General features: G+C 52.8%; 63 protein-coding genes (2 of these 63 only partly in view). 38 read left to right on the top strand and 25 right to left on the bottom strand.

Annotated features, from left to right (window positions below):
* Positions 1-202, top strand: partial view of a tetraacyldisaccharide 4'-kinase gene (gene lpxK, locus O4H49_RS13245; RefSeq protein WP_269423915.1) — the final stretch only. The gene continues 812 nt to the left of window position 1, outside the view; the window shows 202 of its 1014 coding nt (coding positions 813-1014); its start codon lies beyond the left edge, outside the window; it ends in the stop codon at positions 200-202.
* Positions 203-205: 3 nt separating this feature from the next.
* Entirely contained in the window at positions 206-1117 is a 912-nt protein-coding gene (locus O4H49_RS13240; protein ID WP_269423914.1) for a lysophospholipid acyltransferase family protein, read from the top strand.
* A gap of 29 nt (positions 1118-1146) precedes the next feature.
* On the opposite strand, the gene O4H49_RS13235 is transcribed toward O4H49_RS13240, so the two are convergent.
* The gene (locus O4H49_RS13235; RefSeq protein WP_269423913.1) at positions 1147-1962 is read right to left on the bottom strand and encodes a M23 family metallopeptidase; all 816 of its coding nucleotides are present in this window, start codon (positions 1960-1962) and stop codon (positions 1147-1149) included.
* Positions 1962-3527 carry an exodeoxyribonuclease VII large subunit gene (gene xseA / locus O4H49_RS13230; protein WP_269423912.1) on the bottom strand — a complete coding sequence of 522 codons (1566 nt, stop codon included), beginning with the start codon at positions 3525-3527 and terminating at the stop codon, positions 1962-1964. Before xseA ends, O4H49_RS13235 begins: the two co-directional genes overlap by 1 nt.
* 182 nt (positions 3528-3709) lie before the next feature.
* Here xseA and purD point away from each other — a divergent pair, with 182 nt between their 5' ends.
* Positions 3710-4984, top strand: a complete 1275-nt coding sequence (purD, locus tag O4H49_RS13225; RefSeq protein WP_269423911.1) for a phosphoribosylamine--glycine ligase — start codon at positions 3710-3712, stop codon at positions 4982-4984.
* A 3-nt stretch (positions 4985-4987) separates the two neighbouring features.
* Here the strand turns inward: purD and O4H49_RS13220 are convergent, their stop codons facing one another.
* A complete protein-coding gene (locus O4H49_RS13220) occupies positions 4988-5434 on the bottom strand; it encodes a nucleoside deaminase (RefSeq protein WP_269424049.1) in 447 nt (148 codons plus the stop codon).
* Between the two features lie 193 nt (positions 5435-5627).
* Here O4H49_RS13220 and O4H49_RS13215 point away from each other — a divergent pair, with 193 nt between their 5' ends.
* Together O4H49_RS13215 and rsmD are read left to right on the top strand one after the other, a co-directional pair.
* Positions 5628-6908: a pseudouridine synthase gene (locus O4H49_RS13215; RefSeq protein WP_269423910.1), complete on the top strand. Its 1281-nt coding sequence runs from the start codon at positions 5628-5630 to the stop codon at positions 6906-6908.
* Between the two features lies 1 nt (position 6909).
* Positions 6910-7497: a 16S rRNA (guanine(966)-N(2))-methyltransferase RsmD gene (rsmD, locus tag O4H49_RS13210; protein WP_269423909.1), complete on the top strand. Its 588-nt coding sequence runs from the start codon at positions 6910-6912 to the stop codon at positions 7495-7497.
* A gap of 26 nt (positions 7498-7523) precedes the next feature.
* Here rsmD and O4H49_RS13205 read toward each other — a convergent pair whose 3' ends face one another.
* From O4H49_RS13205 to O4H49_RS13160, 10 genes are all read right to left on the bottom strand, one after another.
* A complete protein-coding gene (locus O4H49_RS13205; protein ID WP_269423908.1) occupies positions 7524-8660 on the bottom strand; it encodes a DUF3095 domain-containing protein in 1137 nt (378 codons plus the stop codon).
* Between the two features lie 74 nt (positions 8661-8734).
* A complete protein-coding gene (gene mutL / locus O4H49_RS13200) occupies positions 8735-10648 on the bottom strand; it encodes a DNA mismatch repair endonuclease MutL (RefSeq protein WP_269423907.1) in 1914 nt (637 codons plus the stop codon).
* Positions 10649-10676: 28 nt separating this feature from the next.
* On the bottom strand, positions 10677-11996 hold the full coding sequence (locus O4H49_RS13195) for a glucose-6-phosphate isomerase (RefSeq protein WP_269423906.1): 1320 nt from the start codon (positions 11994-11996) through the stop codon (positions 10677-10679).
* A 116-nt stretch (positions 11997-12112) separates the two neighbouring features.
* Positions 12113-13507 carry a M16 family metallopeptidase gene (locus O4H49_RS13190; RefSeq protein ID WP_269423905.1) on the bottom strand — a complete coding sequence of 465 codons (1395 nt, stop codon included), beginning with the start codon at positions 13505-13507 and terminating at the stop codon, positions 12113-12115.
* Positions 13504-14865, bottom strand: a complete 1362-nt coding sequence (locus tag O4H49_RS13185; RefSeq protein ID WP_269423904.1) for a M16 family metallopeptidase — start codon at positions 14863-14865, stop codon at positions 13504-13506. Before O4H49_RS13185 ends, O4H49_RS13190 begins: the two co-directional genes overlap by 4 nt.
* A gap of 258 nt (positions 14866-15123) precedes the next feature.
* Positions 15124-15705, bottom strand: a complete 582-nt coding sequence (locus tag O4H49_RS13180) for a DUF3035 domain-containing protein (RefSeq protein WP_269423903.1) — start codon at positions 15703-15705, stop codon at positions 15124-15126.
* 30 nt (positions 15706-15735) lie between these two features.
* Positions 15736-16257 (bottom strand): signal peptidase II, encoded by a 522-nt coding sequence (gene lspA, locus O4H49_RS13175; RefSeq protein WP_269423902.1) that lies wholly within the window; start codon positions 16255-16257, stop codon positions 15736-15738.
* 2 nt (positions 16258-16259) lie between these two features.
* On the bottom strand, positions 16260-19100 hold the full coding sequence (gene ileS, locus O4H49_RS13170) for an isoleucine--tRNA ligase (protein WP_269423901.1): 2841 nt from the start codon (positions 19098-19100) through the stop codon (positions 16260-16262).
* Positions 19101-19130: 30 nt separating this feature from the next.
* A complete protein-coding gene (locus O4H49_RS13165) occupies positions 19131-20126 on the bottom strand; it encodes a bifunctional riboflavin kinase/FAD synthetase (protein ID WP_269423900.1) in 996 nt (331 codons plus the stop codon).
* A gap of 323 nt (positions 20127-20449) precedes the next feature.
* Positions 20450-20869, bottom strand: a complete 420-nt coding sequence (locus tag O4H49_RS13160; protein WP_269423899.1) for a MaoC family dehydratase — start codon at positions 20867-20869, stop codon at positions 20450-20452.
* Positions 20870-21101: 232 nt separating this feature from the next.
* On the opposite strand from O4H49_RS13160, the gene O4H49_RS13155 reads away from it, so the two are divergent.
* The gene (locus O4H49_RS13155; RefSeq protein WP_269423898.1) at positions 21102-21536 is read left to right on the top strand and encodes a DUF2846 domain-containing protein; all 435 of its coding nucleotides are present in this window, start codon (positions 21102-21104) and stop codon (positions 21534-21536) included.
* 25 nt (positions 21537-21561) lie between these two features.
* On the opposite strand, the gene O4H49_RS13150 is transcribed toward O4H49_RS13155, so the two are convergent.
* The 3 genes from O4H49_RS13150 to O4H49_RS13140 all read right to left on the bottom strand — a co-directional run bounded on the left by O4H49_RS13150 (position 21562) and on the right by O4H49_RS13140 (position 24475).
* Complete coding sequence (locus O4H49_RS13150; RefSeq protein WP_269423897.1) at positions 21562-23346, bottom strand: RsmB/NOP family class I SAM-dependent RNA methyltransferase; 1785 nt, start codon at positions 23344-23346, stop codon at positions 21562-21564.
* Positions 23347-23355: 9 nt separating this feature from the next.
* The gene (locus tag O4H49_RS13145) at positions 23356-23709 is read right to left on the bottom strand and encodes an arsenate reductase (RefSeq protein WP_269423896.1); all 354 of its coding nucleotides are present in this window, start codon (positions 23707-23709) and stop codon (positions 23356-23358) included.
* Between the two features lie 103 nt (positions 23710-23812).
* Positions 23813-24475: an NnrU family protein gene (locus O4H49_RS13140; RefSeq protein WP_269423895.1), complete on the bottom strand. Its 663-nt coding sequence runs from the start codon at positions 24473-24475 to the stop codon at positions 23813-23815.
* 196 nt (positions 24476-24671) lie between these two features.
* On the opposite strand from O4H49_RS13140, the gene O4H49_RS13135 reads away from it, so the two are divergent.
* Entirely contained in the window at positions 24672-25859 is a 1188-nt protein-coding gene (locus tag O4H49_RS13135; RefSeq protein WP_269423894.1) for an NAD(P)/FAD-dependent oxidoreductase, read from the top strand.
* 19 nt (positions 25860-25878) lie between these two features.
* Here the strand turns inward: O4H49_RS13135 and O4H49_RS13130 are convergent, their stop codons facing one another.
* Both O4H49_RS13130 and O4H49_RS13125 read right to left on the bottom strand, forming a co-directional pair.
* A complete protein-coding gene (locus O4H49_RS13130; RefSeq protein WP_269423893.1) occupies positions 25879-26814 on the bottom strand; it encodes a 2-hydroxyacid dehydrogenase in 936 nt (311 codons plus the stop codon).
* Positions 26811-27224: a VOC family protein gene (locus O4H49_RS13125; RefSeq protein ID WP_269423892.1), complete on the bottom strand. Its 414-nt coding sequence runs from the start codon at positions 27222-27224 to the stop codon at positions 26811-26813. Before O4H49_RS13125 ends, O4H49_RS13130 begins: the two co-directional genes overlap by 4 nt.
* A gap of 128 nt (positions 27225-27352) precedes the next feature.
* Between O4H49_RS13125 and O4H49_RS13120 the strand changes: the two genes are divergently transcribed.
* Positions 27353-28282, top strand: a complete 930-nt coding sequence (locus tag O4H49_RS13120) for a LysR substrate-binding domain-containing protein (protein WP_269423891.1) — start codon at positions 27353-27355, stop codon at positions 28280-28282.
* Between the two features lie 8 nt (positions 28283-28290).
* Here O4H49_RS13120 and O4H49_RS13115 read toward each other — a convergent pair whose 3' ends face one another.
* From O4H49_RS13115 to O4H49_RS13095, 5 genes are all read right to left on the bottom strand, one after another.
* Positions 28291-28497: a helix-turn-helix domain-containing protein gene (locus O4H49_RS13115; RefSeq protein ID WP_269423890.1), complete on the bottom strand. Its 207-nt coding sequence runs from the start codon at positions 28495-28497 to the stop codon at positions 28291-28293.
* Positions 28498-28506: 9 nt separating this feature from the next.
* Positions 28507-29046 (bottom strand): DUF2975 domain-containing protein, encoded by a 540-nt coding sequence (locus O4H49_RS13110; protein ID WP_269423889.1) that lies wholly within the window; start codon positions 29044-29046, stop codon positions 28507-28509.
* Positions 29047-29420: 374 nt separating this feature from the next.
* Complete coding sequence (locus tag O4H49_RS13105) at positions 29421-29879, bottom strand: hypothetical protein (protein ID WP_269423888.1); 459 nt, start codon at positions 29877-29879, stop codon at positions 29421-29423.
* A 143-nt stretch (positions 29880-30022) separates the two neighbouring features.
* A complete protein-coding gene (locus O4H49_RS13100) occupies positions 30023-30652 on the bottom strand; it encodes a LysE family translocator (protein WP_269423887.1) in 630 nt (209 codons plus the stop codon).
* A 6-nt stretch (positions 30653-30658) separates the two neighbouring features.
* Positions 30659-31696 (bottom strand): isopenicillin N synthase family dioxygenase, encoded by a 1038-nt coding sequence (locus O4H49_RS13095; protein ID WP_269423886.1) that lies wholly within the window; start codon positions 31694-31696, stop codon positions 30659-30661.
* Between the two features lie 1108 nt (positions 31697-32804).
* Between O4H49_RS13095 and O4H49_RS13090 the strand changes: the two genes are divergently transcribed.
* From O4H49_RS13090 to O4H49_RS13075, 4 genes are all read left to right on the top strand, one after another.
* The gene (locus O4H49_RS13090; protein WP_269423885.1) at positions 32805-33245 is read left to right on the top strand and encodes a hypothetical protein; all 441 of its coding nucleotides are present in this window, start codon (positions 32805-32807) and stop codon (positions 33243-33245) included.
* Positions 33246-33318: 73 nt separating this feature from the next.
* Positions 33319-34275, top strand: coding sequence for a putative phage abortive infection protein (locus O4H49_RS13085; RefSeq protein WP_269423884.1), 957 nt, complete (start codon positions 33319-33321; stop codon positions 34273-34275).
* A 167-nt stretch (positions 34276-34442) separates the two neighbouring features.
* Complete coding sequence (locus O4H49_RS13080) at positions 34443-35111, top strand: hypothetical protein (protein WP_269423883.1); 669 nt, start codon at positions 34443-34445, stop codon at positions 35109-35111.
* A gap of 163 nt (positions 35112-35274) precedes the next feature.
* The gene (locus tag O4H49_RS13075) at positions 35275-35586 is read left to right on the top strand and encodes a hypothetical protein (protein ID WP_269423882.1); all 312 of its coding nucleotides are present in this window, start codon (positions 35275-35277) and stop codon (positions 35584-35586) included.
* 2 nt (positions 35587-35588) lie between these two features.
* On the opposite strand, the gene O4H49_RS13070 is transcribed toward O4H49_RS13075, so the two are convergent.
* Together O4H49_RS13070 and O4H49_RS13065 are read right to left on the bottom strand one after the other, a co-directional pair.
* Positions 35589-36626 carry a phage portal protein gene (locus O4H49_RS13070; protein WP_269423881.1) on the bottom strand — a complete coding sequence of 346 codons (1038 nt, stop codon included), beginning with the start codon at positions 36624-36626 and terminating at the stop codon, positions 35589-35591.
* On the bottom strand, positions 36613-38427 hold the full coding sequence (locus O4H49_RS13065) for a terminase large subunit domain-containing protein (protein WP_269423880.1): 1815 nt from the start codon (positions 38425-38427) through the stop codon (positions 36613-36615). Before O4H49_RS13065 ends, O4H49_RS13070 begins: the two co-directional genes overlap by 14 nt.
* 152 nt (positions 38428-38579) lie before the next feature.
* On the opposite strand from O4H49_RS13065, the gene O4H49_RS13060 reads away from it, so the two are divergent.
* From O4H49_RS13060 to O4H49_RS12935, 26 genes are all read left to right on the top strand, one after another.
* A complete protein-coding gene (locus tag O4H49_RS13060) occupies positions 38580-39398 on the top strand; it encodes a GPO family capsid scaffolding protein (RefSeq protein WP_269423879.1) in 819 nt (272 codons plus the stop codon).
* A 59-nt stretch (positions 39399-39457) separates the two neighbouring features.
* The gene (locus O4H49_RS13055; RefSeq protein WP_269423878.1) at positions 39458-40474 is read left to right on the top strand and encodes a phage major capsid protein, P2 family; all 1017 of its coding nucleotides are present in this window, start codon (positions 39458-39460) and stop codon (positions 40472-40474) included.
* Positions 40475-40520: 46 nt separating this feature from the next.
* Positions 40521-41255, top strand: a complete 735-nt coding sequence (gene gpM, locus O4H49_RS13050) for a phage terminase small subunit (RefSeq protein ID WP_269423877.1) — start codon at positions 40521-40523, stop codon at positions 41253-41255.
* 129 nt (positions 41256-41384) lie between these two features.
* The gene (locus O4H49_RS13045) at positions 41385-41846 is read left to right on the top strand and encodes a head completion/stabilization protein (RefSeq protein ID WP_269423876.1); all 462 of its coding nucleotides are present in this window, start codon (positions 41385-41387) and stop codon (positions 41844-41846) included.
* On the top strand, positions 41846-42076 hold the full coding sequence (locus O4H49_RS13040; RefSeq protein WP_419715228.1) for a tail protein X: 231 nt from the start codon (positions 41846-41848) through the stop codon (positions 42074-42076). The genes O4H49_RS13045 and O4H49_RS13040 overlap by 1 nt, the downstream gene beginning before the upstream one ends.
* 2 nt (positions 42077-42078) lie before the next feature.
* Positions 42079-42264, top strand: a complete 186-nt coding sequence (locus O4H49_RS13035; RefSeq protein WP_269423875.1) for an HP1 family phage holin — start codon at positions 42079-42081, stop codon at positions 42262-42264.
* Positions 42251-42820: a glycoside hydrolase family 108 protein gene (locus tag O4H49_RS13030; protein ID WP_269423874.1), complete on the top strand. Its 570-nt coding sequence runs from the start codon at positions 42251-42253 to the stop codon at positions 42818-42820. The genes O4H49_RS13035 and O4H49_RS13030 overlap by 14 nt, the downstream gene beginning before the upstream one ends.
* Positions 42810-43265, top strand: coding sequence for a holin family protein (locus O4H49_RS13025; protein WP_269423873.1), 456 nt, complete (start codon positions 42810-42812; stop codon positions 43263-43265). Before O4H49_RS13030 ends, O4H49_RS13025 begins: the two co-directional genes overlap by 11 nt.
* Positions 43262-43864 (top strand): phage tail protein, encoded by a 603-nt coding sequence (locus O4H49_RS13020; RefSeq protein ID WP_269423872.1) that lies wholly within the window; start codon positions 43262-43264, stop codon positions 43862-43864. Before O4H49_RS13025 ends, O4H49_RS13020 begins: the two co-directional genes overlap by 4 nt.
* Complete coding sequence (locus O4H49_RS13015) at positions 43864-44358, top strand: hypothetical protein (protein ID WP_269423871.1); 495 nt, start codon at positions 43864-43866, stop codon at positions 44356-44358. The genes O4H49_RS13020 and O4H49_RS13015 overlap by 1 nt, the downstream gene beginning before the upstream one ends.
* A 2-nt stretch (positions 44359-44360) precedes the next feature.
* Positions 44361-44777, top strand: a complete 417-nt coding sequence (locus O4H49_RS13010; RefSeq protein ID WP_269423870.1) for a hypothetical protein — start codon at positions 44361-44363, stop codon at positions 44775-44777.
* Positions 44774-45103 (top strand): hypothetical protein, encoded by a 330-nt coding sequence (locus O4H49_RS13005; protein WP_269423869.1) that lies wholly within the window; start codon positions 44774-44776, stop codon positions 45101-45103. Before O4H49_RS13010 ends, O4H49_RS13005 begins: the two co-directional genes overlap by 4 nt.
* Complete coding sequence (locus O4H49_RS13000; RefSeq protein WP_269423868.1) at positions 45100-45729, top strand: hypothetical protein; 630 nt, start codon at positions 45100-45102, stop codon at positions 45727-45729. Before O4H49_RS13005 ends, O4H49_RS13000 begins: the two co-directional genes overlap by 4 nt.
* Before the next feature lies 1 nt (position 45730).
* Positions 45731-46222, top strand: a complete 492-nt coding sequence (locus tag O4H49_RS12995) for a phage virion morphogenesis protein (RefSeq protein WP_269423867.1) — start codon at positions 45731-45733, stop codon at positions 46220-46222.
* A 29-nt stretch (positions 46223-46251) separates the two neighbouring features.
* Positions 46252-46908, top strand: a complete 657-nt coding sequence (locus O4H49_RS12990; protein WP_269423866.1) for a phage baseplate assembly protein V — start codon at positions 46252-46254, stop codon at positions 46906-46908.
* Between the two features lie 5 nt (positions 46909-46913).
* Entirely contained in the window at positions 46914-47279 is a 366-nt protein-coding gene (locus O4H49_RS12985; protein WP_269423865.1) for a GPW/gp25 family protein, read from the top strand.
* Positions 47276-48256 (top strand): baseplate assembly protein, encoded by a 981-nt coding sequence (locus tag O4H49_RS12980; RefSeq protein ID WP_269423864.1) that lies wholly within the window; start codon positions 47276-47278, stop codon positions 48254-48256. The genes O4H49_RS12985 and O4H49_RS12980 overlap by 4 nt, the downstream gene beginning before the upstream one ends.
* A complete protein-coding gene (locus tag O4H49_RS12975; protein WP_269423863.1) occupies positions 48253-48870 on the top strand; it encodes a phage tail protein I in 618 nt (205 codons plus the stop codon). The genes O4H49_RS12980 and O4H49_RS12975 overlap by 4 nt, the downstream gene beginning before the upstream one ends.
* 5 nt (positions 48871-48875) lie before the next feature.
* Positions 48876-49757: a phage tail protein gene (locus tag O4H49_RS12970; protein WP_269423862.1), complete on the top strand. Its 882-nt coding sequence runs from the start codon at positions 48876-48878 to the stop codon at positions 49755-49757.
* A complete protein-coding gene (locus O4H49_RS12965; RefSeq protein ID WP_269423861.1) occupies positions 49754-50464 on the top strand; it encodes a glycine-rich domain-containing protein in 711 nt (236 codons plus the stop codon). Before O4H49_RS12970 ends, O4H49_RS12965 begins: the two co-directional genes overlap by 4 nt.
* 11 nt (positions 50465-50475) lie before the next feature.
* On the top strand, positions 50476-51186 hold the full coding sequence (locus O4H49_RS12960) for a DUF4376 domain-containing protein (RefSeq protein WP_269423860.1): 711 nt from the start codon (positions 50476-50478) through the stop codon (positions 51184-51186).
* A 60-nt stretch (positions 51187-51246) separates the two neighbouring features.
* On the top strand, positions 51247-52416 hold the full coding sequence (locus tag O4H49_RS12955; RefSeq protein ID WP_269423859.1) for a phage tail sheath protein: 1170 nt from the start codon (positions 51247-51249) through the stop codon (positions 52414-52416).
* 55 nt (positions 52417-52471) lie between these two features.
* Positions 52472-52981: a phage major tail tube protein gene (locus tag O4H49_RS12950; RefSeq protein ID WP_269423858.1), complete on the top strand. Its 510-nt coding sequence runs from the start codon at positions 52472-52474 to the stop codon at positions 52979-52981.
* A 127-nt stretch (positions 52982-53108) separates the two neighbouring features.
* Complete coding sequence (locus O4H49_RS12945; RefSeq protein WP_269423857.1) at positions 53109-53378, top strand: phage tail assembly protein; 270 nt, start codon at positions 53109-53111, stop codon at positions 53376-53378.
* A gap of 35 nt (positions 53379-53413) precedes the next feature.
* The gene (locus O4H49_RS12940; RefSeq protein ID WP_269423856.1) at positions 53414-53548 is read left to right on the top strand and encodes a GpE family phage tail protein; all 135 of its coding nucleotides are present in this window, start codon (positions 53414-53416) and stop codon (positions 53546-53548) included.
* Positions 53545-55639: the 5' portion of a phage tail tape measure protein gene (locus O4H49_RS12935; RefSeq protein ID WP_269423855.1), read on the top strand. Its footprint extends 242 nt past the window's final position; 2095 of the gene's 2337 nt are visible here — the first part of the coding sequence; it begins with the start codon at positions 53545-53547; its stop codon lies off the right edge, out of view. Before O4H49_RS12940 ends, O4H49_RS12935 begins: the two co-directional genes overlap by 4 nt.

Raw genomic sequence — 55639 nt, 5'->3', positions numbered from 1 at the left:
CTCTCATGATATCCAACAGATTATTCAGGAAGCCCAGCACAAGGGAGCCAAACTCATTCTGACCACGGAAAAAGACACCGTAAAGCTTAATGGTCTGATCCCTTCGGCCTCCCCACTTGAAATCATCAGCTTGCCCATTCGCGCTGTTTGGGATAATCCCGGGGTTATCAAGGATTTGCTTTCCAAGGCTACAGGCAACTAGACCATGAACTCTGTTCCCACTTACCGTCACAGATTTGAAGCTCTTGGCTTGCGCGCCCTTTTACGTCTGGTTCGCCTTTTTCCAGTTCAGGCCTGTTCGAATTTTGGCGGGTTTCTTGGTCGGTCTATTGGCCCTTCACTCGGCATTACCCGCAAGGCGGATTTGAACCTGAAACTGGCTTTGCCAGAGCTTTCTGCAACTGAGCGCAAGCAGATAATCCGGGACATGTGGGATAATCTCGGCCGGGTTATCTTCGAATACCCCCATCTGCGGGAAATTGTCCAGAAGCACGACCAATACATCACAGTAAGCGGGCTGGAGAAGTTCCAGCAACCGCGCAAAGAGGGCAAAGCCCTGCTTTTTATCGGTGCCCATATTGGCAATTGGGAAATTCTGCCGATGACGGCAGCGTTGCTCGGCTATCCCCAGACCATTCTTGTGCGCCAGCCTAACAACCCGCTTGTTGCCAAAATAATTGACGATATCCGGACCTCAACCGGAAATCATTCAGCATCCAAGGGCGTGGATGGCGCGAGAGCCTCCTTAAAGGCACTTCGTAACAAAGAGGCTGTTGGCTTGCTTGCCGACCAGAAGATGAATGACGGGGTCGAAGTTCCCTTCTTTGGAATCCCGGCAATGAGCCCTGCCGCTCCGGCCATTCTCGGGGCAAAAACAGACGTTGCAGTCTTTCCCATTCAATGCAAACGAACTGGGCCAGCCTCTTTTCATCTGATCTGCCATGATGCGCTCGAGTTCCCCAACAGTGGCAAACGAGACCAGGATTGTCTCGAAGGCATGACAGAACTAAACCGGATTTTCGAAGGCTGGATCAGAGAAACACCCGGCCAATGGCTCTGGCTTCATCGCCGCTGGCCAAAGGCCGCTTACAAAAAACTGAAGGAAAAGAGCGAATAAAACCTGTTTTGCCCGACTCAGTCGTGCATTTACTGCGGCATAGCCTCAACCAGTGTTTGCGGGTCAACCCGCTGCTCGAACCAGTTCATCCGCCAATCCAGATGCGGCCCGGTAACACGTCCCGTTGCACCAAGGGTTCCGAGTTGATCCCCAGACTTGAGATACTCCCCGACACGAACCGTCACACTGTCCATATGCAGAAAGGTCGAGGACAGGCCATGTCCATGATCCAGAATAACCGTCCCGCCTGAATAATAGAGATCCGGCTCGGCCAGGGTGACAATCCCCTCTGCCGGGGCCAGTATCGGCGTCCCCACAGGTGCGGCAACGTCAACACCATAATGTGGTCGTTTGGGCACCCCGTTAAAAACTCTCTGACTGCCATAAACCCCTGAGATCCGCCCCTGTGCAGGCCAGGAAAATCCAGAGGCAAACATCGGCTTGTCGATATCATCCTTACGGGCAGCAGCAACGAGCTGTGCATCCCTGCTGATCCGCTCCGTCACCTCTTTTGGCGGGGAAACATATTTCTGCTCAACGCCTTCAATCTTCTGAATGTCGTAATCCCGGCGGGCGATCTCCAGTTTCTGGATAAGTGGCGCTTGACCCGGTGCGATAACCGTTAGGAGAGCCTGTGGTTCTGCGTCGCGATCAAAGCCGAAGACAAAATCCCCGACTGCCGAGACTCTCAAGGCCTGCCCATCCAGCAAAATTTGTGAACCCGGCGCCGTTTTGCCGATAATGATTCCCCCCTGGATGAGCTGACCTTTTAACGAAACAGCCTCTTCCCCCAAGACAGCACCCGTTTGCAGTAACAATACAAAAAGAAGTGGAATCAATCGCATTACAAAAGGCTCCCCTGAACAGCGTCGCCTGGAATACCCGGTTTCTTTTTCTGTTTGGAACCGGATTTCCCCGAAGCTCCACTGGAAGTGGCTGAAGGATTTGTCTCGCTCCCGGCAACAGCCGCGACAGAACGATCATTGGCAAACTCAATATTCAGATGCATACCGTCGGATATCTGGTCCGGAGCGAGCACAGCACCATCTTCACCCCGCACAACGGAAAATCCGCGTTTCAGTACATTTTTATAGGACACACTCTCAAGGACACGATCCAGAGATTGCAGGGCCGTGGCACTCCGTTCAAGACGAAGCCCTGTTGCCGCCTGCATACGTCGCGCCGCATCCAGCTGATCAAATTCTTGTTGCCGTTTGGGCAGGACCTGCCTCAGGGAAACAGACATACGCTCTTTCAAACTGTCGAGTTGATGGCTTGCCAACAGGATCTGCTGTCTGGGATGGGGCAGGCGTGCCGAAATTTCTGAAAGCTGCGCTGTGTGGTTGCGTAAATAACCACGCACTGCATTGCGCATCCTCTCCACCCGATCATCCAGCCGCTGGGTTTTCTCTTCTACCAGTCGCCGAGGATCTGGGAGCCCTCTTGCAAGAGCTTCAAGTTGCATTTTTCGTTCATTGAGCAGGCGATTTGCCCCGGCATAGATCCGGCGTCCGATTTCCTGATTTTCACCGATCAGATCAGCCCGTACCGGCACCGCCATTTCCGCAGCCGCTGTTGGCGTCGGCGCCCGACGGTCTGATGCAAAATCAATCAGCGTAGTATCGGTCTCGTGCCCGACAGCCGAAATCAGCGGAATCGCCGAGTTCGCTGCAGCCCGCACCACAACTTCCTCGTTAAAAGCCCAGAGATCCTCAAGACTTCCGCCACCACGGGCAACAATCAGAACATCCGGGCGTGGTACAGGGCCTGTCAGGGGAAGCTTGTTAAAGCCTTCAATCGCCCTGGCAATCTGCTCTGCCGCCCCATCGCCCTGCACCAGAACAGGCCAGACCAGAACGCGACGCGGGAAACGATCTGAAAGCCGGTGCATGATATCCCGGATAACTGCCCCCGTCGGCGACGTCACCACACCGATTACTTCCGGCAAAAAGGGAATACGACGTTTGCGTTCTTCGGCGAAGAGTCCTTCTCCGGCCAACATACGCTTGCGCTCTTCAAGTAACTTGAGCAGCGCACCTTCGCCAGCCAGTTCCATACTCTCGATAACAATCTGATAGTTCGAGCGTCCCGGATAACTGGTAATCCGCCCGGTGACAATGACTTCAAGACCATCCTGGGGGCGGATCGAAAGCTTGCTTGCAACACCGCGCCAGCAGATAACGCTAAGCACCGCATTATCGTCTTTCAGAGACATATACATATGCCCTGAAGCAGCCTGCTTGAAACCTGATATCTCCCCGCGTACCCGCACGCGATCAAATCGGGTTTCAAGCTCGCGTTTGATCGAGTTGGAAATCTCTGAAACACTGAGCGCAGGGGCGTTATTTCCGCGTTCAGTGGTTCCCGAAGCGGCTGGAGCAGAAGGTGGGGGTGTGAAAAGATCGTTCATGCCCGCATCCTAAACAGCCCCGTTGGGAAAGTCGACAGAGCAAAGCTGTGATTCCGCCCCGGAAGCAGAAATATTTCTGCCTCAATCAGAGGCCTGAGTCTGGTCTTGAGCAGCGGAATAGGGCATAAGCTTGCCAGAATTATGAACCTGAAATATCGACCTGTCAAAACCGGGAGCCTGAAATGAAAATTCTCGTCGTTGGATCTGGTGGCCGAGAGCATGCCCTCAGCTGGTCTATCGCCAAATCGCCTCTCTGCGAGAAACTCTACTGTGCTCCCGGGAACGCTGGCATAGCCGAAGTCGCAGAATGCCTGCCGATCAAGGCAGAAGATCTCGATGGGCTGGTCAATTTTGTTCAGAAAAATGATATTGGCTTTGTTGTCGTTGGCGCCGAGGCACAACTTGTTGCCGGGCTTGTCGACAGGCTTGAGACAATAGGCATTCCGGCCTTTGGCCCCTCGGCTGCTGCCGCACAGCTGGAAGGCTCAAAAGGCTATATGAAAGACTTCTGCGCCAAGTACAATATCCCGACAGCGGCCTACGCGCGCTTTACCGATCTGGCAAAAGCCCAGGCTTATCTTGAGGAACAGGGCGCACCGATTGTTATCAAAACTGACGGTCTGGCAGCAGGAAAAGGCGTTACCGTTGCCATGAGCATGGAAGAAGCCAAACAGGCCCTGGAAGAGGCTCTCTCTGGCCGGGCTTTTGGTGACGCCGGAACCGAAGTCGTGATTGAGGAATTCATGCAGGGCGAAGAAGTCAGCTTCTTTGTCCTCACCGACGGCGAGAATTACCTGCCTCTTGCTTCTGCGCAAGATCACAAGCGTGTCGGAGAAGGTGACACCGGCCCGAACACAGGCGGAATGGGGGCTTACTCTCCTGCCCCTGTTTTAACTGCAGAGCTCGAGCAACAGACACTCGAACGGCTGATCAAACCAACGATCGAAGGCATGAAATCAGAAGGTCACCCCTATAAAGGCGTGTTGTTTGCAGGTCTGATGCTGACGGACCAAGGCCCAAGACTGATCGAATACAACGTTCGCTTTGGTGATCCCGAATGCCAGACTCTTTGCCTGCGCCTCAAATCAGATCTCCTGCCAGCGCTTATCGCAACAGCAAAGGGCGGTCTTGATAAAATTGACCTCGAGTGGCATGACGAAACCGCACTACTCGTGGTTATGGCCGCCAAAGGTTATCCGGGCAGTTACGAAAAAAACACCCGGATTGACGGATTGGAACAGGCCAATGCGACAACAGGTGTGACTGTTTTTCATGCAGGAACAGCCCGTGACAGCAACGGGAACCTTCTCGCTACAGGCGGGCGGGTGCTTGGCGTTACAGCCTTGGGTTCAGATATCCGGACCGCTCAGAAAAATGCCTATCAGGCGGTTGACCAGATTTCCTGGCCAGATGGTATTTGTCGCAGGGATATCGGCTGGCGCGAACTCAGCCGCTGATTTCTAGTCAGAGGCGTTCCGGCGGGACTGAAAAAACTCCTTGAGCAAAGTCGCACAGGCCTCTTCACTCAGCCCTCCATAAACCTCTGGTTTGTGGTGACAGGTCGCCTGTTCATAGATCCGGGGGCCGTGATCCACACCGCCTCCTTTGGGGTCATAGGCGCCATAGTAAACCCGCCGTAAACGGGCGAAGGATATCGCCGTGGCGCAAAGCGGACAGGGTTCCAGCGTCACATAAAGGTCACAGTCACCCAATCGGGGACTTCCCTGCATCTCACAGGCGGCTCTGATCACCAGCACCTCAGCATGTGCTGTGGGATCATTGTCCCTCTCCACCCTGTTGTGCGCCTGTGCCAGAACCCGCCCGGTCGAACTCTCGACAATCACGGCTCCAACCGGCACTTCCCCGGCTTGCGCAGCCCTATTTGCCTCGCCCAGGGCGATTGCCATGGCTTCTCCGGGCTTCTTGCAATAAACTGTGTGCTGATCACTTTTCATGCCGTCGACTTTCCTTGCAAATACGCCCTTGGTCAAGGGGGTGATCAGATACCAGATCATCTCAAGGCGGAGCTTAAATAAACGCATAGGTCTTTTGCTCTATTCACAGTAGACAGCCGACCTTCTCAGGCATACATTCCCGGCCATGACAAAACCAACAAAACCCAGAACCACAAAATCCGGAGCCCCGCGCTCAACCAGCACCCAAACCCGCTCTGGCGGAAAGGGAAGAGCTTTTGACGACAGGTCCTTTGACGACAGATCTCCTGAACGGAAATCATCCGGATCACGTCCAGCCAGAGGCAAACCTGCTGACAGCAGAGCATCATCTGTGCGGAAAGGAGGCTCCCCCTCCTCTCGTCCTCGCAGAGATGGCAAGGATGTAGCAACAGGGACAGCTCCGGCTGGGCCAGCTTTTGTTGCGGCTCCCGCCTCGAACAAGGAAGAGCGCATTGCCAAGGTCATCGCCCGGGCAGGCCTCTGTTCACGCCGCGATGCCGAGCGCTGGATTGCCGAAGGTCGGGTACAGCTCGACGGCAAGCTGCTCGACAGCCCGGCGGTGGTTGTTGGACCCAAGAGCCAGATCAAGGTTGATGGTGTCGCACTGCCCCAGGCAGAACGCGCCCGCCTGTGGAAGTTTCATAAGCCAAAGGGACTGATCACAGCGGTTCGCGACCCCGAAGGCAGACCAACTGTCTTTGACAATCTGCCAAAGGATCTGCCCCGCCTTCAACCTGTCGGACGGCTCGATTTCAATTCCGAAGGCCTGTTGCTCTTTACCAATGACGGCGAAATCAAACGACGGCTCGAGCTGCCTTCAACAGGATGGAAACGCCGCTACCGGGTTCGTGTTCATGGTCAGGTAGAGGAACACCACATCAAGGCTCTGGCCGATGGCCTGAACATCGACGGCATTCAATACGGACCGATCGAGGCGACAATAGCTCATCAGGCTCAGACCAATGCCTGGATGCTGATGTCCCTGCGCGAAGGGAAAAACCGGGAAATTCGCCGGGTTTGCGAACATCTTGGCTTAATTGTTAACCGACTGCTCCGCATTTCCTACGGCCCGTTCCAGTTAGGCGACCTTCCGCCGGGGGAAATTACCGAAATCCCGCCTCGCTTGCTGAAAGACCAACTGGGTCTGCAGGGAGAGGAAGCCGATACTGATCCTGAAGACACCCCTGCCAAAGGGGGGAAGCGGCCTCCGCTGAAAGGCCGAGCGGCTTCAACAAAGCCGGGAGGAAGTGGCCCTCGTGATGCCAAACGGACCTCAATTTCAAAAGCTGGTGCAGGGAAGCAAAGCTCCCGTCGCGAAGCGCCAAAGCGTGAGGCCTCAAAACACGAAAGCAGTGACCGACCCGCGAGTAAAAGACCTGCTGCCAAAGGAAAAGGTCGCTTGACCCTCAAAGGCAAGCGTTCCTGATATGCGCATTGTTGGAGGCCGACATCGCGGACGACCGCTTAGCTGTCCGGAGGGAAATATTGCCCGCCCGACCCAGGATCGTACCCGTGAATCACTCTTCAACATCCTGTTACAGGGGGATGTCAGCAAGGGCCTGCTGCCCTCTGGTACTGCGCGACTTCTGGTCGATCAGCATGTTCTTGATGTCTTTGCCGGAACCGGGGCCTTGGGGCTGGAAGCCCTTTCCCGTGGCGCTCGAAAAGTTACCTTTATCGAAAAAGCCCCGGAGAGCCTTGCCGCTCTCCGGGAAAATGTCAAAAGCCTGCGCGAGCAAGTCGCTACTCATGTGATTGCCGCTGACGTTCTTGCTCCCCCCAAAGCCACTGAAGCCTGTAGCCTGATCCTGATGGATGCCCCTTATAATCAGGGTCTGAGTGATCCGGCGATTGCCGCGCTGGATCGTGCCGGATGGATCGCTCCCACAGCCCTGATCGCTGCCGAGGCAGAAGCCAAGGAAACTCTCACGGCCCCTCCGGATTTTGAGCTGGTCGATACCCGAAAATACGGCAAAGCCAGAATCTTCTTTTTCCTCAGAACCGAAGCCGTTTAAATCAGTGTGCTTGGTTAGACTGGTGGCTATGACTGGGCTTTAAGCTCTTTGGCTGCCATCGCATAGCCCCCATCAGCGCCATCAATGAAATGAAGGTGCTGCGAACAGGCGAAGTCCAGAACCAGGCAGGTCATCAATGCTTCCGGGGACAGGTGAAGACCATAGCGGATAATCCCGGCAGAGCGTTTTTCTTCCAGATATTTTCTCAGATCAGCAATGGATTCAGGGCGGCAATCGACAACCATGCGCACCATGTCGTCAAATTTCCTGAAATCCGAGTTGCTGCGCAGTTCTTTCAGATAGACTTCCGGTTTGTACGGTCCATGCTGTGCATTGATCCAATGAGCCACCCGGTGCCATACCTTGGTCAGAATTTGCAGGAAAAAGGGCCTGATGAAGCCACCCTTTCCGGCACTTAGGGTAAAGTTTTCCAGTGTAAAATCTTCGAAAAACTTTCTGATCTTCAAGTCAGCAATTTTGACCGGATTGATATCTTCAACATCGCGTTCAATGATTCCCTGCACCTCCTCGACAACCCGCTGGTAATCGGCTTCTTCATGAGCCTGGATCAACAGTGTCAGTATCGTACCATTCCGGGGTTTCAAAGGTTGCCAGCGACAGCTCAGGCCTTCCAGATTTGGCAATCTGTCGGAAATCTCCTGTTTGCAATACTGGCCTGTGCTATCTGCCTTGATTATCTGGTCCGCCAGGTCCAGACCACCGCCACTGAACAGCGCAAGGTTGTTCCCCGGAGAAAGCTCCAGACGCGCAACCAGAACATCTTTTCCCATTTTTCTGATTTGGCTTAAGGGAACTGCACCAACCCTGAGCTCCAGATCAAAGAACTCACGCCCGAAGTGTTGGACGGCCAGAAGCTCTTTTACCAGATCAGGCTGTTGTGCACTTGAGCAGAGAAAGCTTGCACCATCACCCCCAAAGACAAAGGGGATTTTAGCACCCCCCAACAGGTTAAACACAGCCGTGATCCCTGCTGCACCCAACATATTGATATCTTTGTAACGTCCGTTCTGGATAGCCTTGGTCGAATGGACGACATCTGTTGTCACAACCCACCAGCCTTCGGGCACCGGATGATAAAAGTCTTTGGAAAAGGCATCAGCAAAACGTTTCGCTGGGGGCAACGTCAGAAAATCGAATTCCATAGATCACCTTCACTCGCCAGAGGGAATTTCCATATGGAACAGTCAGACAACCTGCCCCTCTTATACGTAGTGCTTCATCTTCGTGAAAAAAGCTTTTCGATGTCAGTCAGCTTCAATTCTATATAGGTCGGCCTGCCGTGATTGCATTGACCAGAATGGGGGGTCACTTCCATCTGCCGTAACAGCGCATTCATTTCCTCGCTGTTCAGTCGCCGCCCTGATCGTACTGATCCATGACAGGCCATGGTTCCGAGCACCCGCTCTACGCGTTCTTTCAGCGCCAGTGTCTCGCCCAGTTCGGCCAGTTCATCAGCAAGATCCATGACAAGCGCCGTTGCATTGGCTCGCTCGCCAAGAATCGCCGGGACCTCTCGCACGACGACAGCACCAGGACCAAATGCCTCCAGAACCAGACCAAGCTCTGCCAGTTCCTCCGCCCGTTTAACCAAACGATGTGCGGCGTCTTCGTCCAGTTCGACCACTTCCGGCAGCAGCAACATCTGGGACTTCACGCCCTGTGCCGCCATCTGTTCTTTCATTTTCTCCAAAACAAGCCGTTCATGTGCAGCATGCTGGTCGACAATAACGATACCTGTTTCTGTCTGCGCAATGATATAATTCTCGTGATATTGCGCCCGTGCCGCCCCCAGAGGATGTGCAGCATGGTCAAAAGCCTCAGGCTCTCCTGTTCCCTCTGACGGAGAACTCCAACGATTTCCCGCCTCAGCCAATCCCGGAACAGGATCTCCGCTGCGTGCCTGGGGTATAAAACTCTCTGATCCAGGCAAGGCCGTCTGGCTGTTTCCAAGGGGGGCCTGTGCTGCAAAAACTGCCTCTGACAAGCGACCAGATGGATAGCTCACAGAAGGTCGTGGTTGCCAGCTATAAGCCCCACCAGAACGTCCCTCTGCCCCCCCCTGTTCCTGACGGCTTCTCGCCGCCTCCAACATACCGAGAGCCGAATTGGCAACAGATGTAGAAGCGCGATGCCCGGCCTCAGCCAGGGCATGTTTGCAAGCCCCGACAATCAGCCCGCGGACCAGTGCCGCATCGCGGAAACGGACTTCAGTTTTGGCCGGATGGACGTTGACATCAACCATCTCTGGCGGCATTTCCAGAAACAGGGCCAGCAAGGGATGACGATCGCGCGCCAGAAAATCCTGATAGGCTCCGCGAACAGCGCCTTGCAACAGACGATCCTTGACCGGGCGACCATTGACAAACAGATACTGGTGCTGGGCATTGCCGCGGTTCAGTGTGGGCAGACCGATATAGCCCGATAGTGTAAGGTATTCCCTTTCGGCATCAACCCTGAGAGCATTTTCCCCAAACTCTCTGGCCATAACCGAGGACAGGCGTTTCAGACGCGCTTCGAAAAGGTCTCCGCCATTCGCTGGTAAGCGCAGCAAGGTACGTTTTTCATCGGAGAGGGAAAAACCGACTTCCGGATGCGCCATCGCCAGACGCTTCATGACATCTTCGGCATGACTGAGCTCTGTCCTTGCGACCTTGAGAAACTTCAGTCGTGCCGGAGTGGCAAAAAACAGATCCCTGATCTCGACCCTGGTACCCGGATTACAGGCAGCAGGTTGAACAGGCGAAACAGTGCCTCCTTCGACCCGAATCATCCAGGCATCTTCCGCCTGTTTTTCGCGGCTGGTAATCTGAAGGCGCGCCACCGCGCCAATTGAGGGCAATGCCTCTCCCCGAAACCCCAGTGTTTCAATATGAACCAGATCATCGCTGGGAAGCTTGGAGGTGGCATGCCGCTCGATACAGAGAGACAGCCCCTCTTTGCTCATCCCGCAACCATCATCGCTCACAGCGATATAGCTGCGCCCACCGTCGCGCATCTGTACATCAATATGAGTCGCCCCGGCATCCAGAGCGTTCTCCACCAGTTCCTTTACTGCCGCAGCCGGACGCTCAAGAACCTCTCCAGCAGCAATCTGGTTGACCAGGGTTTCCGGAAGACGGCGGATAGACAAAACGAACTCCTGTTCAGAACAAAGCGATCTATGCGGCGCTGTTGTCATTCAGATCCCGCAAGAAACGACGGGCAAGAACCTTGCCCTGCTCTACAGCAGGTTGATCATAGGGATTCACACCCAAAAGATCAGCGGCGATCACCGTTTCAAGCATGTAGTGCATGGTCAGCGCCCCAAGCGCCTGCTCGTCAATCTGATTCAACGTGATCTTGCGCACCGGCCGACCATTCTTGGCCAGGGTTTGCGCCGTGGCTTCAGCAGATACCGTCAAGAGATCACCCAATGTCCGGCCACGCAGATAACTCAACGTATCCTCACCATCAGGCAAGGCGGAATCCACCGGCAAACCTTCACCGCGGGCATCATGATAGATCATGGTGAACATCTTGTCCTGAGGACCATCAAGATAAAGCTGCAACTGACTGTGCTGGTCAACAGTTCCCAGAGCCCGGATCGGGGTTGTTCCCTTGCCTTCCTTGCCCAGACTTTCAGCCCAGAGCTGGTTATACCAGAGACCCAGATCCGCCAGACGATCCTCATAGGGCATGATCACCGTTTGGGAAATATTGCGCTGCCGTAACAGGCCTGTGGCAACAGAAGCTCCGACAACCGGGGCAATCGCCTCCATATCCTTTGTGTTCAGTGCCTGGTGAACCACTTTGGCTGCTGCCTCCCGCAACGCATTGACATCAAGGCCTGCGATCATGGCAGGTAACAGTCCGACAATCGTCAAAAGGCAGAAACGTCCGCCGATCAGCGGATTCTGGTCCAGACACTCCAGCCCAAGATCCCGGGCAAGCTTGCGCAAGGGATTGGGTTTTGGCTCGGTGATAATTGTCACCCTTTCCGCCAGCTTATCCGGGCCATAGGCCTTCTGGAAAGCCGGGAGCAAGGCCATAAACTGCGCCACCGTCTCGGCAGTCGATCCTGATTTTGAAAGCGTAATCAGACCTGTGGTCGAAATATCCAGTCTTTTGAGCAGGACAGCAAAACTGTAGGGATCAATGTTGTCCACGAAATGCAGCCGTGGCCCTCCGTTGACCGGACCAAAGGGACTGTTCGCCAGACCATAAAGCGTTCGCCCGCCAAGAGATGATCCCCCGGTTCCCAAAACGATCACATCACTACAATTATCCCGATATGACGAAACCAGTGACTGGCAGGCAACAAGATCTTCACGCTCTTCCGGAATGGAAAGAAACGGCAGACGGCCACTGTCTTTGTCTTCTTTCAAGCGCACAAGGCTTTGCGCACAACTGGCAAGTTGCTCGTCAAATATCTGGCGCTTAAGGCCACCTTCACCAAGGAATTCCTCAAGGCAAAAATTTACATCGTGAGTATAAGACATCGTATCCACAGATTATTTTCTATCGGCAACAGCCGACGCGCTGAAACTGAACCGTAACAAACTGGGGTTTGTACCAAAAGCACAAACACTCCCTGGTTTCCATGAAACCTGATTGATCAGCGTCTTGGCACCGGATTTTCCTCTTTCAATCCCACAGGATCCCCCGCGACAATAACGGTCAGGCTATCCGCATCATACAGTCTGCGCGCAACACGCCGGGCATCCTCCAGCGTCACCGCCTCCAGATAGCTGTTCCGCTTATCCAGATAATCAATACCCAGTTTGTTAAGCTGCATCGCCAAAAGAATATCCGAAACCTGTTCCGTGCTGGTAAAATTCAGCGGAAAAGATCCCGTCAGATAGGTTACCGCATCGGACAGTTCCTGCTGGCTCGGCCCTTCATCTGCCATCAGGCGCCATTGATCCCGAATAATCTGGATGGACTCAGAAACCCGGTCATTTTGGGTTGCCACAGTCGCAATAAGAAGTGGTGCCTGCTCTTGGGCGGAGAGATAGCTGCCAACGGAGTAGGCCAAACCTCTCTTTTCTCGGACCTCCTGATAAAGGCGTGAGGAGAAGCTCCCTCCTCCCAGAATATGGTTCACGATAACCGCGGCATAATAATCGGGATCATCACGCGCGATACCGACCTGAGCCAACAAAACTTCGCTTTGGGGGATGTCTTCTTTAATCACAATGGTTCCCCCTGCTACTGCAGGAGTAACATCAACAATCTCGCTGGACCTGGATTGTTCTGCAACGCCCGAGAAGGCCTGATCCAGAACGATCCCGAGTTCTTCAGCCGAAATATCCCCAACGGCTGCAACAGTAAGATTATCCTGTCCGATAAAGTTACTCATGTAGTGCCGCATATCCTCGACAGCAATCGACGAAAGGCTTTCAGGCGTCCCATCATTTGGGCGCCCGAAAACATGACCGGGGTAGAACAGCTGTCTGAGAGTATCCTGGGTCTTGTAGTTGGGATCTTCCTGACGACGTTCGAGTGTCAGCTTGATTTGAGAGCGGATTCTTTCTACCGGTTCCGGGTCAAATCGGGGCTCTGTCAGGGCTGAACGCAACAGCTCGATTGCCGTGGCCTGATTTTTTTTCAACGTAAAAAGGCTTCCATTCAGCTGGTCGCGCCCTGCATCAAAACGGAGTGAAATGGAAAGATCGTTCAATTTTCCCTGGAATGCTTGAGAATCAAGATCCCCGGAGCCCTCATCAATTGTCGCTGCAACAAAATTTGCCAAGCCTTCTTTACCGTGAGGATCTACAGAAGACCCTCCACCGAAAGCAAAATTGATCGCAACAATAGGGTTTCTAGGGTTTTCCACCAGCCAGGCCTTTATCCCGCCCGGAGAAACCACCTGCTTGACCTCTACCGCAAACGATGATCCCGGGAGAGCTGTTGTCAGGAGGAACGAGATGAGGAGAAGATACAAGAGTTTGCTGCCAGACTTGGCCAATTTCCCGGCAAAGGAGCTGTGGCTATCAAGAAAAAAACTCATTCTGTTACTTCCTCGGACAGTCCTGCAGGCAACAACACACCGGTCACCGACTGATTGGCAACAACAATCTGTTTCATGGCGCGATTAACATCTTCTGGTGTTACCTCGGCAATGCGTTCAGGCCAGTTCTCTACATCTGCTACCGTACGCCCTGTCGTCAGGGCACGGCCGAATATATTGGGGGCCGCCGAAAGCGGGTCGCGGGCAAATACTGCAGCATCAGCCATCCGGCTCTGCGCTTTCCGGACGTCTTCCGCCGTTACCCCGGTTTCAATAATTTTCTGAATCTCCTCGCGCAGACGACTTTCTGCCTGTTCAAGAGGAATGTCAGGGCGTGGAGAAATATAGAAAATAAAACTGCCCAGATCATAGGCCCCTGGATTATAGGAGGTGCCAACAGAAGCTGCCGTTCCCTCCTCAATTGCCAGTGTTTTATACAATTTGCTTGTTGCACCACTGCCAATGATTTCATCCAGAACCTGCAAGGCAAAGGGATCATTGCCTTCTGCCGTGCGATAACTCGGGGCAAGATACCGTATTGAGAGCGTTGGACTGGTGACCAGCTTGCTCTCCAGCTCGACCCGACGGGCTGCATTCTGGGGAGGTTCGGATATCCGGTTTCGTTCCGGGACATCGCGCGCAGGAATCACGCCATAGAATTTCTCTGCCAGAGGCCGGACCTCTTCGGCTGTGGTATCTCCAGCAATTATCAGCACAGCATTATTCGGCGCGTACCATTTGTGATAAAACCGCAAAGCGGTCTCGGTGCTGAGCTCCTCGATTTCATGATCCCATCCAATGACAGGTATCCGGTAGGGATGATTAAGATACTGACTCGCCTGCATGACTTCTCCAAGCTGAGCAGCCGGATTGTTATCAACCCTGCTCCGACGTTCTTCCCGCACCACTTCGCGTTCAGGCAGAACGATGTCATCCGTCAGAACCAATCCGGTCATTCTATCTGCTTCAAGTTCCATCACGAGTGCCAGGCGATCCTTGGCAACCGTCTGGTGGTAAGCAGTGTAATCCCACGAGGTGAAAGCATTTTCTTCCCCCCCATTCTTAGCCACGATGGCCGAGAACTCGCCGTTTTTAAACCGTTTGGTTCCCTTAAACATCAAATGCTCAAGGAAATGGGCATTCCCGGATTCTCCGGCCACTTCATCTGCAGCACCAACCTTGTACCACAGCATCTGTGTGACAATCGGCGCGCGATGATTGGAAATCACCACCACCTGCAACCCGTTATCAAGGCTGAAGGTCTCTGGTTTGAAGATTTCGGCGTGAACAGGATTAGCCCCGGCGAGAAAACACAGTCCGGCAATCACGGAAGACAAGCACTTCAGTTTGGAAAACATGACTCTATTCATGAGCAGATCGGTTCGCCCCTTATCCCAGGAGAGAGTTTCCCCTGATGCTAGGAAAATAAGTAGATCCTGTTCAATCTCTACACAAGGGTGGCGGATAAATTTATCCACCGGAAACCGGTTTTGATCACACCGAATACCATTGAGGAACAGGAACAGAGTTTATGTCGGTTTCCATAACGCCCAGCTTGGCTCCGACGTAAAAAAGCTCCGGAGAACCGGAGCTTTTAGACTGGGTTACGCTTGGCGTTAGAAGATGCCATCCAGAACACCTTCAAGAGGTGCCTCGCGGTTGCGGACAATCGTCGGTGTTTCACCTTTTCCTCTGGTACCAAGGGCTGCATTTTCCTGCAAGCGTTTGGCTTCCTTGACCGGATCAACCACAGAATTTGGTGTCGGCTGGTCTTTCCAGAAAATCAGGGTATCGACCACCTGTTCGCTCTCCGCATTCAGCTGGCGGGTTTCACGATCAACCAACAACCGGATATCACTTGGCGCCTCGTCGGCACCAGCTGATTTCAGCAAGGACATCTCACCTTCACTACGGTTGCCTTGGGACAAGGCAAAGTCTTCAGCTGGCCCGGCACTGCCGTCCAGATTGAAGACCGCCCGACGGGCTTTCCCTTGCGGGGATGCTTCCTGCGGGCGCAATGCGCCCGGGCGGGGCGGGGCAAGGTTATAATCAGGTGGCAAGCTCAAAGGAGCACGCGATACAACTTTGAACTCATCGGGAGAGCGTTTGCCCAAACCGATCTGTTCTTTCAAGGTATCACCGCATCCGGTAACTGCGAGGGAGATCCCGAGGACTCCCAAAATTTTCAAACTTTTCATCCGTTCAACCTGCGTCCCTTTAAAAGGTCCCTATTTATTACCCTTAGATTGCGTCAAGAACAAGCCATCACAGAGTAAAATCACCACACCGATAAAAATCGTGCTGTCTGCCAGATTAAATGCGGGCCAGGGATTGAAAATCTGCCAGGGAAGCCACGAAAGGGTAAAGCTGAGGAAATCCACCACACCAACATGGAGGATCCGGTCAATCACATTTCCCATCGCTCCCCCACAAATCAGACCCACGGACAGGGCCAATCTGCAGGATGGTTCTTTATACAACCAGACAAACATGCCAATGACGATTGCCATAGCAGCCCCCGCAAGGATGAAGGGACGCCAAGGGGAATCACTTCCAAAAAGACCGAAGCTCACCCCCGTATTGTAGGTGAGAACCAGATCAAAAAAGTCTGTAACCTCAATAACGCGAGGCGGGTTCATCACTTCGATCAGAATGAACCACTTGCTCGCCTGATCCAGCCCGAGAATCAGGATCGCCAGGAGCAAAGCCCGGATCAACATCGCTGAACCTTTTGTTGTCACCCCGTTCATTTTTATGACTTCACCAGAACGTCCGCACAACGGCTGCAGGTATCTTCGGCCTGAGGATGGCTTCCGACGTCCGGCAAAACCTTCCAGCAACGCTGACACTTGTCCCCTTCTGCGATATCGACAACGACACCGACACCTTCCACGTCCTGAATCCTGTAGGCCTCCTCTGGAGCATCCGCACTAACCAGCTCGATCTGGGAAGTAATACAGATATCTGCCATATCAAGATCACCAATGGCTTCCATCAGTTCATTACGGGAAACATAGACTGCCGGACGGGCCTGGAGGCTGGATCCGATTTTCTTTTCTGCCCGCAGAACTTCAATTGCACCGGTAACGACCCGGCGCACTTCACGAATTTTATCCCAACGGCTTGCCAGCTCTTCATTCTTCCAACTCGCCGGAATTTCGGCAAAAGTACGCAGATGAACAGACTCTTCAGCGCCTTTTTTGCCCCGGGCCAGCCAGGCTTCTTCAGTGGTAAAGCAAAGGATCGGTGCCAGCCATGCTGTCAGACTATCAAAAAGAATATCGATAACCGTGCGGGCTGCACGACGTACTGTGCTGTCAGAAGCGTCACAATAGAGCGCATCCTTACGCAGATCGAGATAGAAAGCAGACAGATCTACAGCACAGAAATTGTGCAGCGCCTGGAACATTGCATGATAGTCATAGTCATCACAGCTTTTTCGAACGATCACATCAAGCTCTGTCAGGCGATGCAGAACCCACTTTTCCAGTTCAGGCATCTCTTCAGCAGGCAGGCGTTCCTCATCCGAGAAACCGTCCAGGCTTCCCAACAGAAAGCGCAGCGTGTTTCGCAGGCGACGATAGGCGTCGGCCTGATATTTGAGGATTTCATCACCAACACGCAAATCCTGGGAATAATCCGAAGCCACCACCCACAGACGCAGAATATCAGCACCATATTTGGCAATGATTTCTGCTGGAGCGATAATGTTGCCCAAGGACTTGGACATCTTGCGGCCCTTGTCATCCAGCACAAAGCCATGGGTCAGAACCGCATCGTAGGGAGCGCGGTTTCTGGTTCCCGCAGATTCCAGCAGTGAGGTATGGAACCAGCCCCGATGTTGATCCGAACCTTCAAGATAGAGATCCGCTGGCCATTTCAGCTCGGGACGAGCTTCCAGCACAAAGCTGTGGGTAGAGCCGGAATCAAACCAGACCTCGATCACATCCATGATCTGTTCGAAATCGTCTGCTTTATACTCATTCCCCAAGAAACGTTCAGGCGCGCTGTTAAACCAGGCATCTCCACCTTCAGCATGGAAAGCAGCGACAATCCGGTCGAGAACTTTCTGATCTCTTAGTGGTTCACCGGTTTTCTTTTCCATGAAAATCGGCAAGGGCACTCCCCAGACACGCTGGCGTGAAACACACCAGTCGGGGCGCCCCTCAACCATTTTATAGAGTCTGTTACTTCCCTGCTCTGGCACAAAGCGGGTGTCATCAATTGCCTTGAGCGCCTTTTTCCGGAGATCATTGGTCTCCATGGAAATAAACCACTGTGGCGTGCTGCGGAAAATCAATGGTGCTTTTGAACGCCAGGAATGCGGATAGCTATGACGCATGGATCCTTTAGCCAACAACCCGCCGGTATCAATCAGGGCCTTGATCGCTTTGCCATTGGCATCACCCGGCTTGCCTTCCTGGGTATAGACGCAAGCGCCGGCAAAGAAGGGAACATGATCATAATAGATCCCGGCTTCATCCAGCATCATCGGCACTTCAAGACCGTGTTTACGCCCCAGTTCATTATCGTCGGCACCATGACTTGGTGCAATATGGACAAACCCCGTACCAGCTTCATTGGTGACAAAGTCGGCCTGCAGCAAAGGGACTTCATAGTCATACCCGCCATCGGCACCTTCAAGGCCACGCAACGGATGCTGAGCACGAACTTCAGTCAGGTCTGAGACAACACCGACTTCCCGCCACTTCTCGATCCGAGCATCAAGACGTACCTGTTCGGACAATTCGCGATTGAGAACCAGACGTTCCCCAACCTTGGCCAAACTGCCTTCGCCAAGTGCCTCAACCTCGTACACCACGTATTCAAACTCAGCGCCACAGGCTACAGCCCGGTTGGCCGGAATGGTCCAGGGTGTCGTTGTCCAGATGACAATAGAGGCGCCCTCAAGCAGCGGATCCTTGCTGCTGGCAATCGGGAAACGCACCCAGATGGTCGGCGATTTGTGCTCATGGTATTCGACTTCGGCGTCCGCCAGGGCAGTTTTCTCGACAACGGACCAGAGCACCGCCTTGGTGCCCATGTAAAGTCCCTTGTTCATCAGAAACTTGCCCATCTCTTTTACAATCAGGGCTTCCGAGGCAAAGTCCATTGTCTTGTATGGCTTGTCCCAGTCAGCCTCAATCCCGAGGCGCTTGAACTCATCGATCTGGGTTGCAATCCATTTATCTGCAAACTCGCGACACTCCTTGCGGAATTCGATGACAGGAACTTCGTCCTTGTCCTGTCCGCGTGCGCGATAGCCCTCTTCAATTTTCCACTCGATCGGCAGGCCGTGACAATCCCATCCCGGAACATAGTGGGCATTCTTGCCCATCATCTGCTGAGAGCGGTTGATAACATCTTTCAGCACCTTGTTCAGGGCATGTCCCATGTGAAGGTGACCGTTTGCGTAGGGAGGACCATCGTGAAGAACGAACTTTTCACGATCCTTGCTCGTCGCACGCAGTTTTTCGAACAGGCCAATATCAATCCAGTGCTTCAGGATTTCCGGCTCTTTTGCCGGCAGTCCTGCACGCATGGGGAAATCGGTCTTGGGGAGAAAAACTGTATCTTTATAATCCGTGCTCATGGAGCCACTCTTCCGTCTACGATATTGGGCTTATTCTTCACTTGCTGTCGGAACAACAAGCTCTAGGGGATGATCTCGTAACGACAGCAAAAGCTCTCTGGCCTGCTTGCTGTCCTTGTCGATCTGTTCTTTCAGGGCCGTCAGCCCATCAAATTTCTTTTCGGGGCGGAGATATTCCACGATTTGCACCCGAAGGTCCATATCATAAATATCTTCATCAAAGTCAAAGATAAAGACCTCAAGATTAACCGTATCTCCGTCCAGGGTCGGGCGCGTACCGATGTTGGCAACACCGTGATACCAGTGGGTGCGTCCCAGACCTTCGACCCCTGCCTTGGCAACGCGTACGGCATAGACCCCGAGAGCCGGAACAAGATAGTTATCCATTGACAGGTTGGCCGTTGGAAAGCCGATTGTCCTGCCCCGCTGGAAACCATGCAGGACCGGACCATCAATTTCCCAGTAACGTCCAAGAATTTTTGCCGCGGCAACAGGCTTTCCCTGCTGCAGATAATCACGCACCCTTGACGAGGAAAGAGCCGCGCCACTTTGGTCTGTCACAGCTTTTGCTGCATGGACAGAAAAGCCGTGCTCAGCCCCCATCTTCTCCAGCAGCTGGGCATTGCCCTGACGATCTTTACCAAAGCAGAAGTCCCATCCAATCACCAACTGTTTGGCACCGAGGTCCCGAACCAGTGTATCCAGGACAAAGGCCTCGGCAGACTGTTGCGAGAATTCCCTGGTGAAATCCTGGACAAAAACATGATCCACCCCGGCTTTATGCAAAGCATGAGCCTTTGCAATCATCGGTGTCAGTCGAAAACAGGGCCGATCGGGCTGAAACAGAGACCGCGGGTGCGGTTCAAAAGTCAGGACCGCCAGCGGCAAATTGAGTTTTTTGGCACTCTTGCCAGCCTGTTCTATGACAGCCTGGTGACCAAGATGCACCCCGTCAAAATTGCCAATCGCGACAACGGCGCCCCTGGCTTCAGCGGGTAAATTGGAAAAATTATGAAAAACTGCCATGTTCTGATCTGGCCCTGCTTATCCCATATATATCCCCGACAGACATAGTCACAGCCTTGTTCTACTTGCCGCGCCCGTACTGTTTCGAAGAGATAGCTACCCGAGCCCCATTAACCGGGGACTCGCTTCAAGCGCCTATGAATACTCGCTCAGCAAGCGCTTGAAAACAGGCGAGTGGCCTTTTTCCAAAAGAATACCCGGGAAATGCGCTGATACTTGTGTTGAACAGCCCGATAAAACACCCGGGAGAACCCCGAAAAAAAATCAGAGAAATAAAATCAGAGAAAACCAGAAATACCAAAGTTCTTCAGACACACCGCAGATCAGGCGCGGGAAGAGACCATGATCACAGCTTCACCTTCAAGAACCGTCTTGCCAGAAACCTGACAAAAGGTTTCAAGAACAACGCGTTTCTTCTCGACAATAACTTCTTTCACCCGTGCGGTAGCAGTCACAGTATCGCCAATGCGTACAGGTGCCTTGAATTTCAGCGACTGCGAAAGATAAATACTGCCCGGGCCAGGTAATTTTGTGCCCAGAACAGCCGAGAGAAAAGAGGCTGTCAGCATTCCATGGGCAATGCGGCCTTCAAAAACACTCGTCCGCGCCAGCTCTTCGTTGATATGTACCGGGTTCGTATCACCGGAAATTCCGGAAAACAGCACAATGTCAGCTTCCGTCACTGTTTTGGCGAAAGATGCTTCCATCCCTGCACTGAGATCTTCAAGATAATAACCCTGCATACCTATTCCCCTGTTAAACCGTTGCCAGCCCAAAAAATTATTGTTTTATTTCGCGATAGGGCGAATAACTGTAATTTACTGTCTCACGCTAGCTTTTCAAAGAATGTAAAACAAGCTATTTTTGCACTGCAGCAAACCACCTGACCGCAAGGGACGATGGTATATAAACTCAGGTTGTCCTTTTGTGAGTCCCCGTTTTACTATGAGCCATCAATTCAGCTCTGGAACAGTGATGCTCTATCAATCTCTAAAGACCACTATAGGCTTTCTTGTCCTTGCATTGCTTGTCGCTTGTGGCCCGGATAAAAATGCCCGTCCGATCACCAGCAGCCTCCCCCAGGCTTCATCTGAGCAGGCCCGGATTTATTTCTATCGCTCAAAAGTCCCTTTTCTTGCCGCGGTGCAGCCTGAATTTCTGGTCAACGGCAAAGCAGTGGGAACCGCTGTGCTCAACCAGGTATTTTTCCGGGATGCATTACCCGGAAACTATGAAATCCAGATTTCCTCGCACATGAAGAAAATATTGCCGCTGACCCTAAAGCCGGGAGAGACCTATTATATACGGGCATTCGGCACGACGTCGGTGATAAGAACCTATTTGACAATCGAAGAGGTGTCAGAAGAAGAAGCCCTGGAGGATCTTAAAGGGCAAAAGCTTCTTCCCTGAACATTCTAACTATCACATTCAACTATCAGTTCACTGACTTGTCTTCTTCTTGGGCAGGAACAGCAATCGGGGCAGCATCCTCACGCACCAACACAGCGGCAAAGAAACCATCTGTCTCATCTCGCGCCGGGCTCAAACGCAACATATCGCCAATGTGTTCAGGCATTTCCCGGGGCATCCGCTCTTTCCAGATTTCAGCTACGGGTAAAAGTTTGAAATCAGGCCGGGAACGGAGAAACTTTTCGACCTGCTCTTCATTCTCGTCAGGCAACAGCGAACAGGTTGCATAGACCAGCCGCCCCCCAGGCTTTACCAGACGGGCCGCAGAAGTCAGGATGCTTTCCTGCAAGGCAACCAGCTCAGCCAGATCCTCTTCATCACGCCGCCATTTGGAATCAGGCGAGCGCCGCCAGGCTCCGGTTCCACTGCAAGGGGCATCAACCAGAACCCGATCAAATTTGCCCTTGTTCTTCTTGACCCAAGGGTCCCGTTCACTTTCAAGAATTTTACGCTCGGCATTGAACACACCCGCACGTTTTAGACGCTGTGCAGCACGTGCCAGGCGCTTGCTGTGGACATCAGCTGCAACCAATTGGCCCCTGTTGTCCATATCTGCGGCAAGCGCCAGGGTCTTTCCACCCGCGCCCGCACAGAAATCAATCACTCTCTGACCGGGCTCAACAGCCACCAGTACAGACAAAACCTGAGACCCGGCATCCTGAATCTCGATCTCTCCCCGTTCATAAAACGGCAGATGGGCTTTTTTCGGATCGTTCAAAACGCGGATACCGTGGGGAAGCCAGTCAATTGCTTCAGCCTTACAACCCGCTTTTTCCAGACGCGGAAGCAGATCTTCACGATTTCCCTTGAAAGGATTAACCCTTAGATCAAGCGGGGCAGACCCATTGAGCGCTGCAGCTTCTTCACCAAACCGCTCTCCAAAGACGGCACGCAAGCCGCTTTCAGCCCAAGGGGGACATTCGTTCATTGCCCCTTCCGGCATGGTTTCTTCCGCCAGATTTTTTCCTTCCATCGAGCTCAAAACCCGGGCCTCGGAATCTGTCAGACGCGCAAGATATCCGCCACCGCCACGGCAAAGCGCTGTGATATCAGCCACAGACTTGTTATAGGTCAACGCCAGATCCGCCAACAGAAGCTTACGCAGCTGCTTTGTCTGTCCCTTGATCTCAAGCCACCAGAGCAATCGGCGGTAGCGCCGGATAACACCCCAGACCATATCGCGAATGCGGCTATGATCCCGATCGGTCAGACGCCCTTTGATATTGGCAAAGTGTGATGCAAGCTCCCGGTCAATCGGACTGTTGGTTGCCGAAGCATTTTCCAGAATTTGGTGCACATGAAACAGTAAACGGCCCAGCGGGAGATCAACGCGCTGGAAATCCCGTCCGGGGCGCGCCCCGCTTTTGGGGCGTTCGTCTTCTACTTTCAAGGCCGAGGCGCGGGTCTCTAACACAGGTGTCTGCCGGACAGATCTGTCTGGTTTTACCGTCCTGTTTTTATCACTGTCGGTCTTTTGGTAACTGGGCTTTTGATAACCAGGCTTTTGGTCGCGCGAACGTCCATGAGGACGGTCCGATGCAGAACTGCCCGATCTTCCGCCAGATCGTTCCTCAAAACGATCTCCAGAACGGTCGGCTGAACGATCAGTTGAACGACCAACCGGTCGCTTCGAGGACGGAGCGTCTTCCTTTGGCGCCCTGCTGGCAGTGAAGCGTTCTTTTCGGGCCTGTTGTTTTTCAGGTCCGCTAAGGACTTTACCGCTCTTCTTTGGATCAGACCTGTCAGCCATACGCGTTTCCTAAAGTCCCAGTGTTTCTTGTTCAGCTTTGGTGAACCCGACAACGACAGTGTTTCCAGTCTCGAACACAGGTCGTTTGATCAGGGTCGGGTTTTCCATCATCAGTTTTTTTGCCGAAGCAGCATCAATCGCTTCTTTCACTCCATCGGGCAGCGCGCGCCAGCTTGTACCGCGTCGATTAAGTAGTTTGTCCCAGCTGACAACCTTGAGCCAGCGATCAAGCTGCTGCTCCGACAGTCCATCAACACGAAAGTCGTGATAACTGTGAGGCAGGGCCTTGTCGGCAAAAACCTTCAGGGCCTTGCGACAGGTATCACAGTTTTTGATTCCATGGATCGTGGTGGTCACAGCCATCGGTTACTTCCAGATATAATTCATGAACAGTCTCGATTGATGCTCTAGGTAAAGATCTGCGCGAAAAATGCAAGCAAACTCCGTCTGGCAAAACGCAATGCTGCTACCCGCTGCCCAAAGATGCCAGTGGCGAAACACCGATAAGCTGGCCATGATAGCTCAACGCCAGACCATAAACCACAAACCCGATGGCGGGGCCCATTATTCCCAAACGTGGAAGGACATCATCGGGTTGAAGCTTCAACCGAGCCAATCCAGGCAGGTATCCCGTCTGGGACAGAAACAGCCGGTCCCGTTCTTCAGAAGAGTGACGGCGCTGATAATCGCTCCAGAACATCGCCAGAATGCTATAGCCCCCCAGCCCCCCGAAAAGGAGAACAGCGGCCTGATCGCCATTTACCAGAAGATGACCGAAACAGGCCAGCGCCACACCGCTCAACATGGGGTGCCGGGTCAAACGTTGCGTCCCGCGTGAGACATAGGAACTGACCAGAAGAATCAGGGCAAGCGGCATGATAAGAAAGCTCTGAAGCAATATCGCGATGCGTCCACTCTGCCAGTATTCCTGAAAGTCACTGACTGCATAACCGTGGAGAGCCACAGCAAAACTGATCAGGGACAGAAGAGCAAAAACACCCTTATACGGCCCTTCACCCAGACGCCGAGCCAAAACAGACCGTAAGGACCGGCTCGCTGTCGCCAGATGCAACAGCGCGAAGACCAGAAGTCCGCCGATCAGCATCACCGTTCCCATCTGCTCAGCCATTGCCCTGTTCTCCCCGCTTTTGTCTTTTCAGCAAGCCAGCCTCAAGGCTCCCAGCATATGTCATACCCGGCAGAGGACAAGCCTGAAATCCATGGCACCGAGCTTTGGATGCCCCGAAACAAGGAGCTTGTTCTTGGATTTAAATCTGTTTTCAGGTAAGACCCACATCTTAATCGCCATTACAGAGTAAAAGCAGATGCAAAGCTGGGATGTGATCATCATCGGTGCAGGGGCAGCAGGCCTGATGTGTGCCATCGAGGCAGGCAAGCGGGGCCGCAAGGTTCTGGTTCTTGATCATGCCACGAAACTCTGCGAGAAAATCCGCATTTCCGGCGGCGGACGTTGCAATTTCACCAATATCCACACCACGGCGGCTGATTTCCTTTCAAACAACCGTCACTTTGCCAAGTCAGCTCTGGCGCGCTACACGCCACGCGATTTTCTTGATCTGGTGGAAAAACACAGCATCAAATGGCACGAGAAAACATTGGGTCAGCTGTTTTGTGATACCTCAGCACAAGAGATCATCAACCTGTTACTGGAAGAATGCCGTTCTGCCTCCGTCACCATCAAGCATCCTGTGACTGTCAAGAACGTGCGCCCCTTGCCAAAACAGGCCTCGGGAGAAAAATTCTCTCTTGAAAGCAGTGACGGCACCCTGTGCTGTCACTCTCTGGTGATCGCGACAGGCGGCCTGTCCATTCCCAAAATCGGCGCGACAGATTTTGGTCACCGGATTGCAAAGCAATTTGGTGTGCCTCTGACGCCCCTGCGCCCGGCTCTGGTACCTCTGACTCTTGACGCAGCCGACAAGGAATTCTGCAAAACGTTAAGCGGTGTCTCTCAGAACTGCATCACCTCGGTCAAAAAGCAGAAATTTCAGGAAAATCTCCTCTTCACTCACCGCGGCCTCAGCGGTCCGGCCATTCTCCAGATCTCCTCCTATTGGGAGCCGGGGAAAAGCATTACCCTCAATCTGCTGCCCGATCACAATATCGAGGCCGATCTGACCGCGGCTGAAAACAGCAAAAAAACCCTGACCAATGTCCTGGCGCCTTTCCTGAGCAAACGCTTTGCCCAGGAGTGGGTTGAACGCTACGCCCAGAACAGGACCCCCGCAGATCTCGGCAGCAAGAAACTGCGCAAGATCGCCGAAGATATCCATAACTGGGTCATTACCCCGGCAGGTGATGAAGGTTATGCCAAGGCCGAAGTCACTCTGGGCGGCGTCGACACCAAAGACCTTTCATCCGCCACCATGGAAAGCAAAACCCAGCCCGGCCTGTTTTTTATCGGCGAGGTGATGGATGTCACCGGGCATCTCGGCGGCTTCAACTTCCAGTGGGCCTGGGCCTGTGGTCATGCTGCCGGGCAAGCCGTATAGCTGCTTTCTTAAACAGCCTCTAATAGCCTGTTAAACGCTCAACTGTTTTGGGCAGTTCACCTGTTGATCTGTAGCACCGGATATTCCCGGCCACGATCTCTACCGCGCTGCGGGGATTGGTCGGGGCGGCCACATGCGGCAACAGGGTAATATCCGGATGGCGCCAGAAGGCATGATCAGCAGGCAACGGCTCCTGCGAGAAAACATCCAGCACAGCATGCGACAGCTGCCCGGAATCCAGTGCAACCAGAATATCCTCTTCGATCTGATGTCCGCCTCTGCCGAAATTGATCAGACCTGCCCCCTTGGGCAAGCGATCAAAAAGCTCCCTCGACAGAATTCCCCTTGTTTCGTCGGTAAGCGGCAAGAGATTCACCAGCACATCTAGTCCCGAGAGAAAAGCAGGCAGGCTTTCCGGCCCGGCAAAACAGCCAACTCCGGCAAGTGATTTGGGTGAACGGCTCCAGCCACGCACCTTGAAACCAAGCTGATGTAACTGTGCCGCAGAAAGCGCACCCATTTCCCCAAGCCCCATCACTCCGATCTCACGATCAGAAGCCAGAGCCAGTATATGTTGCTGCCATTTTGCCTGCTGCTGTTGCTTGGCATATAGAGGCAGGTTCCTGTGCAGAGCCAGCACATGGGTTGCCACCGCTTCGGCCATAGACCGGGCCAGGGTTGGGTCGACCAACCGCACCAGTGGCACGTCTTCTGGCAAGGTCGGGTCCATCAAAAGAGCGTCCACTCCGGCCCACAGGCTCTGGATCCAGCGCAGGTTTGGCAGTTCTGCCAACACTCCCTTGGGCGGATTAGCAACAACCGCAAGCTCCACAGTCGCTTTGTCATTCATATCCCGGGGCAGCAGAATTTCTTCTTCTGGCAACGCCGCACGCAAAGAGCCAAGCCACTGGTTTTCCTCGTCAGCAGGCACAGAGGTCAGAAGCAAAATCGTCATGATGCAAATACCTTGTCGAGAGATTTGAAACCCTTGATTTCTATTGGATTACCAGAGGGATCATAAAAAAACATGGTCCATTGTTCTCCCGGCTCACCTTCAAAGCGAACCATTGGCTCCAGGACAAAGGATACATTGGCCTTTAGCAAGCGATCTGCGAGTTCGCGCCAGTTGTCATAGTCCAGGATCACCCCGAGATGCGGCATCGGCACGAGATGTTCGCCCACACGACCTGTATTTGCAACGGCAAAAGGCTCCCCCAGATGCAGGGAAATTTCATGGCCAAAGAAGTCAAAATCAACCCATGTCGGTGCCGACCGTCCCTCCGGACAGCCAAGCAGCGCTCCGTAAAACAACCGTGCGTCGCTTAGGTCACGTACATTATAGGCGAGGTGGAACAGGCTTCTCATCTGGGGCTCCTGGCTTGCTATGTCTGTTGGGATTATTAACAACGCAACAGTTTCCAGGATCTTCTAGCACAATCACAACAAAAGAATTACTGTATTATTGTTTGATCAAACAGAAGGAATTCTTTCTTTTGAATCTCTTGTTTCTGGAAAGTCTGGTCTATGTCGCCAATCTTGGGTCTCTAGCAGAAGCCGCACGAGCCCAGGGGCTTACTGCAACAGCTGTAAGCCAACGCTTAAAAGCTCTGGAGGGGTTAACAGGAACGGCCCTGATCGCCCGCTCAGGAAAAACAGTTGCTCTGACTGAAGCCGGGCAACGTATTCTACCTCATGCCCGACAGGTACTCGATGAACAACGCAGACTGTTACAGGCACTTGACCAGCAGAGTCTTTGCGGACGGGTTGAACTCGGGGTAATCTCAACCGGCATGACGGGTCTTCTCCCTTCTGTTCTCTGCAAGCTCGGAGCAAAGGAAAGCCCGGGAAAAGATTTGGAAGTCAAACTTCATCCGGGTACTTCAGCTCAACTTTACAACAGAATGTTACAGGACGAGCTGGATGCGATTGTTATCTCTGCAGCCCCCTTTGCCCTGCCTAAAACCCTGATCTCTGACCAGTTGCACCAGGAACCCTTATGCCTGATTGGAGCTGCCGGACAGATCACCGCATCCGACCAGCAACCAAAGCCGGAACAGCTGCATGATTTGATCCGTCAGGCCCCCTTCATACGCTATGACCGAAATGCCTGGGGCGGCAGGCTGGTTGAACGTTATCTTCGGGTGCATCAGATTCAGGTGAAAGAGTTTTGTGAACTCGACGCTCTTGAAGCCATTGCTGTATTGGTCAATTCCGGCCTCGGCCTTGCTCTTGTCCCGGATTGGCCTCAGCCCTGGATCCAAGGGCTGAAGCTGGACAAGGTTATTTTACCTGATACAGAATACGCAAGGCAGATCCTGTTATTGCGCAAAAGATCATCACGCAAGGAAACCGCGATTTCCTATCTGGCCGGACTGTTCAAAGAAGCTGCTCGGAACCTGTTGGTCAGTAAAGCTTCGGTGTAAAAAAATCGTCAAATCTCCTGAAACTCCAGCAGATCCCCCGGTTGACATTCCAGTTCCCGACAGATCGCATCCAGCGTTGTAAAACGCACCGCCTTTGCCTTGCCTGTCTTGAGAATGGAAAGGTTCTGTTCAGTGATGCCGATCCGTCGGGCCAGTTCACCCGATTTCATCTTGCGCTTGGCCAACATAACATCAAGGTTCAGTACAATTGCCATGGACCTTACCTAAACCGTGTGCCGCTGTTCGTCTTCAAGCTTTTTGCCCTCTTCCATAACCCAGGACACCAGCAGAATAATACCGCCGATAACCAGTGCAGAAAGATCGTTACTGTTGAGATCAATCACCAGCTCACGCTGGCCCGGGAGGTTATCAAGTGTCAGGGCAACACTGGCCAAAGGGGTGAAAAGAATTCCTGCCACCACTGAAGCAATGCAACAATAACCAAGCTTTTGAAAGCAACGAACATTCTCTTCGGCAAAGATAATACCCTGCTCATACAAGCCAAACAGCTTTTTCAAGGCAAGTAATCCATAAAGGGTAACAGAAAGAGGGATCAGGCTGGCCAAGAACGCCAACAAAAGCGATAAAGCCGAAAGCTCGCCAGTAATGGATACGGGTAAATCGTCATGGAACCCTTCAGGCAGATGATTGAAGCCCCCCCAGTAGATCAGGTCCAATAGCGGAACCAGAACAAGCAACAAGGTAAAGAGCAAACGATATTTTCGACTGGCACGGCCAATACGGTTTAGACTGATTCCTGTCATTTTCATAACTCTCTCAATAGATATTGCAAAGACAGAGAACCAAAAATAATTTTGTTTAACAAGTAAAATTTATCGATAAACAATAAATTTTCACTGATGATCAATTAAATGCTGACCTGTAAAGCAAAGAGACATCCGAAAAAACCCAAGCTCGGTTCGCCCCCGAGACAGCCAGTCACGTCACGACGCACCCATCACAGGTGGAGATATTTGAAAACCGGTTCTCTATTATACTCTGAAGCGACTTTTTAAAGGCGTTGCCATCCCCTCTCTTCCCGGACTGGGAATGAGTGCGGCAATTGGTCTGCGGGGAAAATGGCTTCTCAGTTGGCGTGCCTAACCGCCAGCGGTGCAGATATCCTCTTTCCCCAAATTCACGAGATCCGCGTCAAGCCGATCAGCAGGGTAACCACAACAAAGGCGACAGAACAGATAGCGATATAGATCGGATGCCAATACAACAGAAGCGGATTTCGGCTGCGCTGACGGTCCGGATTCTTGATCCGTCCGTCAAAATAAGCCCCTTCATCATAAAGCTGCAGGGCTGTATCAATATTCCGCAGGGTCAGTGATGCCTGATGACGGCGACGACCGTGGCGAACCAGCAACAGGACAATCACACAAAACAGCAGGGCGTTAACCAGCAGAATTGCCCAGATCAGCGGCAGGGTCAAAGACTGTTGTGCCGAAATCCAGCCAACCAGAATAAACTGGGCTGTCAGATATCCGAACACCAGACGCAGATCCAGATCCGCCATAAAGCGCAGTTGGGCTCCCTGCTCCTTGGCCAGTTCAGCCAACACCTGCGCACGCACTGGATCCAGCTTTTCCAATTGTTAACTCTCCCCAATGGCCTGGATAGCATCATCAGATATTCTTTTGCAGAACCTGTGATCAAAAGATATCCGGTATCGCCCCGAGCTGATGTTTGATCTGCGAAGCCAAGATCTTTGCCCGCGCCTTCAAAAAAAATCGATCAGATAAACAGGTAGATCGCAATTCCGATCAGGAACAGACCGCCGCTGAGAGAAAACAACCGCTTGATCCCCGGGTTGCTATTGACCCGTCCGGCAGCCCAGCCCCCGGCAAAGGCCATCAGGATATCCGACGGCATTGCAGTCAAGGGCACAAGTATTCCAAGCACCAGCATCTGCATCATCACATCATCGCGACTGGTATCGATAAAGGGGGGCAAAAAAGCGAGGAAGAAGAGAACCGTTTTGGGGTTAAGCACCTCGACCAGGATCCCTTGCCAGACAATCCGGGCAAAACTGGCACGCTCGATCCTCTCCACACTCAGGGTCCGCTGATCCCCCTTGACTGCTTCCCTAATCATCGAAAGACCGAGATAGGTCAGGTATCCAGCTCCGGCAAAGGTCAACAGAGTATAGGCCACCGAGGATTTCTGGAAAACCACCGCGAGCCCCAGCACCGCAATCAACGCCAATATCACCCCGCCAAGACCGAGGCCGATAGCCGACGCCAGTCCGGCAGACCTGCTTTGCCCGACTGTCCTGGACACAACATAAAGCATGGAGGGGCCCGGCGTCGCACTGAGCCACAAGCCAGCAATTGTTACAGCAATGATGGTATCCAGACTGGGCATTTCATTTCAACTTTTTAGTGCGTTGATACGATTCTCAAAGGGATTGCGAAAATCGGCAAGATCACTGCCCGGTACAGGAAACAGCGAATCGTTCTTGCGCTCGCGCAGATAGGAAAAATCCCGCCGCAACATACGTTCCAGATGCATGCCCGCCAGAAAACTTTCGTATCTTGGCGGATTTTCCGGTGAGATCAAGCTTTCAAACGGCTTGACCAGCGTGTGATAGTCCGGGGCGACAAAATAGGGCATGGAAAAGCGCTCTGGTGCCAGATTGAGCACCCGGTGCGGGGTCGCCCGGAAAGCGCCATTGCTCCAGGCCTCCATTATGTCGCCGATATTGACGATATAATTTTCCGGCATGACCGGCACATCAGTCCAGTTATTGGCAGAATCAAGAATCTGCAGCCCCTTCTGTCGTTGATGCAGCAATGTCAGGCACTCATAATCCGTATGTGCCCCCATGTTGACACTCTGATTCACAAAACTGGAGGGGCTGTGCAGGTAATGTAACAACCGCAGTTGGGCAATAGGTTTACGCATCAGGCTGGTCATTTCCCCCCGCGCCAGCCCCAGGTGCAGCTCCAGCGCAGAACAGAGACGAAAACCAACCCCGGAAATGGCCTGGTAATAGGTCGATATGGTTTCCCGGAAATGCGTGGATTCAGGCCAGACATTCGGACCCAGCAACAGATTTCCTGCCAGATAGTCCGGGTCGTCTCGCGGCAGTTCAAATGCCAGGTCAAAAGCCTCGTAACTGCGATGATCTTCATCATCATAGGCGCCCTTGTCGGTGAAGGGGACATAACCACGATGATTGGCGCTTTTCCCGATGTAATATCGCCACTTGATCTCATCCGGCAGGGCAAAAAACTCCTCTGCAGCCCCATAGGCACGGGCAATCAGATCCGAAGAAACACCATGATTGGTGATATAGAAAAACCCGACCTCACGCGCAGCTACCCCCAACTGATCCGCAGCCTGTCGACACGCCAGCGGATCATCTCCCGCAAGGGGCGCAATATCAATCACCGGGAGACTAACCATAAGACCCCTCTTTTCCCCCGACATCCCTATCGTCCGTTTTTCAGACTGCCTAAGCCTGTTTCGGCTGTTTTATTTTCCGGCTTTATTCTCGGGACATCCCCCTGTTCAACGTAAAAATCACAACTCCATTCCAACCCGAAACGCTGAAAAAGGCTGTGACCATCATTACCTGACGTGAACACTCAAGTATTATAAGCAATCGCTAAAATTTCAACCATGAATGCGGTTATCAAGGGGATTGTTTTTACGCTTCACATAGAAATGCCACAGCAAAGGCATCCAGGCAGAAGAGACTTGCTGGGAGCAATATCCGGACAAAAAAATAAAGAGGCGAGCAATTTGCTCAAGCCTCTTTATTTTTCAAACTATTGGTGCCCCCGGCCTGACTTAGACTTGCATTTATTTTCAAATAGATGACTCTTAATAATCGTAATTTAGTCGTAACACAGTCTTTAGTGACACAATACAGAAGGCTAAATTTTAGCGGTAATATCTGTAGAGTAAACAAGCCCAATATATAAAAATGATTTTTAATTATTTTGACCATCGGAAAAGCGTAACATCTGTAATCAGTACAAAAAACATAACTTATCTTATTGATATAAAAGATACATAAAGGTTACAGCATATAGTAACCCAAACGTAATCAGGTTACACTTTTCGTTGTAATTTTTTGATAAATTTTTATTGTTTAATATCAATGAATTAACAAGCAAGTGTAATATTTATTACAAAAAATTACAAAATATTGTAACCTATTTAATTGTTATTTTTCAGCATCTTAAATGACGAAAATAGTGGTGATTACAAAGGTTACGCTTTTCCGACGCCGAACTGAAAACACACCCCCCACCCTAAATATCTCTCTGGGATTGTGACCTTGTAAATCACCTGACCATTGCAGAAAAATGCGGAACATTTAAACACCACTATTCTCTGATCAACCCTAGCTTTTAACCCGTTTCAGGAATGTTCTGCGGTGCAAAAATTTCGACCTATTAAGCCCCAAGGCGCGGCGGGGGGAGAACTGCGTTTTGGGTGGATTTTTACCGGGTGCTCCGGTAAGCATTACTGGTAGTTGAAAACGCATGGCAGGGGATTACTGGTGATGACGACAGGTAGAGTTCCTCAAACTTCTTGTAAAAACTGGCTGACTTTTATGACTTTTATGAAGGAATTGCTTGTGATTATCAGGGAACTGCTGGTGGTTGTTTCTGCCATCGTAATCCCCTTTGTCATTGGATACAGCAGTAATAGCCTGACAGAAGCCCTCAAGGACAAGGAAGTCAGATTACGAACTGTCGAACTGGCGATTACCATACTTCAACAACCGATTACAGAGAACGGTAAGGATTCAACAGCCATCCGGGAATGGGCCATGACGGTGATCGATACCTATTCAGGTATTCCCATCCCGCCTGGTGCACGAAGGGAACTCCAGTATTTCAATTTTCCCTGGAAGATAATACCAGAGGGCTGGAGTTACGATGGAAGCCCTATACAGGGCCAACTCAAAAGCGACAATTTTATTATTGAACCAGCAGATTAGATGCGAATGAAACCAGATTTGCTTAACAGGCCAAGGATCTTGGCTTATCAAATTGATATATGCAGGAAAGTCTATGGCCGATACAAAAAATGACAAGGAAACACCCTTTTTTGAATCTTATAGGCCGCTATTATACTTAGGCATTTTCGTCTGCGTGATATTTTCGCTATTCAGCCTAGTTACTTTCTTTCCACAAATTCGGACCTTCTTTTTTAGCTGGTTATCCGTTACTGAAGTTCCGAATAATCTCTGGGGATCTGCTGGGGACTTCTTTGGAGGTTTTTTAAATCCCATCGTCAGTTTTGCTGCCTTTGTTGCTTTGATTTACACAATAACCCTGCAACAAAAAGAATTAGGCCTGCAAAGAACAGAATTAAAGAAAACGAATGAACAAATAGCACTTCAAATTAGAGAGCAAAAACTGACAACAGACCAGCTGACAGCAGCAGCAGAAGCGCAAAAAGAACAGTCGGCCCATCTTGCTGTGCAAAGTTTCGAAAATACTTTTTTCAAACTAGTCGACAGGCATCAAGCTATTAAAAATTCATTTATTTTAAGAATTGTAGGCAACAGCTATGAAGCGCAAGTTGCTTTTGATCATATAGCATTTGCAATAATTGGACATTTTGGAAAAATTGACTCCACTCATTTGGACAACGGCAATAAGACCAAAAATGAATTTAATAATTATATTATAGATAAAAATCCCATACTACCTTTTGCTGTATATTTACGCCTCTCATACAGAATATTTAAATTACTCTGGGAGAACTTTGGTTCCAAGGAAGAGCAACCTTGTCCAAAAGAACTCGGTTATGCAAAGCTCTTTCGGGCGCATTTTACTGATGAGGAACTATGGCTTCTTTTCGTTAACTGCTTAACAGAAAAGGGGGAAAAGTACCGCTTCTTCATAATACGCTATCAATTATTGGATAATTTCAACGAAGATCACTTGCCGGATAACGGGTTTCTTCGTGACCAGTACAACGAAATCATCGTCCAATCCCTGAACCAGCTGATAGAAGAATAGGTGATAACAGAAAGCCCCGACCTGATTTGCTGGAGGAGATCGAGTAGGTGGTTTCGACGGTTTCGATGTCGAAGGCGGGGCTGAGAGAGAACTGCGTTTTAAGGTGGTTTTTCTCGCCCCCTGCCGTACACTCGGCTTAGGCGTAGTAGCAGTGAGGAGGGGGAATAGTGTTAAAGATAACTCTAATTATCACAATAGTTTCTGTAACTATTGCCGTCATTTTTGCAATGATTTATGATCGTAACCCATTGTTTTTTTCGCTTGTATCTCAGGGGGAATGGGTAACTTTTTCAGGTTCCATTATTGGCTCGATAATAGCCGTTGGTGGAGTTTATATTGTAGCGCAACACCAGCTAAATTTTGAAAGGTCAAAAGTAAAAAAAATAACTCAAAAATCACAAGAAAAAGCGATTTTGGAACTTAAAAGCTATTTTTCTGATAGGAAGTCACAGAATGATTTTTTTCTGGCATATTATAAAGCTATCCGTACAGAAATACAAAAACCAACAAACCAAGAAATCGCTCAATATAAAAAATATTTAAATAAAATCAACAAATTAATCGAAACTCAAATTTTAAAATCCTTAAGCGAATTGGTAGAATTTATTATAGAAATAGAAAGTAATGATACTAAAGTCGATATAATTAAATACATCAATCGACAAACAAAATTCGATTATTTCAAGGCAAACGCAAATCGCCTTAAAAATTTGGTCACGTATCGTCTTAATTATGAACAAGGGATACAGAATGAAAAAGAAATTTTAATTAACATCAAAAAAGAGTTAGATTATGACTCAGGATTACTAAAGCTCATTTTAAATAATTTACGATAAATATTTGATCGGCACTTTTTGTATTAATTCTGCAAGTAGTTTTTTAAAACCAGGAGAAGATCTACCAAATTTAAAATTTTTTCAAATAACGGTCTTCAAAACCACTGCTTTTTTGGTATAGGGATTTATTGACCAGTTTTATACAACCAAAAGAAGCGGAATCATGTCAGACAATAATGATGAAATCCTCCTGCAGCTCAAGAAAGACAAAAAAGAAAAGCAGTTCATGACAATATGCCAGACGATATTTACCGTGAACGCCATTACCCTGAGCGTAGACGATAAAGATCTCAAGTTGCGGCACCTCTATTCTGCAACAGGAATTATGGGAATGATGTCAGATGCACTGGAGGCAAGTGTAAAAATCCCAAAAAACATGTGTGCTGCAGAAGCTGCTCATCAATTCTGTTTTTATTTTCTTGATAACTTGAGAGACCCGGAGAGTATGATCCCCCTGTGGTGTATGAAGTATTAGGCTTATTCTTCTTCCCCCGTTCCGGATTCCTCTTTCAGCCCCTCGATCACGTAGTCGTCGAAGACCATGACTTCCTCGCCGATCCAGTCATTGAGACTTTTGAACGATGATTGCAGCGGTACCAGTTCGTTGCGGCTGAAGACCTTGGCGGCATCGGTCGCGGATCCAAAACCGCCCGTGTTGTTGGGGACAATTCCCATCAGCTGCGGCGGTACCCGGTGAGCGGCAAGGATATCGTCGCGGGTGACATTCTTGACATTGAGAAACTCATCCTTGGCCCCGACTTCGGCGATCGGGATCACCTTCATGCCATCGGGTTTGCCGTTGGGGGAATAGGCAAACAAGTTCTTGAAATTGCCGGGTCCCTTGGCGTCCTTCAAGGCCTTGCGCAGGGAATCAATATCTTCCTGATTTTGCAACGGATCGGTCATATAGAGAATAAATCCGGCGTGGGATCCGTTTTCGTAATATTTACGCCGGAACAGGGTGGCGCTTTCATTCAAAAGCGCGGAATTGAGCGCCGCCAGATAACCAGGCATCCCGTATATTTCCTGATTGATATCCGGCTCGAGCAGATGAAATACCGGGCTTTTAAAGGCGTGTTCCTTGCCCATCTCATGCAGATACCAGAAGGCCCCCTCCCGACCGACCCGGGTGTATTTCGCCAAAGTCGGCTTGAGCTGATAACTCCCGCCCAGGCCGTTGCGGATCAGCTCCAGATAGCCATTGCCGAAAAACACAAAATCCGTGGCCCAACGTTTGAAGGATTGTTTGGGCAGCAAACGATGACCGCGGTAACAGCTGGTCAGAATGTTGACCTTGACCTCCATCGCCGATTTGTGATGCGGATTGGCCGTCTGGCTTTTGGCTAGGGCATCAAAGGAAATCGGAGGGGTGTAATACTTTCCGTTCCAGTTAGAATGGTAATAGCCGAGCAGATCGCGCCCCTGCAGCACCGGGACCGGATCGCCAAAGGAAAAGAAACTGGCGGAAGCAGGCTGCACAGCCTCATCCCTGGTTACCGATTTAATCGTTACCATCAAAAATCTCCATAAAAGAAACGGGGTTGTCGCCGGGCTCATCAATCGCGGTGATGCCTTCGGCCTGCAGGGCATGCATCACCGCCCAGGCTTCATCGGCATGTCCGGTTTCACTGGTTCGGCTGGCCTGAAAGGTGGTCTGACGGCCCGAAGCCGTCGCGGTTTTGCGGATGGTCATAAAAGCCATGGCCAGATCGGACCAACCGCTGTCAAATTCCAGCCGGCGCCGGCTGATGACCTGATAGGCTTTGAGCACAAGGCGGTTCTTGACCTCGACCGAATAGGAAATCGACACCGCCCGGGGAAAGAACTTCTGCACCAGCTCGAACACGCCCAGGCCGATGGTGCTGGTATCAATGCCGATATGGACCACGTTATATTTTTCGGTCAGGCGCTTGATACCGTTGGCCTGGGTTTCAAAATCGGTGTCTTTCCATTTTACCCGTTCCAGTATGCGGTACTTGCCGCCCGGTACCGCCGGCGGCGCGATCACCACAACACTGGCGTCGTCCTTGAAACGGCTGGGGTCATAACCGATCCAGACCGGCAGATCGCCATAGGGCCGCAAGGAGGTAAAATCCACGTCGCGCCAGGCGGTCCAGGTATCGACCATGCACTTTTCCAGCTGGCTCATTTTGAAAAAGCTGACGTGGTCGTCAACGAACTGACACATGAAGAGATTCTGATAGTCGTGTTCGTTGTATTCCAGTTTCAGCGACACCAGGTCAAACAGATCACAGCCGGCTTGCGCCGCATCCTCGACCGTAACGATCTGCCGCCACTGGCCGTCGTCGCAGAGAACCCCGCTTTTCAAGGCGGTGTGACTGATATCGATCTGGACCTTGTCAGCCTGGTCCTTGCCCTTGTTCCAGGCTTCGCCAGACCAGAAAGGATAGGCCTGGTGACCAATGGTCGAGGGGGTAGAAAAATAGGTCTGGGTCCATTTTTTGTGAACCGCCATGCCCGAAGCGACTTTTCTGAATTCGGCAAAACGCGGGATCCAGAAATATTCATCCATGTACAGGTGCCCGTGATAGGACTGGGCGGTTCTGGAATTGGTGCCCAGAAAATACAGCGTCGCCCCGTTCCACAGTTTGATCGGATCACCGCGCAGGGTCACATCGCAGACTTCCTTGACCCACTGGATGATGTATTCCTTGAACACATGGGCCTGGGCTTTTGACGCCGAGAGAAAAATCTGGTTGTCACCGGTGGTGATGGCATCAACAAAAGCTTCGCGGGCAAAGTACCAGGTGGCGCCGATCTGCCGGGATTTCAGGATATTGCGCAGCCGGTATTTTTTCCGGGCCCGGCGCCATTTTCGCTGATGACCAAAAAGGTTCTTGTCAAAATCGGTGACCAGGGCCTCGACCTGTTCTTCACTCAGCGCGTTTTTTGTCTCGTCCGGTTTTTTCTTTTTGCCGCTGTTGCGATTCTTGATCTTGGGGTTCAGATCAGATTCCTTGCCGCCTTCGGCATAGCGGACAATCCGGGCGGTGCGTTCCAACACCTTGGTCAGATTATCGATTTCACGATAATCGCCCTCGCTTTTCTCAGCCTTCATAATCAGCTGATTGACACGCAGGTGAATGTTGGCTTCTACTTGAACTGCAACCGTGGCCTCATCCCACTTGTCCCGGCGCTTCCAGCTGTCAACCGTGGGATAGGCCAGATTGAGGGCCTTGGAGATTTCCATAATCGTATAGCCCTGCCAGTACAGGGTACGGGCCTGTATGCGGGCATTGTGGGCAACAACGTTTTGATCTGGGTTTTGATCTGGCGATCTTGTCTTTTCGGTCATGCCCTCAAATTAACGACATGTCTGACATTTAAACCGCGGGTGCTGGTTGGATTGGCGCAATCCAACCCGGCAATGTTTGATGTTTTCTACGCTTTGCCGCGACCATGAGGTGAAATTGATCCTCCTGTTCCGACAAACAAGGCACCTCAAACATGCTTAAATCCAAATTCTTCCGTGTCGCCACTTCTGGAAAAACCGTTGATGGCCGGGAAATCAGCCCGGAACAGATCAATCAGATGGCCGCGAATTACAACCCGCAAACCTATGGGGCCCGGGTCTGGCTGGAACATTACCGATCGATTATGCCGGACGGTCCTTTCAAGGCCTACGGTGATGTAATCGGCCTCAAAGCAGAAGACGGACCAGATGGAAAGCGCGTGTTGCTGGCCCAGATTGCTCCGACTGCCGACCTGATCGAACTGAACAAGCGGGGTCAGAAAGTTTATTCCTCGATCGAATTGAATCCTAAATTTTCAGACACGAACCAGGCCTACCTGATGGGATTGTCCGTAACGGATAGTCCAGCCTCGATCGGCACTGAAATGATCAAGTTCTGTCTGGAAAACAAAGAAAAGTTCTCCAAAGGATCTGACCTTCCTGATTCGATTTTGACCGATACCATCGAAGTAGATGACCTGGACTTTGCCGACGACAGCGCAGATGACGAAGAAATCAAACCAACTTTGCTCTCAAAAATCAAAGGGATGATCGGCGCTTCTGAGAAAACAGATAAAAAAGCTTTTGCCGAGTTGCAAGAAGCCATCACCCTCTGCGCCAGCACAATTTCCGATCTGCAGAAACAGAACGAAGACAAGGCGGCAACGGTTGATATCACCAAGCTGTCCGCCCGGATCACCAGCCTGTCGGCAGAGGTCGACAACCTGACCAAACTTTCAAAACAACCCGCCGGCGATCATCTCCACCGCCCGGCCTCTGACGGTACCGGCGAACACGCCCTGACCGACTGTTAACGCCACGCCTTTGCCCAGACAGACACGACGCTGCCCCCAACCGGAAACCGGAAACTGACATGAAAAACGAATCCCGCGTTATTTTTGATGCTTACACACAGCAGATCGCCCAGATCAACGGGGTCACCGACCCGACCAGACAGTTCGCGGTCAACCCGACGATCGAACAGAAACTGGAAAACCGGATTCAGGAAAGCTCCGACTTTCTAAAATCCATCAATATTGTTCCGGTTGATGAAATCAAAGGGGAAAAACTGCGTCTCGGCACCTCCGGGCCAATTGCCAGCCGTACCAATACAAGTTCTTCTGACCGCACCCCCCGCGATATTCATGAACTCGAAGATGACGGTTACGAATGTTTCAAAACCGATTTCGACAGCTATATCAAGTATTCTACTGTCGATCTCTGGGCCAAGTTCCCGGACTTTCAGGAACGGATGCGCAACCAGGTCATCGAGCAGATTGCCCGCGATCGCATGATGATCGGCTTTAACGGTACCAGCCACGCGACAGATACCGATCTGGCAACAAATCCGCTGCTCCAGGATGTCAACATCGGCTGGATCCAGGAAATGCGTGTTAAAGCCCCCGCCCGTGTCCTGAACAACGTCAAGGTCGGCGATATCGGCGGCAATGATTACAAAAACATTGATGCTGCCGTCTACGATATCGTCGGCTCCCTGATCGACCCCTGGTTCCGCGAAGGCACCGATCTGGTGGTGATCTGCGGGCGCGACCTGTTGCACGATAAATATCTGTCCCTGGTTGATAACAACCCGGCGCCGACCGAACGCAATGCCCTGCAGACCCTTCTTGCGAACAAGCAACTGGGCGGCAAGCGCACCATGACGGTGCCGTTCTTCCCGGCAAAATCGGTCATGGTCACGCCATTGAACAACCTCTCGATCTATTACCAGGAAGGATCGCGCCGCCGCACGATCACGGACAACGCCAAACGCGACAGGATCGAGGATTACCAGTCGGTCAACGAGGACTATGTGATCGAGGAACTGGGTGCCTGCTGCATTATCGACGGCATCCAGACGCCAAACGCCACCAATGATGGCTGGATCTGATTGACCCGGCACCATCAGGCCATCACAGATTAAAAGGGGAACACCAATGTCACTTGCCCGCAAACACTTTGAAAAGGTCACGGCTGAAATTTCAGCCGGGGCCTCAAAGGAAAAAGGTCAGAACCGCGTTCATGGCAGCACCACCGACCAGATGCTGGCCCGGCTGCGTGCCCATGAAGTTATTCTTAAAAGCATCCAGTCGCGCAACCAGAAGATCATCAAGAAACGCGAATTCCTGCCAGAATACGAGGGTTATGTTGATGGCATTCTGGCCGCGGGTACCGGGCTGCAGGATCTGGTTGTGACCACGGTTATGGTCTGGCGCTTTGACGTCGGCGATCTCTCCGGTGCCTTGCAGCTGGCCAGTTATGTTCTGGAACACGATCTGCAACTGCCCGAACGATTTGCCCGCTCAGCCGCAACGCTGGTGCTGGAAGAAATCGCCGATCAGGTGGAACAGCTGCAGCCGACAGGTGATCTGGCTCTGACCTATATCGATGCGATGAACGAAGCCTTTGCCCTGACCGACGGCACTGATATGCCCGATGAAGTTCGCAGCAAGGCTTTCAAGTATCTGGGATATCTGCTGTATGACAGCAATCCTGAACTGGCCCTGGAAAACCTGAAAGCGGCTTTCGACCTCAATCCAAAATGTGGCGTTAAAACCAAAATCGGACAGTTGGAAAAGTTGCTCAAGCCCTCGCAAGAGGAACCCGCAACCGCTTCTGAACCGGACCCGAAACAAAAACCAGTTCCCCAGCCGACGAAGGCTAAAAAATAAGGGGTTTCCCCTGTCGTTGTTTAACGAGGTTCCCCCCGGTGCGACGGCGACAGAAGAAAAGATTTTCCCCCGAAGATCTCTTTTCTGTCCCGTCGCCATTTTTTTTAACCAGCAGATGGTGTGATCTTGATGTCCACGTTTGTCCCCAGCAGCCACAGCAATCCTGGAACCAGTGAAACCCTTGCCAACGATGGTTTTTATCCGGTCCTGGAACTTGCTGCATTCAAGGCGGACATGGCCCTGGGCAACGACAATGAGGCCACCCGGCTGGTGGCCTTGCTGCGCCAGGCGATGATCGAAATCAACCACGATCTCGCCAGCTGGCGGGCCGGGCTGACCTACACAACGCTGGCTGATGTGCCGGCGCAGCTCTATGACGGCCTTTCGGAAAAAGTCCACCTCTACAGATCCGCGGTGTTTAACCGGGCTCGTGCCCTGCTGATATCAACCCGGCGCGATTACGACAGCACCAAATCTGGACGGGACAAGGCTGATACGGTCGAACTGCCTGCCGATGATTATTTCCAGTACTCGCGCGAAGCCCTGTCCCGGCTGATGAACCGCCCGCGCAGTGTGATCGAGCTGATCTGATGCCGGGATCAACCATCACCATCATCAGCCAACAAAACGACAGCGTCGATGCGATCTGTTTTCGGCATTACGGCGGCTCATCCATGGTCGAAAAGGTGCTGGAAGCCAACCCCGGTCTGGCCGCTCGCGGCACCATCCTGCCGATTGGCCTGACCCTCACCCTGCCTGCGCCAGACCAGGCTAAAGGACCAGATCGGGCAGAAAAAAAAACGATAAAATTATGGGACTGAATATGGAAAAAATCCCGACCACCACGGCCTATATCGCTTCGGGTGTAGCCACTATTTTCGGTCTCACGGTTAACGAATTCGTCGCCTTCGCCGGGGTCACCATCGCCCTGCTGACCTTTATGACCAACCTTATTTTTAAATATCTGCATTACCGCCTGGAAAAGGAAAAACAGCATGACCGACCTTAAACAACGGTTTATTGACGGCATTATCGAAATTGAAGGGGGTTACAGCAACAACCCCGATGATTCCGGCGGCGAAACCAAGTATGGCATCACCGCACAGGTCGCCCGGAATTACGGCTACAAAGGCCCGATGCGCGATCTGCCGCGGGATCTGGCTTTCCGGATTTACAGCGATCTTTACTGGCACAGCCTGAAACTGGATCACGTCGTCGGCCTGTCGCCGCTCATTGCCGAAGAGCTGGCGGATACCGGCGTCAATATGGGCGTCGGTCGGGCGGCAAAATTTCTGCAACGCAGCCTCAACGCTTTTAACAAACAGCAACAGCTCTATCCCGACCTTGTGGTCGACGGCGCGATCGGCAATGCCACCATTGACGCCCTTCAGCGCTACCTGCACTTGCGACAGCGCGAAGGGGAAACCGTGCTTTATCGGGCGCTCAACGCCCTGCAGGGCGCCAAGTATATCGCCTTGGCCGAGGCCCGGGAAAAGGATGAAACCTTTATATATGGCTGGCTGCTCAATCGTGTCGGTATGGCGGGGTCTGACCATGTCCTTTGACCCGATCTCTGCGGTCTTTGGTGTCGCCGAAAAGGTTATCGAACGGGTCTGGCCGGATCCGGCGCAACGGGCTGAAGCGCTGTTGAATATGAAAAACCTGGAACAGCGTGGCGATCTGGCCTTTCTTGAAGCCGATCTGAAAGTCCTGACCGGTCAGCTGGAAATCAACCGGATGGAAGCCCAGCACGGCGGCAATTTCAAAGGCGGCTGGCGCCCCTTCTGCGGCTGGGTTTGCGGCATTGCCCTGGCCTATAAATTTATTCTCTATCCCTTTCTGGTTTTTGCCCTGCAGGTCACGGCGTTTTATGCCGATGCCCAGCTTTTCCCCATGGAATACCTCCCGGTGATCGAATGGATGGAACTCTCGGTGATCCTGACCGGCATGCTGGGCCTGGGATCGTTCCGGAGTTTTGAAAAACGGAAAACCCAGATGGGGGATCAATGAAAAAGCTTGCCGATCTACGCGATTTCCTGATTGCACATCCGATCGGCATTGATCCGGCGAACCTGCTGACCTTTGCCGAAAAAGGATCGGTCCAGCATCACTTTGATCCCGACGATCCTTCCTTTGCTACCCGGTACGATGCCAATGTGATCCTGGTCGACTTCACCGGTGATTTTAACGGCCTGATTTTTATCATCCTGAGCTGGCTGGAAGATCACGAACCACATATGAAACCGGAGGCCATCAGCTATCATATAGATATCCAGGATCATAAACGGGCCGATGTTTCCCTGCTGATCCCGCTAAGCGAAGACATCCTTGTTTCCCCGGTTGCCGATGGCCACGAAATCACTTCTCTGCCAGAACCCAATATCCACAAGATCGGGATGCCGGACGGATTGGTCCTGCCAATCCCTGATCCAGACGACCCAACCGATCCTCCTCCGCCCGGCGGGGTTCTGATTGATGACGATACAGTCAGCCAGACAAGTGTTTATTCAAGCCATAAAACCGAAAGCCGGCTGAGCGAAACCATCGGGGATCCCGCGGTCAATCTGGTGGTGCTTTTTGATAACCTGATCAGTCAAGGAAACGGATAATGTCCCTCCAGAATTCTCTCACCAATTTTGCCACCCGTCTGGCGACCGAAACAAACAACCTGCGCAATCAGATGGGGGCACTGGCCTCGCTCTCGACCAGTGATAAAGCCAGCCTGGTTGCCGCAATTAACGAACTGAAGGGCCTGATTGATACAGCCACCGGGATTAACGACACGGCAACAGCCCTGTCATCGACCTGGTCCTCGACCAAAATCAATGCCGAAATCATTGCCGCCAGGGATGCCCTCGTTAATGGTGCTCCCGGCGCTCTGGATACCCTGAGCGAACTTGCCACGGCTCTGGCCAGTAATGACGGGGATATCGCAACAATCCTGACCGCCCAGGCCAAACGGGTCAGAACCGACACAGCATCCCAAGGGTTGCTGCCGGCAGAGCAGGCCAATGCCCGGACCAACATCGATGCCGTCGCCAAAACGGATATCGGCAATCCCGATATTGACCTGATCGCGGTTTTTGAAGCCGGGCTGGCCTGATCATGTCCCTGGAGCAAAAACTTTCTCTATTGGCCAACCGGATCGGGCAGGAATTTACCTCTCTGCGAAATGCATTTGAAAGCAAAACTGTTGTTGATACAGGCACAAAATCGGGGGCTGTTGTCATTGATTATCGCGCTGGTGGGCTATACCAGGAAGGCCAGATCCAGAAAATCACAGTCGGTGGCAATATCACCAATCTGACTGTAATGAATTGGCCAGATAGCGGAAAAGCCGGGAAACTGACCCTTTACCTGAACTTGTCTAGTGCCAATACAGTTGATTTCACCTTTGTTTCCGGCTGGGCTCTGGGCTCTGCACCAACACTTGCTGTCGGTTTAAATGAACTGGTTTTTACCACGATCGACGGTGGCGCAGTCGTCATCGGACACGCAGTTGCCCTGGGGATTGCAACATGACCAATTCAGAGGAAATCCTTGCTGTTGTGCCTGATGGGCTACAACTTCACCTGGGCATTTACAAAGTCACCATTCATAATCCTTTAGCTTCAAGTAACTGCTTTGAGGCGGATGTTACTGTAGAAAAGAATGACTTAGTTATATTTCATGACCATGCCCGGCTGATTAACCCGCCCGTATATATATCGGAACCGACTGGGCAAACAGTTACTGAAGTTGACGAAATCACAGGCCAAGAAAATACAGTCCCGGTTTTCATTACTAAAAAAGATCCCCTCGGAGCATTAACTTCAATACTGCTATCAACTATTCAGGATTTGTCATGACAGTAACGGTGATTTATGCCGACCCCAGTGACAAATTTATTTATCGCAACGGAGTACCTTCATCCTACATCATGGTTGGAGGGGGTACTTTATCAACAAAAGCAAATATTGCTTTTGGTTATTGTGGTGCTTATCAAGCTGGGGCAACCTACTACTACATGCAATCCTTCTTTCGTTTTGACACATCCGTGATCGGTTCTGATCAAATATCTGATGTTGTTCTTGGCCTCGCTGGTTATTCCAACAATACAACAGTAGCCACCACTTTCGAAGTCCGGGCGATAACGTGGGATGGATCTGAAGGGGGGGATACCTATCAGAAACCGAGTGATTTGACCTCTTTACCCCTGGTGGCAAGTATAACCGAAGCAGACTATTCTTCGGACTATATGAATTTTTCCGAAACTTCAGAATTTAAAGATGCTATTAACGGCCAGGGGCACACCTCGATTGTTTGTCATTTTGACGGGCATGCTTCCAGCACCCCAGCCGTAGGATCCCAGTATCTCAGGTTTAAAATGACTGAAACGCTAGGAACTGTTTCGGATCCCAAAATAACAATCACTCATAGTGCAGACTCAGGCCCTGCACCTTTGGCGGTCGTACCTGCCGCAGTGCTGCTTTGACATGTCTGACGATCTGATCCAGGGCCTTGAGAAATTTGACAGCTGGATGGAACAGGTTATCGAAACCCTGTCCCCCGCCCGCCGGCGCAGTCTGTTCCGGGATATTGCCCGGGATCTGCGCAGCCGGAACCAGAAACGCATCACCGCCCAGCAGGATCCCGATGGCAGCAGCTGGGAACCCCGGAAGACAGTCCGCCCGGCTGCAGGGAAAAGCAGGACTGGACAGATCCGTAAAAAAAAGAAGATGATGCTGGGGTTGCGCAGCGCCCGACGGCTTAAATTTACAGCCAGTCCTGACAGTGCTGATATTGGCTTTGCCGGGCGGACGGCCCGGATTGCAATGGTTCATCACTTCGGCGGTATGGATCTGGTCGATCAGGATGGAACAACAAAAGTCCGCTATCCCGTCCGCCAGCTGCTCGGGTTTTCGCCTGATGATCGCGACGCGGTGCGTGACCGGATCCTGAGCACAATCTCCCAGGCATTCAAATAGACCATCAGCCCGGATTTCTCCGGGTTGCTTTGGCGCAATCCAACCGCGCTGAAGATGACTTCCCCCGCAGGCGAAATCATCATGGCTTTATGAGCCCAAACCTGACCGAAATCCTGCGCCTGATTGAAAACCTGATCTGCTACGGCACTGTTGTCGCGGCGGACTACCCCTCTGCCCGGGTCAAGGTTTCGATCAAGGGTCGCGCCACCGCCTGGTTACCCTGGTCAACAGATCGCGCTGCCCATGACCGGTCATGGGACGCTCCGGAAATCGGTGAACAGGTTCTGGTGCTTTGTCCCTCTGGCGATCCGGCCAATGGCGTGATCGCCGGGACCCTGTTCCGTCAAGCCGCCCCGGCCCCGGCCAGTTCGGTTGATACCACGCGACGGGTGTTTGGTGACGGCATGGTGATCGAACACGACCGGGCAACCAAACTGACCCGCATCAACGCCCTGGACAGCGAAGGCACGTTGGTACTTGAAGCAAAAAACATTGTCCTGCGCACAGGGGAAGAAGGCTATTTCCACCTCGACCACCACGGCAAAGCCACCCGCCTGACCCACTTGTCCGGCCCTAATTTTGAAAGCGAAAGCTGGATCAATGGATCTGTGGTCACGGCCAAGCCCGATTACGGATACCAGCCACCGGAAGTCCTGACCCCCGATGAAGAGGATGCCGGGCTATGATCGGGATGAACAACACGAGTGGCAAAAAATTGTCCGGTCTGGAACATCTGAACCAGTCCATTGCCGATATCCTCTCCACCCCGCGCGGCACCCGGGTGATGCGCCGCAATTATGGTGCCGCGGTATTTGATTTTATCGACGCGCCCGGTAATCCCTTTAACGCCCAGCGGATTATCGCCGCCTCCGCAGACGCCATCGCCCGCTGGGAGCCCCGCCTGCGCCTGACCCGCATCCAGAGCAGTATTGCTTTTAATGGCCGGGGTCAGATTCTGGTAGAGGGGGAAACCACCGAAGGGATCAAGTTCTCCGATGTCTTCGTACTCGGTGGTTCTGTGGGCGGTTCTGTGGGCACAGCAGGTGGCCTCGCATGAAGACTTTCAACGGGATCAATCTTTCTGATTTGCCCTTCCCTGATGTGATCGAGACCATTGCCTATGAAGATATTCTCGGGTTGCGCAAGGCCGAGCTGATCGCCCGGTCACCGGCATCAGCCGCGGTGCTTGAGCTGGAAAGCGAACCCCTGACCAAGTTGCTCGAGGTCTTTGCCTATGGCGAACTGACCCTGCGCCAAAGGGTGAATGACGCGGCCCGCTCCCTGCTGCTGGCCTTCGCCCGACAGGCAGACCTCGAGCATCTCGCCGCAAGCTACAACGTCACCCGCCAGATCCTCACCCCCGGCGATGACCAGGCATTTCCCCCGGTTCCCCCGGTTTATGAAGGCGATGAAGATCTGCGGCGCCGTACCCAACTGGCACCAGAAGCATTCACCACCGCCGGATCCGAAGGCAGTTATATTTTCAATGCCCTGTCTGCCGGAGAAACCCCGACCACGGTCAGCATTGTCAGCCCCGAACCGGGCAAGGTGGTTCTGACCTATGAATTTCCGACAGAAGGTTTTTCTGCCAAAGTCAAACACGCCTCGGCCTATGACCCCGCACCCGGCCAGGTACTGGTTTCGGTGCTGTCCCGAGATGGAAACGGCACTGCTGATACCGCCACTCTGAACGCCGTCACCCAACATTTGTCCGGCAAGTATGTCCGCCCCCTGACCGACCAGCTGACGGTTCAGTCGGCCCAAATTGTTGAATATCAGGTCACGGCAACCCTGCACCTTTACGATGGCCCGGATCTGGATCTGGTCCAGGCGGAAGCGACCAGACGTTTCTGGCTCTATGCCGGTGACCGCCATGCCCTGGGAGAAATCGTGACCAGCTCCGGCATCGATGCCGCCCTCCAGATTGCCGGGGTGCGCAAGGTCGAGCTGGACGGCTGGACAGATATCACCACCACACAGGAAGAAGCTCCTTTCTGCACGGCCTTGAACCTCACTGTCGTGGGGGATTCATGACCAGCCTGCTTCCCCCCAACGCAACCGCGACCGAACGGGCGGTCGAAGCCGCGACCATCCGGATCAACGACATTCCGGTGCCGATTGCCGATCTCTGGGATCCGCTGCGTTGCCCCGCCGAAATTCTGCCCTTCCTCGCCTGGGCCTGGTCGGTTGACAGCTGGGATGCCAGCTGGTCGCTCGCCATCAAGCGTAAGGTTGTGGCCACAGCTATCAAGGTCCATCGCCACAAGGGAACGCCCGGCGCGGTTCAGGATGCACTGGACGCCCTGGAGGTCGGTGCATCGATCTCGGAATGGTTCAATTATGGCGGTCAACCCTATCATTTTAGGATTGATGTCAATGTTACGACCCACGGCCTGACTGCCCGTGATCTTCAGACCATAGAAGCCGTGGCTCTTGGCACAAAAAACACCCGATCCCGGCTTGATCGGCTTCAGATTTTTCTCACCAGTGAAGGAAATGTGCCCTATCTGGGTCTGGTGCCGTTTGGCGGTCAGGACATCACCATATTTCCCCCGGCTCCCGGGGATCTCATCACCTTGGGGACTGTCCCCTTTATAGCGCAGGCAAGCTATAGCGCCGCGATAACAACCATTCATCCAAAGGCATAGACCCCATGGCTGTTGAAAATTACTATGTCATCCTGACCAGACTTGGTGCCGCTAAACACGCCACTGCGATAGCAACAGGCGGCAATATATCCCTGACTGAAATGGCTGTCGGCAGTGGCCAGAACGATACTTTGTACGAGCCCGTCGATACCCAGACAGCTCTAAAAACCGAAGTCTGGCGCGGGGGGATCGGGGCGATACGGACGGACCCGGACAACAATACCAGAATCATCATCGAAACGAATATTCCCCAGAATGTGGGCGGGTTTGTTATCCGCGAATTCGGAATATTCGACAGTGACGGCGATCTCTTTGCGGTTGGTAAATATCCGCCGACAACAAAAACCTCTCTTGCCCAAGGGGCGCCGACGGATCAGCTGATCAGGGCCATTCTTGCTGTCAACAATATCAACAGCATCACCCTGCTGATTGATCCTGCCATCATTATGGCCAGCAAAAAATATGTAGATGATCTGATCCTGCCCCTGGCCACAAAAAGTTATGTAGATGCCGCGATCAAAATTCCGGTGGTCGACATGGCCTTTCTAGCCGGGATTGCCAACAACGGCAGCAATGTTGATCTGTCTGTCCAGAGGATCGGCGCTTTGCGACTTGCCCGAAACACCCTGATTCAGAATGTGATCGCTGTTGTGGCCACCGCACCGACCGGGGATCCAGTGGAAATAGATATTACCAAAAACGGCACTTCGATTTTTACAACAAAACCGACAATTCCAGTCGGTACCAACCTCTTGAGCGGCGGGGTTCTGGATCCCGCACAGCTTGCCTGTGTTGCAGGAGACCTTATCGAACCCCTTGTCACACAGGTCGGATCGGTAATCAGGGGACAGGGTTTGACCCTTAGCATCAAGGCCATAGCACAATGACCCTGATGGCACCCCAGCCTGTGAGCCTGTCGGCCTTTTCACCACCGCCGGGTGATCTTTTCCTGACAACACCAGGTCAGACCGACTGGGTTGTTCCCCAAGGTGTCTACAGCGTTCGCGTCACGCTTATCGGCGGCGGCGGCGGCGCAGGTGCACACGGTTCCTATACAACGGGAAATGCTTCAACAAATTACAATATTTCTAGCTCCGGCGGCGGCGGTGGTGGCGGCGGTGGCGGAGCTTTCGTCAAAAAAGTCCTCCCGGTTTTTCCAGGCCAGATCATTCCCGTGGTCGTGGGAGCCGGCGGTGCATCCATCAATTATGTGCATTTGATCTGGGGGAAGAACATTGACGGGAACGACGGGATCGACAGCTCTTTTGGAAATCTGCTGACCGCTGATTCTGGCAAAGGTGGCGGTGGTGGCTGGGCTCAATACCAAAGTACAGGCGTCGGCGGGATTGCCGGAGCTGGCGGGATTGCCGCGGGTGGCGATATCAACCTGAACGGGGCGGCTGGCGAAGCCGGCGATCATCGGAATGTCGTCGGGCTTTCGTTCATTCATGCCGACGGCGGCACCGGAGGAGAGGGTCAAGTCCTGGATAGTGTCCCCTATGGCGCAGGAGGAACCGGCCATCCCAAGGAAATAAGTGACCCGGCCCAGGCGCCCGGCACGGACGGATGCTGTCTGATCGAATGGGGATTCTGATGGAGATAAAATTGAAAACCTACATTAAAGTCATTGATGGTGCCCAGGCAGGGGATCCTTTTATTCTTCCAGCTACACTGCCGCACCCCGATTTTCCCGACAGATCCATCGGGGTTAAACATCTGGATGATGACCATCTCTTCGATCTGTTTAATCTTGTTCCCGTCATTGACGTCCCCGAACCAGATCAGGAATGGGATAACGTTGTTGATTCCGGCATAGAGCTTGTTGTTGAAAATAACGGCTCTGAATTAAGCGATATCACCGCGACGCAAGTTTACAACACAGCCCCGATCTCGCTGGCAGAAGCCCAAGCCAAGGTCATGGCCAAGGTCAAAAGTCGCCGCGATGCCATTGCCGATGACGGTGATTTTGAATGGAGCCTGGAGGGCGTGACCTATCGCCTGCAGGGGACGTCTTCTTCGGTTGCCCAGATGGAACGGTCGCGGGATCTGCTGAACGAGATGATTGCCCGTGGCATTGCTGCTGAAGAGGCAAAACAACCCTGGCGCACCTGGGACAACGGCTGGACCCCACCTTTGACGCCCGATCAGATCAACGACATGGCCTATACCAAGGGGCTGCAAGGGATTTCCTGTTGGCAGCGCTATGCGGCGCTTGAACAGGAAATTGCAGCTGCAGCTGATCTGGCTGCTGTTATGGCCATTGATATCACCACAGGCTGGCCGGAACTGCCGGCTAACCCCGGGGCAGGTGAATGATCCGATCCTCTGCCCTTTCTCCCCTGCCCTCTTTTTATCTGAAAACACAGGAGGCATCCCATGCCAGCTGATTACCACCACGGCGTCCGCGTTATCGAAATCAACGAAGGCGTTCGCCCGATCCGCACCATTGAAACCGCTGTGATCGGCGTGGTCTGTACCGGACCGACCGCCGATGTAGAGACCTTTCCACTCAACCGTCCGGTTCTTCTGACTGATGTCTATTCCGGCATCGACAAGGCCGGCACCAACGGCACCCTGCCCTATGTGCTTGATGCGATCAAAGACCAGTGCAACCCGCTGATCGTGGTTGTCCGGGTCGAGGAAGGCGCTGACGAAGCCGCCACCCGGACCAATGTCATCGGCGGGTCGGTCGATGGCATGAAAACCGGGTTGCAGGCCCTCACAGCGGCAAAGGCCCAGACGGGAGTGCAACCGCGTATTCTCGGCGCCCCCGGGCTGGATGACGAATTTGTCACCGCCGAACTAGCCGGGATCGCGCAACAGACCCGCTCCTTTGTCTATGCTGCAGCTCATGGGGCTGAAACACGGGATGATGCCGTGGTTTATCGGGACAAGTTTGGCCAGCGTGAAGTCATGATCATCTGGCCTGATTTTATCAGCTGGGACACCACCACCAGCACCACCCGCAACGCATGGGCCACCGCGCGGGCGCTTGGTCTGCGGGCCAAGATCGACAATGAAATCGGCTGGCACAAGACTTTGTCCAACGTGCCGGTCAATGGCGTCACCGGCTTGTCAAAAGATATCTACTTTGATTTGCAGTCGCCGCAGACGGACGCCGGGGTGCTGAACGCAAACGAGGTCACCACCCTTATCAATCACAAGGGTTTCCGCTTCTGGGGATCGCGCACCTGTACCGCCGATCCGCTCTTTGCCTTTGAAAGCTACACCCGCACCGCCCAGGTTCTGGCTGACACCATCGCCGATGCCCACTTCTGGGCCGTCGACAAACCCATGAGTGTGACGCTGTTCAAGGATATTGTGAACGGGGTCGATGCCAAACTGCGCAATCTCTCGACCCTCGGCTATCTGATCGGCGGGGAAGCCTGGTTTGATCCTAAATACAATCCGAAAGAGCTGCTGTTTTCAGGGAAAGCTTACGTCGATTATGCCTACACCCCGGTTCCGCCGCTCGAAAACCTGAACTTCCAGCAGCGGATTACCGATCGCCATCTGGTCGATTTCGCCCAGGCGATTGCCGCCTGAGCCCAGATCACAACGCCTGAAGCACCCGTTCAACGATTGATAAGCGAGAGAGACGATGATCCCCTCCACCCTCAAGAATTTTAATATCTTCATTAACGGTACGTCCTATGTCGGAGAGGCGGAGGAAATCACTCCCCCAAAGCTGACCCGCATTACCGAAGACTATCGCGCTGGCGGCATGCATGGCCCGGTCGAGCTGGATCTGGGGCAGGACAAGCTTGAGATGGAAGTCACCTTCAAAGGCTGGAACAAGGAACTGCTGAAACATTATGGGGCCTTTGCTGCCGATGCTGTTCCGCTGCGGTTTCGCGGCGCGGCTCGCAGTGAGGCCGGCGATGTCGCCACCGACGCGATTGAGATTTCGGTTCGCGGACGCCTGAAGGAACTGGATTTCGGATCGGCCAAAACTGGCGAAGCCAACAGCCTCAAGGTCATGATTCCCCTGACTGCCTTCAAATACGAGGTCAACGGATACGAAATCATCGATATCGACCAGATCAACATGATCTTCCGGGTTAATGGCGTCGACCTGTTGGCCGAAGAACGCCAGGCCCTGGGGATCTAGTCCCTGGGGATCTAGGCCCGGGATCAAGAAGATTTCCGGGGGGAAACTTTCAACCATCAAACCAAACCAACCACCAACCACCAACCACCAACCACCAACCACCAACCACCAACCCAAGAGAGCCATTATGCCTGATAAATCAATTACCAAAATTGAGCTGAAAGACCCGATCGCCTGGGGCGACAAGAAGCTGACCGAGATTTCCTTTCGTGCGCCCTGCGCAGGCGATCTGCGTGGGGTTTCGATCAGCGGCATCGCGCAGATGGAGGTCGAGCATCTGCTGAAACTGTTGCCGCGGATTGCGATCGAGAATATCACCGCAGCACAGCTTGAAACGCTGTCGGCCCGCGATACCACCAGACTTTTCCATGGTGTCCAGGGTTTTTTCGTCGATTAACCCGTCCGGTACCGGAAGATTTCAGCGCTGCCTGGGTGGTCATCAACATCGCATTCAAGGGCTGGCCACCCTCTGAAATGGACCGGATGCCGATCGAGGATCTGACCTACTGGTATCAAGCTGCCGTCGATCACCTCGACGCCAAGGCAAAGGCTTACGGGAAAAAATGAAAGATCTCACGCTCAAACTGATCCTTAAATCCGCCGACAAGATCAGCGGCCCGTTCAAAAAGATGACCGGGGCGTCCGGCGGCTTGCAGGCCTCGATCGGCAAAACCGCCGACAGGCTAAAGGAGCTGGAGGGATCCAGCCGGGATCTGGTTGCCTTTAATCGCCTGAAAGACCAGGCGGGGCGTAATGCCACAGCCCTGCAGCAGGCACAGGAGCGCGCCCAGCAGCTGGGGCGGGAGATGACGGGGGCCGACAAGGTCACCAAGCGCATGGCCAGCAGCTTTGAAGCGGCCCGCAACCAGGTGTCAAAGCTCAAGGATCAGCAGGCCGGGTTACAGCAGAAGGTCGCCGGGGTCAGTCAGAAACTGCGCAAACAGGGCATATCGATCACCGATGTCGCCACCGAGCAACGCAAGCTCGGCCTGCGCATCGGCAAGACGCGGCAGGAACTGGATGGCTATTCTGCCAGCCTCGACAAAGCCCGCAACAAGGCTAACCGTCTGGCAAAGGCCCGCTGGCAAATGGATAAATCCATGGCCCAGAAAGCCAACATCGGCATCGCCGGGGCGGCGGGTGTTGCCACCGGGCGGACCATGCTGGGGGCGGCTGGCAGCATTCTCCAGCCCGGTATCAATTTTGAAGAGCAGATGTCCCGGGTCGGGGCGCTTGCCCGGGTTGATAAAACCTCTGAAGATTTCAAGCTGCTCACCGACACCGCGAAAAAACTGGGGGAGACCACCCACTTTTCTGCATCGCAAGCCGCCGAAGGCATGGGCTTCCTTGCCATGGCAGGCTTTGAGACCAGTGACATTCTGAAAACCATGCCCGGGTTGCTCAATCTGGCCAAGGCCGGGTCGATGGATCTGGGCCAGACCGCCGATATCGCCAGCAACATCCTGTCCGGTTTCGGGCTGGAAGCGGGAGAGATGGGACGGGTGTCGGACGTGCTGGCGGCGACCTTTACCCGTTCCAACGTCGATCTGGGCATGTTGGGCGATACCATGAAGTACGTTGCCCCGATTGCCAGGACCATCGGGGTTTCGATCGAGGAAGCCTCGGCCATGGCCGGACTGCTGGGTAATGTCGGGATCCAGGGGCAGCAGGCTGGAACGGCGCTGCGGGCAATCCAGTCCCGCCTTGCCGCACCGCCAAAGATGGCCCAGGACGCCATTGACCAGCTCGGCCTTTCCATCACCGATGCCCAGGGCAACATGCTGCCGCTGGTTGATATCATGGGACAGGTCGCGAAAAAAACCGAAGGCATGGGCAATGCCGTGCGGCTGGGGTTTTTCAAGCATATCGCCGGGGAAGAAGCCGGGTCGGCCTTTGCCGAACTGGTCGACAAGGGCGGATCGGAAGCCATTACCAAATTCACCGATGTGCTGAAGTCGTCTGGGGGCGAGGCCGAACGCATTGCCAGCCAGATGGGCGACAATTCCGCCGGGGATCTGCTGGCCTTTTCATCGGCCTGGGAAGCGGTCAATATTTCCCTGACAGAAACCAACACCAGTCCCCTGCGCGAGTTGATCCAGCTCGGCACCGGGCTTTTGCGCACGACAAACCAGTGGATCAAGGACAACCCGGTTCTGGCCGGGACGCTCTTCAAGGTCTTCGCGGCAGCCGCCATCGGCATTACGGTGCTGGGTGGCCTGGCTCTGGCTGTCGCGGGGATCTTGGGGCCTTTTGTGATGATGAAATTTGCCGCCGCAGCACTGGGGCTGAAGATCTTTTCCTTCGGCGGCATTCTGACATCGATCGCGACCACGGTCTTTCCCCTGATTGCCACCGGGTTTCGGATCCTGTCTGCAGCGATGATCGCCAATCCTGTCGGGGCGGTGATCTTTGGCATCGCCACCGCCGCCAGCCTTATTTATGCCTACTGGGAACCGCTCGGCAGGTTCTTTGGCCCGCTGTGGGACAAGGCAATGGCTGCGTTCACCAGGGGATGGGAATGGATCAAGGCGATCATCGACAAGATTTCTCCGCTGATTTCAGCCTTTACCGAAAGCCTGATGGCCCCCTTCGAGCTGGTCAGCAAGATCGGCAGCTCTATCGGCGGGGCTTTTGACGGCCTTTTCGGCGATGACGAAG

The sequence above is a fragment of the Kiloniella laminariae genome (assembly GCF_027214005.1).
Lineage (GTDB): Bacteria > Pseudomonadota > Alphaproteobacteria > Kiloniellales > Kiloniellaceae > Kiloniella > Kiloniella laminariae_A.
The sequence above is the reverse complement of the archived record's forward strand: the minus strand, read 5'-3'. Positions and strand labels throughout refer to the sequence as shown.

Bases quoted from the DNA above. Each gene is read 5' to 3' on its own strand.
- O4H49_RS13010 (WP_269423870.1), top strand. From the start codon at position 44,361: ATGTCCCTGGAGCAAAAACTTTCTCTATTGGCCAACCGGATCGGGCAG.
- O4H49_RS13145 (WP_269423896.1), bottom strand. From the start codon at position 23,709: ATGGCTGTGACCACCACGATCCATGGAATCAAAAACTGTGATACCTGT.
- O4H49_RS13095 (WP_269423886.1), bottom strand. From the start codon at position 31,696: ATGGTTAGTCTCCCGGTGATTGATATTGCGCCCCTTGCGGGAGATGAT.
- O4H49_RS13125 (WP_269423892.1), bottom strand. From the start codon at position 27,224: ATGAGAAGCCTGTTCCACCTCGCCTATAATGTACGTGACCTAAGCGAC.
- O4H49_RS12965 (WP_269423861.1), top strand. From the start codon at position 49,754: ATGACCCTGATGGCACCCCAGCCTGTGAGCCTGTCGGCCTTTTCACCA.
- O4H49_RS13205 (WP_269423908.1), bottom strand. From the start codon at position 8,660: ATGGAATTCGATTTTCTGACGTTGCCCCCAGCGAAACGTTTTGCTGAT.
- O4H49_RS13195 (WP_269423906.1), bottom strand. From the start codon at position 11,996: ATGTCTTATACTCACGATGTAAATTTTTGCCTTGAGGAATTCCTTGGT.
- O4H49_RS13055 (WP_269423878.1), top strand. From the start codon at position 39,458: ATGAAAAACGAATCCCGCGTTATTTTTGATGCTTACACACAGCAGATC.
- O4H49_RS13020 (WP_269423872.1), top strand. From the start codon at position 43,262: ATGAAAAAGCTTGCCGATCTACGCGATTTCCTGATTGCACATCCGATC.
- O4H49_RS13240 (WP_269423914.1), top strand. From the start codon at position 206: ATGAACTCTGTTCCCACTTACCGTCACAGATTTGAAGCTCTTGGCTTG.
- O4H49_RS12955 (WP_269423859.1), top strand. From the start codon at position 51,247: ATGCCAGCTGATTACCACCACGGCGTCCGCGTTATCGAAATCAACGAA.
- O4H49_RS13030 (WP_269423874.1), top strand. From the start codon at position 42,251: ATGACCGACCTTAAACAACGGTTTATTGACGGCATTATCGAAATTGAA.
- O4H49_RS12970 (WP_269423862.1), top strand. From the start codon at position 48,876: ATGGCTGTTGAAAATTACTATGTCATCCTGACCAGACTTGGTGCCGCT.
- O4H49_RS13220 (WP_269424049.1), bottom strand. From the start codon at position 5,434: ATGGCAATCGCCCTGGGCGAGGCAAATAGGGCTGCGCAAGCCGGGGAA.
- xseA (WP_269423912.1), bottom strand. From the start codon at position 3,527: ATGAACGATCTTTTCACACCCCCACCTTCTGCTCCAGCCGCTTCGGGA.
- O4H49_RS13075 (WP_269423882.1), top strand. From the start codon at position 35,275: ATGTCAGACAATAATGATGAAATCCTCCTGCAGCTCAAGAAAGACAAA.
- O4H49_RS13045 (WP_269423876.1), top strand. From the start codon at position 41,385: ATGTCCACGTTTGTCCCCAGCAGCCACAGCAATCCTGGAACCAGTGAA.
- O4H49_RS13100 (WP_269423887.1), bottom strand. From the start codon at position 30,652: ATGCCCAGTCTGGATACCATCATTGCTGTAACAATTGCTGGCTTGTGG.
- O4H49_RS12975 (WP_269423863.1), top strand. From the start codon at position 48,253: ATGACCAGCCTGCTTCCCCCCAACGCAACCGCGACCGAACGGGCGGTC.
- O4H49_RS13235 (WP_269423913.1), bottom strand. From the start codon at position 1,962: ATGCGATTGATTCCACTTCTTTTTGTATTGTTACTGCAAACGGGTGCT.
- O4H49_RS13065 (WP_269423880.1), bottom strand. From the start codon at position 38,427: ATGACCGAAAAGACAAGATCGCCAGATCAAAACCCAGATCAAAACGTT.
- O4H49_RS13070 (WP_269423881.1), bottom strand. From the start codon at position 36,626: ATGGTAACGATTAAATCGGTAACCAGGGATGAGGCTGTGCAGCCTGCT.
- O4H49_RS13000 (WP_269423868.1), top strand. From the start codon at position 45,100: ATGACAGTAACGGTGATTTATGCCGACCCCAGTGACAAATTTATTTAT.
- lspA (WP_269423902.1), bottom strand. From the start codon at position 16,257: ATGAACGGGGTGACAACAAAAGGTTCAGCGATGTTGATCCGGGCTTTG.
- O4H49_RS13155 (WP_269423898.1), top strand. From the start codon at position 21,102: ATGCTCTATCAATCTCTAAAGACCACTATAGGCTTTCTTGTCCTTGCA.
- O4H49_RS13190 (WP_269423905.1), bottom strand. From the start codon at position 13,507: ATGAGTTTTTTTCTTGATAGCCACAGCTCCTTTGCCGGGAAATTGGCC.
- O4H49_RS13215 (WP_269423910.1), top strand. From the start codon at position 5,628: ATGACAAAACCAACAAAACCCAGAACCACAAAATCCGGAGCCCCGCGC.
- O4H49_RS13140 (WP_269423895.1), bottom strand. From the start codon at position 24,475: ATGGCTGAGCAGATGGGAACGGTGATGCTGATCGGCGGACTTCTGGTC.
- ileS (WP_269423901.1), bottom strand. From the start codon at position 19,100: ATGAGCACGGATTATAAAGATACAGTTTTTCTCCCCAAGACCGATTTC.
- O4H49_RS13165 (WP_269423900.1), bottom strand. From the start codon at position 20,126: ATGGCAGTTTTTCATAATTTTTCCAATTTACCCGCTGAAGCCAGGGGC.
- O4H49_RS13150 (WP_269423897.1), bottom strand. From the start codon at position 23,346: ATGGCTGACAGGTCTGATCCAAAGAAGAGCGGTAAAGTCCTTAGCGGA.
- O4H49_RS12950 (WP_269423858.1), top strand. From the start codon at position 52,472: ATGATCCCCTCCACCCTCAAGAATTTTAATATCTTCATTAACGGTACG.
- O4H49_RS13035 (WP_269423875.1), top strand. From the start codon at position 42,079: ATGGAAAAAATCCCGACCACCACGGCCTATATCGCTTCGGGTGTAGCC.
- rsmD (WP_269423909.1), top strand. From the start codon at position 6,910: ATGCGCATTGTTGGAGGCCGACATCGCGGACGACCGCTTAGCTGTCCG.
- O4H49_RS12985 (WP_269423865.1), top strand. From the start codon at position 46,914: ATGAACAACACGAGTGGCAAAAAATTGTCCGGTCTGGAACATCTGAAC.
- O4H49_RS13025 (WP_269423873.1), top strand. From the start codon at position 42,810: ATGTCCTTTGACCCGATCTCTGCGGTCTTTGGTGTCGCCGAAAAGGTT.
- O4H49_RS13040 (WP_419715228.1), top strand. From the start codon at position 41,846: ATGCCGGGATCAACCATCACCATCATCAGCCAACAAAACGACAGCGTC.
- O4H49_RS13110 (WP_269423889.1), bottom strand. From the start codon at position 29,046: ATGACAGGAATCAGTCTAAACCGTATTGGCCGTGCCAGTCGAAAATAT.
- O4H49_RS13130 (WP_269423893.1), bottom strand. From the start codon at position 26,814: ATGACGATTTTGCTTCTGACCTCTGTGCCTGCTGACGAGGAAAACCAG.
- O4H49_RS13090 (WP_269423885.1), top strand. From the start codon at position 32,805: ATGACGACAGGTAGAGTTCCTCAAACTTCTTGTAAAAACTGGCTGACT.
- O4H49_RS12980 (WP_269423864.1), top strand. From the start codon at position 47,276: ATGAAGACTTTCAACGGGATCAATCTTTCTGATTTGCCCTTCCCTGAT.
- O4H49_RS13015 (WP_269423871.1), top strand. From the start codon at position 43,864: ATGTCCCTCCAGAATTCTCTCACCAATTTTGCCACCCGTCTGGCGACC.
- O4H49_RS13135 (WP_269423894.1), top strand. From the start codon at position 24,672: ATGCAAAGCTGGGATGTGATCATCATCGGTGCAGGGGCAGCAGGCCTG.
- O4H49_RS12995 (WP_269423867.1), top strand. From the start codon at position 45,731: ATGTCTGACGATCTGATCCAGGGCCTTGAGAAATTTGACAGCTGGATG.
- O4H49_RS13060 (WP_269423879.1), top strand. From the start codon at position 38,580: ATGCTTAAATCCAAATTCTTCCGTGTCGCCACTTCTGGAAAAACCGTT.
- O4H49_RS13185 (WP_269423904.1), bottom strand. From the start codon at position 14,865: ATGTTTTCCAAACTGAAGTGCTTGTCTTCCGTGATTGCCGGACTGTGT.
- O4H49_RS13115 (WP_269423890.1), bottom strand. From the start codon at position 28,497: ATGGCAATTGTACTGAACCTTGATGTTATGTTGGCCAAGCGCAAGATG.
- O4H49_RS12945 (WP_269423857.1), top strand. From the start codon at position 53,109: ATGCCTGATAAATCAATTACCAAAATTGAGCTGAAAGACCCGATCGCC.
- O4H49_RS13180 (WP_269423903.1), bottom strand. From the start codon at position 15,705: ATGAAAAGTTTGAAAATTTTGGGAGTCCTCGGGATCTCCCTCGCAGTT.
- O4H49_RS13160 (WP_269423899.1), bottom strand. From the start codon at position 20,869: ATGCAGGGTTATTATCTTGAAGATCTCAGTGCAGGGATGGAAGCATCT.
- purD (WP_269423911.1), top strand. From the start codon at position 3,710: ATGAAAATTCTCGTCGTTGGATCTGGTGGCCGAGAGCATGCCCTCAGC.
- gpM (WP_269423877.1), top strand. From the start codon at position 40,521: ATGTCACTTGCCCGCAAACACTTTGAAAAGGTCACGGCTGAAATTTCA.
- O4H49_RS13005 (WP_269423869.1), top strand. From the start codon at position 44,774: ATGACCAATTCAGAGGAAATCCTTGCTGTTGTGCCTGATGGGCTACAA.
- O4H49_RS13085 (WP_269423884.1), top strand. From the start codon at position 33,319: ATGGCCGATACAAAAAATGACAAGGAAACACCCTTTTTTGAATCTTAT.